General features: G+C 56.5%; 55 protein-coding genes and 2 pseudogenes (1 of these 57 running past the window's edge). 12 read left to right on the top strand and 45 right to left on the bottom strand.

Annotated features, from left to right (window positions below; all coding sequences use genetic code 11):
* Positions 1-259: 259 nt before the first annotated feature.
* Positions 260-439, bottom strand: coding sequence for a helix-turn-helix domain-containing protein (locus C5750_RS23480; protein ID WP_105737383.1), 180 nt, complete (start codon positions 437-439; stop codon positions 260-262).
* Positions 440-701: 262 nt separating this feature from the next.
* Between C5750_RS23480 and C5750_RS27050 the strand changes: the two genes are divergently transcribed.
* Positions 702-1,181: an ABC transporter transmembrane domain-containing protein gene (locus tag C5750_RS27050; protein ID WP_105737385.1), complete on the top strand. Its 480-nt coding sequence runs from the start codon at positions 702-704 to the stop codon at positions 1,179-1,181.
* 100 nt (positions 1,182-1,281) lie between these two features.
* On the opposite strand, the gene C5750_RS23490 is transcribed toward C5750_RS27050, so the two are convergent.
* The 4 genes from C5750_RS23490 to C5750_RS23510 form a co-directional block, all read right to left on the bottom strand.
* Positions 1,282-2,193 (bottom strand): nucleotidyltransferase and HEPN domain-containing protein, encoded by a 912-nt coding sequence (locus C5750_RS23490; RefSeq protein WP_105737387.1) that lies wholly within the window; start codon positions 2,191-2,193, stop codon positions 1,282-1,284.
* Between the two features lie 215 nt (positions 2,194-2,408).
* A complete protein-coding gene (locus C5750_RS23500) occupies positions 2,409-2,729 on the bottom strand; it encodes a hypothetical protein (RefSeq protein WP_105737391.1) in 321 nt (106 codons plus the stop codon).
* A 12-nt stretch (positions 2,730-2,741) separates the two neighbouring features.
* A complete protein-coding gene (locus C5750_RS23505) occupies positions 2,742-3,368 on the bottom strand; it encodes a thermonuclease family protein (protein WP_105737393.1) in 627 nt (208 codons plus the stop codon).
* On the bottom strand, positions 3,365-4,006 hold the full coding sequence (locus C5750_RS23510; RefSeq protein WP_105737395.1) for a nuclease: 642 nt from the start codon (positions 4,004-4,006) through the stop codon (positions 3,365-3,367). The genes C5750_RS23505 and C5750_RS23510 overlap by 4 nt, the downstream gene beginning before the upstream one ends.
* Before the next feature lie 497 nt (positions 4,007-4,503).
* On the opposite strand from C5750_RS23510, the gene C5750_RS23515 reads away from it, so the two are divergent.
* Positions 4,504-5,592, top strand: coding sequence for a nucleotidyltransferase family protein (locus tag C5750_RS23515; protein WP_130502130.1), 1,089 nt, complete (start codon positions 4,504-4,506; stop codon positions 5,590-5,592).
* Positions 5,593-5,861: 269 nt separating this feature from the next.
* On the opposite strand, the gene C5750_RS23520 is transcribed toward C5750_RS23515, so the two are convergent.
* The 10 genes from C5750_RS23520 to C5750_RS23565 all read right to left on the bottom strand — a co-directional run bounded on the left by C5750_RS23520 (position 5,862) and on the right by C5750_RS23565 (position 15,263).
* Positions 5,862-6,158 carry a helix-turn-helix domain-containing protein gene (locus tag C5750_RS23520; RefSeq protein WP_105737398.1) on the bottom strand — a complete coding sequence of 99 codons (297 nt, stop codon included), beginning with the start codon at positions 6,156-6,158 and terminating at the stop codon, positions 5,862-5,864.
* Between the two features lie 85 nt (positions 6,159-6,243).
* Complete coding sequence (locus C5750_RS23525; RefSeq protein WP_245421225.1) at positions 6,244-6,528, bottom strand: type II toxin-antitoxin system RelE/ParE family toxin; 285 nt, start codon at positions 6,526-6,528, stop codon at positions 6,244-6,246.
* A gap of 93 nt (positions 6,529-6,621) precedes the next feature.
* Positions 6,622-6,945: a hypothetical protein gene (locus C5750_RS23530; RefSeq protein ID WP_130502131.1), complete on the bottom strand. Its 324-nt coding sequence runs from the start codon at positions 6,943-6,945 to the stop codon at positions 6,622-6,624.
* 207 nt (positions 6,946-7,152) lie between these two features.
* Complete coding sequence (locus C5750_RS23535) at positions 7,153-8,271, bottom strand: branched-chain amino acid ABC transporter substrate-binding protein (protein WP_105737402.1); 1,119 nt, start codon at positions 8,269-8,271, stop codon at positions 7,153-7,155.
* 111 nt (positions 8,272-8,382) lie between these two features.
* Positions 8,383-10,017 (bottom strand): AMP-binding protein, encoded by a 1,635-nt coding sequence (locus C5750_RS23540; RefSeq protein WP_105737404.1) that lies wholly within the window; start codon positions 10,015-10,017, stop codon positions 8,383-8,385.
* A 2-nt stretch (positions 10,018-10,019) separates the two neighbouring features.
* Entirely contained in the window at positions 10,020-10,769 is a 750-nt protein-coding gene (locus C5750_RS23545; RefSeq protein WP_105737735.1) for an enoyl-CoA hydratase/isomerase family protein, read from the bottom strand.
* A 10-nt stretch (positions 10,770-10,779) separates the two neighbouring features.
* Positions 10,780-12,480, bottom strand: coding sequence for a methylmalonyl-CoA mutase family protein (locus tag C5750_RS23550; RefSeq protein ID WP_162800207.1), 1,701 nt, complete (start codon positions 12,478-12,480; stop codon positions 10,780-10,782).
* Complete coding sequence (gene meaB / locus C5750_RS23555) at positions 12,477-13,466, bottom strand: methylmalonyl Co-A mutase-associated GTPase MeaB (protein WP_105737406.1); 990 nt, start codon at positions 13,464-13,466, stop codon at positions 12,477-12,479. Before meaB ends, C5750_RS23550 begins: the two co-directional genes overlap by 4 nt.
* Complete coding sequence (locus tag C5750_RS23560; RefSeq protein ID WP_105737408.1) at positions 13,463-13,909, bottom strand: cobalamin B12-binding domain-containing protein; 447 nt, start codon at positions 13,907-13,909, stop codon at positions 13,463-13,465. Before C5750_RS23560 ends, meaB begins: the two co-directional genes overlap by 4 nt.
* Positions 13,910-13,925: 16 nt before the next feature.
* Positions 13,926-15,263: an aspartate aminotransferase family protein gene (locus tag C5750_RS23565; RefSeq protein ID WP_105737410.1), complete on the bottom strand. Its 1,338-nt coding sequence runs from the start codon at positions 15,261-15,263 to the stop codon at positions 13,926-13,928.
* Between the two features lie 93 nt (positions 15,264-15,356).
* On the opposite strand from C5750_RS23565, the gene C5750_RS23570 reads away from it, so the two are divergent.
* Positions 15,357-16,217 (top strand): LysR family transcriptional regulator, encoded by an 861-nt coding sequence (locus tag C5750_RS23570; RefSeq protein WP_105737412.1) that lies wholly within the window; start codon positions 15,357-15,359, stop codon positions 16,215-16,217.
* Positions 16,218-16,763: 546 nt separating this feature from the next.
* Here the strand turns inward: C5750_RS23570 and C5750_RS23575 are convergent.
* From C5750_RS23575 to C5750_RS23585, 3 genes are all read right to left on the bottom strand, one after another.
* A complete protein-coding gene (locus C5750_RS23575) occupies positions 16,764-17,084 on the bottom strand; it encodes a recombinase family protein (RefSeq protein WP_105737414.1) in 321 nt (106 codons plus the stop codon).
* Between the two features lie 110 nt (positions 17,085-17,194).
* Positions 17,195-17,647, bottom strand: coding sequence for a GNAT family N-acetyltransferase (locus C5750_RS23580; RefSeq protein ID WP_105737416.1), 453 nt, complete (start codon positions 17,645-17,647; stop codon positions 17,195-17,197).
* A 272-nt stretch (positions 17,648-17,919) separates the two neighbouring features.
* Entirely contained in the window at positions 17,920-18,528 is a 609-nt protein-coding gene (locus C5750_RS23585; protein WP_105737418.1) for a TetR/AcrR family transcriptional regulator C-terminal domain-containing protein, read from the bottom strand.
* 73 nt (positions 18,529-18,601) lie between these two features.
* Between C5750_RS23585 and C5750_RS23590 the strand changes: the two genes are divergently transcribed.
* Complete coding sequence (locus C5750_RS23590; RefSeq protein ID WP_105737420.1) at positions 18,602-20,062, top strand: DHA2 family efflux MFS transporter permease subunit; 1,461 nt, start codon at positions 18,602-18,604, stop codon at positions 20,060-20,062.
* Between the two features lie 279 nt (positions 20,063-20,341).
* Here C5750_RS23590 and C5750_RS23595 read toward each other — a convergent pair whose 3' ends face one another.
* Positions 20,342-21,367 (bottom strand): zinc-binding alcohol dehydrogenase family protein, encoded by a 1,026-nt coding sequence (locus C5750_RS23595; RefSeq protein WP_105737422.1) that lies wholly within the window; start codon positions 21,365-21,367, stop codon positions 20,342-20,344.
* 112 nt (positions 21,368-21,479) lie between these two features.
* On the opposite strand from C5750_RS23595, the gene C5750_RS23600 reads away from it, so the two are divergent.
* The gene (locus tag C5750_RS23600; protein ID WP_105737424.1) at positions 21,480-22,397 is read left to right on the top strand and encodes a LysR family transcriptional regulator; all 918 of its coding nucleotides are present in this window, start codon (positions 21,480-21,482) and stop codon (positions 22,395-22,397) included.
* 217 nt (positions 22,398-22,614) lie between these two features.
* Positions 22,615-23,301 carry a CPBP family intramembrane glutamic endopeptidase gene (locus C5750_RS23605; protein WP_105737426.1) on the top strand — a complete coding sequence of 229 codons (687 nt, stop codon included), beginning with the start codon at positions 22,615-22,617 and terminating at the stop codon, positions 23,299-23,301.
* A 260-nt stretch (positions 23,302-23,561) separates the two neighbouring features.
* On the opposite strand, the gene C5750_RS23610 is transcribed toward C5750_RS23605, so the two are convergent.
* On the bottom strand, positions 23,562-23,966 hold the full coding sequence (locus C5750_RS23610) for an NmrA family NAD(P)-binding protein (RefSeq protein WP_105737428.1): 405 nt from the start codon (positions 23,964-23,966) through the stop codon (positions 23,562-23,564).
* 74 nt (positions 23,967-24,040) lie between these two features.
* Positions 24,041-24,604 carry a TetR/AcrR family transcriptional regulator gene (locus tag C5750_RS23615; protein ID WP_110003330.1) on the bottom strand — a complete coding sequence of 188 codons (564 nt, stop codon included), beginning with the start codon at positions 24,602-24,604 and terminating at the stop codon, positions 24,041-24,043.
* Between the two features lie 129 nt (positions 24,605-24,733).
* Between C5750_RS23615 and C5750_RS23620 the strand changes: the two genes are divergently transcribed.
* Positions 24,734-25,453 (top strand): SDR family oxidoreductase, encoded by a 720-nt coding sequence (locus C5750_RS23620; protein ID WP_105737432.1) that lies wholly within the window; start codon positions 24,734-24,736, stop codon positions 25,451-25,453.
* Between the two features lie 392 nt (positions 25,454-25,845).
* On the opposite strand, the gene C5750_RS23625 is transcribed toward C5750_RS23620, so the two are convergent.
* From C5750_RS23625 to C5750_RS26850, 3 genes and pseudogenes are all read right to left on the bottom strand, one after another.
* A complete protein-coding gene (locus C5750_RS23625) occupies positions 25,846-27,282 on the bottom strand; it encodes a hypothetical protein (protein WP_105737434.1) in 1,437 nt (478 codons plus the stop codon).
* A 487-nt stretch (positions 27,283-27,769) separates the two neighbouring features.
* Positions 27,770-28,866: pseudogene (locus C5750_RS23630) on the bottom strand (4-hydroxyphenylpyruvate dioxygenase family protein); the annotation flags it as partial.
* Positions 28,857-28,964, bottom strand: a pseudogene (locus C5750_RS26850) (3-keto-5-aminohexanoate cleavage protein); the annotation flags it as partial. The pseudogenes C5750_RS26850 and C5750_RS23630, both read right to left, overlap by 10 nt.
* An 11-nt stretch (positions 28,965-28,975) precedes the next feature.
* Between C5750_RS26850 and C5750_RS23635 the strand changes: the two are divergent.
* A complete protein-coding gene (locus tag C5750_RS23635) occupies positions 28,976-29,710 on the top strand; it encodes a nucleotidyl transferase AbiEii/AbiGii toxin family protein (protein ID WP_245421228.1) in 735 nt (244 codons plus the stop codon).
* Positions 29,711-29,771: 61 nt separating this feature from the next.
* Here the strand turns inward: C5750_RS23635 and C5750_RS23640 are convergent, their stop codons facing one another.
* The 6 genes from C5750_RS23640 to C5750_RS23665 form a co-directional block, all read right to left on the bottom strand.
* The gene (locus tag C5750_RS23640; RefSeq protein ID WP_105737436.1) at positions 29,772-30,134 is read right to left on the bottom strand and encodes a 4Fe-4S dicluster domain-containing protein; all 363 of its coding nucleotides are present in this window, start codon (positions 30,132-30,134) and stop codon (positions 29,772-29,774) included.
* Positions 30,131-31,690: an FAD-dependent oxidoreductase gene (locus C5750_RS23645; protein ID WP_245421229.1), complete on the bottom strand. Its 1,560-nt coding sequence runs from the start codon at positions 31,688-31,690 to the stop codon at positions 30,131-30,133. The genes C5750_RS23640 and C5750_RS23645 overlap by 4 nt, the downstream gene beginning before the upstream one ends.
* 63 nt (positions 31,691-31,753) lie before the next feature.
* On the bottom strand, positions 31,754-32,545 hold the full coding sequence (locus C5750_RS23650) for an ABC transporter ATP-binding protein (RefSeq protein ID WP_105737440.1): 792 nt from the start codon (positions 32,543-32,545) through the stop codon (positions 31,754-31,756).
* Positions 32,518-33,330 (bottom strand): ABC transporter permease subunit, encoded by an 813-nt coding sequence (locus tag C5750_RS23655; protein ID WP_245421230.1) that lies wholly within the window; start codon positions 33,328-33,330, stop codon positions 32,518-32,520. The genes C5750_RS23650 and C5750_RS23655 overlap by 28 nt, the downstream gene beginning before the upstream one ends.
* Before the next feature lie 77 nt (positions 33,331-33,407).
* Positions 33,408-34,460: an ABC transporter substrate-binding protein gene (locus C5750_RS23660; RefSeq protein ID WP_245421231.1), complete on the bottom strand. Its 1,053-nt coding sequence runs from the start codon at positions 34,458-34,460 to the stop codon at positions 33,408-33,410.
* Positions 34,429-35,763, bottom strand: coding sequence for an LLM class flavin-dependent oxidoreductase (locus C5750_RS23665; protein ID WP_105737444.1), 1,335 nt, complete (start codon positions 35,761-35,763; stop codon positions 34,429-34,431). The genes C5750_RS23660 and C5750_RS23665 overlap by 32 nt, the downstream gene beginning before the upstream one ends.
* A 434-nt stretch (positions 35,764-36,197) precedes the next feature.
* Between C5750_RS23665 and C5750_RS23670 the strand changes: the two genes are divergently transcribed.
* Together C5750_RS23670 and C5750_RS23675 are read left to right on the top strand one after the other, a co-directional pair.
* A complete protein-coding gene (locus C5750_RS23670; RefSeq protein ID WP_245421232.1) occupies positions 36,198-36,797 on the top strand; it encodes a peroxiredoxin-like family protein in 600 nt (199 codons plus the stop codon).
* Positions 36,798-36,821: 24 nt separating this feature from the next.
* Entirely contained in the window at positions 36,822-37,340 is a 519-nt protein-coding gene (locus C5750_RS23675; protein ID WP_105737448.1) for a cupin domain-containing protein, read from the top strand.
* Positions 37,341-37,386: 46 nt separating this feature from the next.
* On the opposite strand, the gene C5750_RS23680 is transcribed toward C5750_RS23675, so the two are convergent.
* The 11 genes from C5750_RS23680 to C5750_RS23735 form a co-directional block, all read right to left on the bottom strand.
* On the bottom strand, positions 37,387-37,998 hold the full coding sequence (locus C5750_RS23680; RefSeq protein ID WP_158531350.1) for a hypothetical protein: 612 nt from the start codon (positions 37,996-37,998) through the stop codon (positions 37,387-37,389).
* Positions 37,943-38,743, bottom strand: coding sequence for an ABC transporter ATP-binding protein (locus C5750_RS23685; RefSeq protein ID WP_105737452.1), 801 nt, complete (start codon positions 38,741-38,743; stop codon positions 37,943-37,945). The genes C5750_RS23680 and C5750_RS23685 overlap by 56 nt, the downstream gene beginning before the upstream one ends.
* Positions 38,737-39,756 carry an ABC transporter permease gene (locus C5750_RS23690; RefSeq protein ID WP_105737454.1) on the bottom strand — a complete coding sequence of 340 codons (1,020 nt, stop codon included), beginning with the start codon at positions 39,754-39,756 and terminating at the stop codon, positions 38,737-38,739. The genes C5750_RS23685 and C5750_RS23690 overlap by 7 nt, the downstream gene beginning before the upstream one ends.
* Positions 39,757-39,771: 15 nt before the next feature.
* Entirely contained in the window at positions 39,772-40,803 is a 1,032-nt protein-coding gene (locus tag C5750_RS23695) for an ABC transporter substrate-binding protein (RefSeq protein WP_105737456.1), read from the bottom strand.
* 52 nt (positions 40,804-40,855) lie between these two features.
* Positions 40,856-41,983, bottom strand: coding sequence for an LLM class flavin-dependent oxidoreductase (locus C5750_RS23700; RefSeq protein WP_105737741.1), 1,128 nt, complete (start codon positions 41,981-41,983; stop codon positions 40,856-40,858).
* Positions 41,984-42,010: 27 nt separating this feature from the next.
* The gene (locus tag C5750_RS23705) at positions 42,011-43,150 is read right to left on the bottom strand and encodes an acyl-CoA dehydrogenase family protein (protein ID WP_105737458.1); all 1,140 of its coding nucleotides are present in this window, start codon (positions 43,148-43,150) and stop codon (positions 42,011-42,013) included.
* 5 nt (positions 43,151-43,155) lie between these two features.
* Positions 43,156-43,719, bottom strand: a complete 564-nt coding sequence (gene msuE / locus C5750_RS23710) for an FMN reductase (RefSeq protein ID WP_105737460.1) — start codon at positions 43,717-43,719, stop codon at positions 43,156-43,158.
* Positions 43,720-44,297: 578 nt separating this feature from the next.
* Positions 44,298-44,507, bottom strand: a complete 210-nt coding sequence (locus C5750_RS23715) for a hypothetical protein (RefSeq protein ID WP_105737462.1) — start codon at positions 44,505-44,507, stop codon at positions 44,298-44,300.
* Positions 44,508-44,524: 17 nt separating this feature from the next.
* Complete coding sequence (locus tag C5750_RS23720) at positions 44,525-47,494, bottom strand: Tn3 family transposase (RefSeq protein WP_003501156.1); 2,970 nt, start codon at positions 47,492-47,494, stop codon at positions 44,525-44,527.
* A gap of 16 nt (positions 47,495-47,510) precedes the next feature.
* Positions 47,511-48,116 carry a recombinase family protein gene (locus C5750_RS23725; protein ID WP_003501158.1) on the bottom strand — a complete coding sequence of 202 codons (606 nt, stop codon included), beginning with the start codon at positions 48,114-48,116 and terminating at the stop codon, positions 47,511-47,513.
* Positions 48,117-49,147: 1,031 nt separating this feature from the next.
* The gene (locus C5750_RS23735) at positions 49,148-50,056 is read right to left on the bottom strand and encodes a LysR family transcriptional regulator (protein ID WP_105737743.1); all 909 of its coding nucleotides are present in this window, start codon (positions 50,054-50,056) and stop codon (positions 49,148-49,150) included.
* Between the two features lie 251 nt (positions 50,057-50,307).
* On the opposite strand from C5750_RS23735, the gene C5750_RS23740 reads away from it, so the two are divergent.
* Positions 50,308-52,113 (top strand): amidohydrolase, encoded by a 1,806-nt coding sequence (locus C5750_RS23740; protein WP_105737464.1) that lies wholly within the window; start codon positions 50,308-50,310, stop codon positions 52,111-52,113.
* Positions 52,114-52,435: 322 nt separating this feature from the next.
* A complete protein-coding gene (locus tag C5750_RS23745) occupies positions 52,436-53,938 on the top strand; it encodes an alginate export family protein (RefSeq protein WP_105737466.1) in 1,503 nt (500 codons plus the stop codon).
* Between the two features lie 148 nt (positions 53,939-54,086).
* Here the strand turns inward: C5750_RS23745 and C5750_RS26995 are convergent, their stop codons facing one another.
* The 4 genes from C5750_RS26995 to C5750_RS23760 form a co-directional block, all read right to left on the bottom strand.
* On the bottom strand, positions 54,087-54,311 hold the full coding sequence (locus tag C5750_RS26995; protein WP_199538084.1) for a VOC family protein: 225 nt from the start codon (positions 54,309-54,311) through the stop codon (positions 54,087-54,089).
* On the bottom strand, positions 54,308-54,502 hold the full coding sequence (locus C5750_RS27000; RefSeq protein ID WP_199538083.1) for a VOC family protein: 195 nt from the start codon (positions 54,500-54,502) through the stop codon (positions 54,308-54,310). Before C5750_RS27000 ends, C5750_RS26995 begins: the two co-directional genes overlap by 4 nt.
* 580 nt (positions 54,503-55,082) lie before the next feature.
* Positions 55,083-55,823, bottom strand: a complete 741-nt coding sequence (locus C5750_RS23755) for an SDR family NAD(P)-dependent oxidoreductase (RefSeq protein WP_105737468.1) — start codon at positions 55,821-55,823, stop codon at positions 55,083-55,085.
* Positions 55,824-55,990: 167 nt separating this feature from the next.
* On the bottom strand, positions 55,991-56,777 hold the 3' portion of the coding sequence (locus C5750_RS23760; protein WP_105737470.1) for an enoyl-CoA hydratase/isomerase family protein. Its footprint extends 47 nt past the window's final position; 787 of the gene's 834 nt are visible here — the last part of the coding sequence; the start codon falls outside the window, past its right edge; it ends in the stop codon at positions 55,991-55,993.

Consider the following 56,777-nt stretch of genomic DNA (forward strand, 5'->3'; position numbering starts at 1 on the left):
CCTGTGGCGCCGCTACCAAGCGGCGTATATGCAATTGCCACCCCTCACGCTTCTCCCCCTTGCGTGCCAGTGCGTATCCGGTTTCGGATGAAGGCGCGGCTGTAGCGGAGCGGTTGAAGCTTTGCGGCCCGGTACCGGTCTGTGTCTGACGAGAGATAGTCGCCGCCCGCATGAGAAAAGTCCGGCAACTGCCTGCCGCGGGAAATTATTGTCAGATATGCAGCGGCCAATTGCTGGAGGTTCGAATCCCCCCGCAAGGCTATGTCCAAGAACATACCAGATCGTCAAGCATCAGCTTCAGCGCATCGGCCATCCGCGTGATGGTGGAAATGCTCCTGTCCATGGTTCCGGTCTCGATTTCGGAAAGATCGGCAATGCAGATGCCAGCCCTTTCCGCCGGATTTCTTGGCTCTGCGCCATCTGTGGACAATGTCTCCATGAAACCTCCATAACAAGGCCGGAGGATAGCCTTGTTGCTTGTTTCCAGGCACCGAAGGCCCGGTGCATTCCGCCGGCGGTTCCCATCCCGCCTTGACCGATAGCCGGGCCTCCCTGTGTTGCCTTCACCATTCACAACAAACACTGCACCCGCGCAAAAATGGCGATGAAAATCTCCATTACCCCGTTCGGAGCACGGTTCATTTCTTCCAGTGCAGCCGCGTGTGCAGCGCGGCGCACCGGCGATAGCTGGAGAGCTTCTGATGCCTGTGTCCCCATCATTCAATGACAATGGCGAAACCTACGACCAACTTGCCAGAACGCATGTTTCACTTGGCCGCGTGCTTGCCCTGTTCACGCCCTATCGCACCCGGATTGTTTTGCTTATCGCCCTGATCCTGGTTGCATCGGCCATCGCGATGCTGTCGCCGTTCCTGCTGCGCGCCATCATCGATGATGCCCTGCCAATTCGAAATCTGGCCCTCTTGGCCTGGCTGGCGGGCGGCTTGGTCGGCGTGGCGGCATTGTCCGCCGCGCTGAACACTGTCCAGGTCATCCTGTCGTCCAAGGTCGGCCAGGCGATCATGGATGATCTGCGAGTGCGCGTTTATGCGCATCTGCAATCCCTGTCGCTGGGGTTCTTTGCCAGCACGCGCACCGGCTTTCCACCGTGCGCCAGGCCGATCAGATCATCGTTCTGGACAAGGGCTGCATTGCCGAGCGCGGAACCCATGATGAACTGATGGCGTTGAACGGCGTCTATGCCCGGCTTGTCCAGTCCGCCGGCTGATGATCCACGTCGGATAAGGACCGCCATCGGCGACAGCCTCGCCGGGCAACAGGCTAGACGGCGGCTTTCGCCTCAAGCTCACCGAGATGGTCCTGGCAGATCGTCTCGACAAGGTCATGCAGGATGGCGGTCCGCTCGCCCAGCCAGACAAGCGCTTCCGCGCTGATCGCGTAATGCTTGGAATAGCGCGATTTGACATAGGCTTCGTTGACCGTGTTGAACCAGGCGCGGTAGCGCTGCTGGTCGCGCGGCCAGGCCTCGGCAAGGCGCCGGTCCCGGCCTTCGGCCAAGGTGCGTAGAAAGCTCAGATTGTGCGATGCCGGGCCGTAATTGGTGAGGGTGAGCAGCAGGGTTGAATAGTATGTTTCGATCGTTTGATGAAGCAAGAAAGCAGCTTTTGTTGTCCAACCCTTCTCAATGGCGAACTTGTAAATCTCGTAGAATTCACGGCCGTTTGGCAAACGTCCCTCAAAATGTTCCCTTGCCACCTTGTACTCATCGGCCGGGGTGAGCGGGCGCGGTTCGGCCAGCGGCTCGTCGTCGAGTTCGTAGAGCACAATGCCCTGGCGCTGAATGTCGGAAAAGAAATACTGGCCTTGCCTGAGCGCCGTGTTCACCTCGCGGCGCGAATGGACGATGAAGCCGACCTGGGTGGGAACGCCCTTGTCGTGGATCAGCCGGTCGGCCGCCTTGTACCAGTAGCTGGCAAAGTCGGTCAGCTTGCGGTTGTTGACAAGGATGAGCAGATCATAGTCGGACCGGTACCCCTTCATCGTGTGGGGCTCGTCCACCCAGTCCCCGCGCGCATAGGAGCCGAACAGGATCACTTTCAGGATCCGGCCCTTCTTCTTGAAGTCGGCCGTCGCATCCTTCAGCGCATCCTCGAATTCCTCCAGGAGAAGGTCGACAATGCGCATGAGCTCCCGCTGCTTGCGTTCGGGCAGATGATCAAGGCTGGACTTCATCATGCGGCGCTCTGTCTCCCGGCCGGTTCTTTTCATCCTGCAGCGCAGGCGCCGACTGCCCCGGTGTGCCATGTTTGTCGGCAGGCAGCAACAGCCTGTGCACTTGCTGCCTGTATTGTGCGGAATGATCGCTCTCAAGCACAGCGATTTTTGTCGCTGTGTCCCCTTCAAAGCCATGCCGGCCAATCGCGGAGCCTTGCAAACCATCATTCCATTCAATCATCAAGCGTCAGGCCAAGACGCTTCAGGATGATGACCGGCCTGTGCTTGCAGTCATCGACCCATTGCGGTCTTTCTGCGCAGGCACGGGCAAAATTGGCAATGGCTGAGGACGAGGATTTCGGCAAAAGCCGATAGCCGAGATCCATATAGGCTTTCTCCCGCTCGGAGACACAGCCGCGGCCGCCAGCGCCGCATTGATCGGCGCCAGGCTTTTGCGGAGGCTGTTGTTTCATATCCACTGCAAATGCCTGGAACGCCACCACAAACATGACGGCGGCAAGCGTTGCGATGATGGTCGCAGTGCGTATCTGCATGGCTTTCCCCTTTCAAGGAAGTTGTCCCGCAGGAGCGGGCGCAGATAAAGGTGGCGGGCGAGCAGGTCCTTGCCCGGGCGGATCGATATTGGAGGGAGCCAATGCCGGTTTTGATTTTTCTGCGCGATATTGCCATGGCGGTAGCAGGCCCGTTGCCGACCAGACGCCGAAACCGAGACCGCGTGCCCTGCGCTCAAGATCGAAATAGGCGGGAACGGCGGGTTCCCCCGGATAGTGATAGGCATAGCCGATACCTTCGGCGATGGCTGCGGCCGCCAGATTGATCTCTCCGACAAAACAATGCGCAAGGATGACGTTGTTGCCGTCGCGTTGAAGCGGAGAGCAGTTTACGTCGCGGCGCAGGGTGCGAAGGACGAGCCAGGAACGGGCAATCTGTCCTGCCGGCCATTCAACACCGTCGCTGTCGGCAATTTGTTCCGGTTCAGGTGTTTCATATCCGGCCAGCCGTACGGTTTCCTTCTGTTGCATGAACGTCAGGGTTTTTCCGTCGACAACACGAACGCGGCCATGGATCTGCGCCGGCAAGGACAGGCTCTGTCCGGAACTTGGTGTATTTGGCGCGGCTGCACTGTCAAGCACCACCGCCCCGAGCAGCAGACATGTGCGCAGCATTTTCATGGCCTCCCTCCCTCCGGCTTTGACGGGTAGAGAATGCCGAGCGGATGCGGCAGATCCGAATAGGCCCAAAGCCCGGCACGGGCCTGGCGCGCCGCCTCCTCAAGCATGCGATAGGCGGGGACGATGAGCTTTCTCGTCTCGTCAATGGCTGCAAATCCCCATCCACGGGCGATCAACAGGCTCGCAAGATCATAGCTGCGCGTCCCGGCCCGTGTCTGGCAGATGACAAGCGCATTGTACTCATCGATGATCCTGATGACCGAACAAGAGGGGATCGTGTCTTTGACGATGGCCTGCACCATCAGGATATTGAGCGCGCCGCAGTCGCGCTTGACGTTACCGGAGACAATAATCCGCGTTCCGCGAATGCAGGACTGCACCCCGTAGAGGCGGTAACGTTTGCCGTGCGATAGCCATGTATCACCGGTTTCGAACGCCGCGTCCGGTGGAAAGGGAAAGGGCTCGGGAAAAACCGCACCGGAATGCGGTTCCGAAGCCGCTGGGGCCGCCTCCTGCACCGGGCCGACAAAAGCCGGCGAGGAGGGGAGGATGTCTGGATCGTGCCGGCGCCATCCAATCAAGGCTGCGATCAGCATGAAAACGCCGATACCAAGCCGCTTGCCTGCAATGACCATCATGTCACCACCCAATTCCGGCTATTGCATCCTCCCATCATCCATTCTCAGTTCTGGAGCGTCCGACGGGAAAAGCAATATCCAACTCTAGTTTGATATATAGCATGGAATATTTCGTTCTCCAACAAGGGCAGACGTCAAATCGCAGACGGCTGCGGCGCTCAGTTGGTGGCCCTCTTTCACCAACTGGCCTGCCCACGGGGTGATCCAGAGTTGTTGTTGGTGGATACTTTTGTTTTTTGGGGGGGCTTGGCAGGCGTGGTCCAGATCCGGCGTTGGCCGCCCGTATGGATTTGAGTATCTAAGCCAGATCAGCCAAATAGCAGGGCCTTATGTCGAACCGCTGATCGCCACGCGATAGCTTCCATATCTCTCTAAGTTCGCTGGCAATTCTGTTGTAGGCATTTTAATGCATTTGCCTACAACTCCCATATTGCGAGTGTTGACGGCTCCAGGTATATTGTAGGCAACCCACTTCATTTGCCTACAAAGGAACCCCAGTGGCAAAAATTGACGAATTGCCAATCGCCATCCAGACTATATATGCGGATTTGGTGCAACGCGCCTGGACTGGAAACCTATCCGCACTGACTGCTCAGGGAGGTTCTGCATATACCCGGGACGTGAAGGGCAGACTGTACTGGTACTGGCAACCACCGACAGATCGTGACGGCACACGTCCATCCGCAAAATATATCGGCCCGGACAACGATCAAACACGCGCACATCTCCAAGAGTTGCAAGATCACGTGGAAAATCTGCGCCAACGTCGCGATATGGTTCGAGCCCTGCGCGCTGCACGTCTTCCGGTCCCCGATACAATGTCAGGAAACATTATGGCCGCTATGGCAGAAGCGGGTGTATTTCGCCTTCGCGCCACCGTTATCGGTTCGGTTGCATTTCAAACATATTCCGGATTGCTTGGTTATCATTTGCCCGCAACGATCAGCAGGACGGGCGATCTCGATATAGGTCAATTCCAATCCATCGCCATTGCAGTCGAGGATAAAATCGACCGGGACCTTGAATCCGTCCTTCAGACCGTTGATACACGTTTCAAAGCTGTTCCCTATGCAATGGATGGCCGAAAAACCATGCGGTACGCCCTTCGTGTTGGAGGTGACGAACGCTTCTCGGTTGACATCTTGAGTCCGATGCGTGGTCCCGACCGCCCAAAGGTCGGTTCATTGCCAGCCATCCGCAGTGATGCACAATTCCTGCGTTATCTTGATTTTCTATTATATCAGGAGGTCAATGGCGTTGCCCTTCATGGGGCAGGAATTCCAATTAACGTGCCGGACCCAACCCGATATGCTCTGCATAAATTGATTGTTTCTCAGCTGCGCCGTCAAGATGATCAGCAGAGTGCGGCAAAGTCCCGAAAGGATTTGGAACAGGCCCGAGCATTGATCAGTGTATTGGCTATTCAACGTCCAGACGATCTAAAAGATTTGTGGCAGGAGCTTTGTGAGCGGGGATCTTCTTGGCGTGAAAAGGCCATCGCCAGTCTGGCTCAAATGCCCGCTGAAATCGCTCTGGCACTTGGGGAAGATGACTTCGACTCCCCAGTTCAGCATATAGATCAATGACCGATGCTTCGAGGCGGTAGCTGTGATTGTCACTGATATAACATCACCGCCTGATTAGCTTGTTCCATAATAATTGTTACGCGATTTTTAGCAGACCGGGGAGTGGGTCAATAGCAAAGGTCCCGGCAGCCAATGCAACCGGGGCCTGTTGACCGAAGCCGCGGGAGCGACGCGAGCTTTGGTGAAAACGGGCAGGAGCGGGTTCGATACCCGCGATCTGCACGAGGGCGGGCGCTGGTGCCTGGAAGAGCACCCCTGATTTGAAATCGCTATGCCGCGCTCAATGCCCGCTCAATAGCTTCCGGTTCTTTCTCGATAATGGTCAGGAGAAGGCGTGAAGGCGCATCAACCGCACTTCTGCCTTGCTCCCAATCCCGTATCCTTCCAATCGAAAAACCATACCGTGCGGCAAAGGCTGCTTGCGAGAGTCCGGTCTTTGCCCGAATGGCGCTCACATCGATCTTTGCGGGAATGTGGATGCGATAATCATCTGGATTGGCCTCACCTTTGGCAATGGCAAGCGCTTCATGTGCGCCTTGTAATATTCTACTTCCGGCTTTGCTCATTTCTTCTTCCTCTCATTTGCTGATCTGGCTTTTGCGTTTTCGCGCCAGATGCGAGGCAATGCAGTTAGAACCTTCTTCAACTCATTCAATTCAGACTTGGATAAATTTGCCTGAGAGGATTTGCTGTAGATATCCAACAGGAACACAGGAATACCTCGTCTGCGAAATAGGTAATGATGCGATAGCCGCCGCTCTTGCCTTTGCCTCGTGCTGCGTATCGGACCTTACGTGCGCCCCCACTACCGGGCATCAGGTCACCGGCAGTTGGATTATCCGCGATGAATGCAACGATGTCGGCGCGTTCCAGATCGCTTATACCCTCATCATATGCCGAAGCCAGAAATGCGGGTGTTTCGATAACTGTTTGCATAATTACTCATACGGAATTTCCGCACTTCTGCCAAGGATTAATACGGGATTTCCGTACATTGATGGACGGGCGGCTTGCGCCGCCCCTCGCCGGTTATTCCGCCGCCTGTTCGAAGGCGTCCGCGTCGAGATCACCCGTCTCAGACGGATCGATTTCCCCATCATCTTCGATGTCGTCGATGCTTTCCAGATCGGCAACATTGTTGGCGTTTGGCTGCTCGATGCGCACATATTTTGGCAACCAGTTGGTATCCTTGACCAACCGTTCGGCAACGACAACGGCTTCGGCCTTCTTCTTGGCGCTGACAACGGCGCTTGCCGCCTGTTGTCCAGCCGCTTCCGTCACCGCGACTTGAAGGCTGTTGCGGTTGAGGTGGGTGAAGCAGCCTTCTGCAGTTGGCCGATACCAGCTTGCCATTTCGATTTTCAGGGCATTGGCCAACTGGTTGCCATGCACAACAGCTTTGGTGTTTGCATCGTGCTTATAGATTTTGCCTGCTTGGCAGTCACCATTTCACTAAGGTCCAGTATACTTCCCCGGCTACAGTTGATTTTCCTCAATGATTTATGGATTTGAAATGCCCGCAACCAGCGGGCATCTTTGACCGCTCAACTCCCAAAATCCTTACTTTTCGAAGTAGGTGGGTTTCCCATCGTTCCCTTTTTTCCACTCGTATATGATATAATCCGGTCGCGTGATGTCGCCCTTTGAATCGAAGCTGATGTCACCGATGGCGGTTGACACTGGACCGTTCGCTTTGATGGTATCTGCCACTTTCTGAGCATCGGTTGCGGAACCGCTCTTGGCAATGGCGGACGCGAGAATCTGAACCGCAGCGTAAGAGTAGAGAGTATACGCTTCCGGCTCAAAGCCAGCGGCGTGAAACTTCTCGACAATATCGTGGGCGGCTGGATTCTTCCGTGGGTCTGGCGCGAAGGTGTTAAGTGTGCCGATTACAGCGTCACCCGCGATAGAAGCGAGTTCACTCGACACCATACCGTCACCCGAGAACAGCGTTGCCTTCAGACCTTGGTCCGCAGACTGCCTCATGATCAGGCCAGCCTCGGTATGTAGGCCACCGAAGTAGATTAATGTAACACCGGCCTTCTTCATCTTGGCTATGAGGGCCGAGAAGTCTTTGTCGCCGATAAGGATGCCTTCATATACTACCTCGGTCAGACCACTAGCATTTAGTACCTTTTTTGCTACATCTACGAGACCTTGGCCATATGGTGTCCTGTCATGAATAATGGCAATCTTGGCATTTTTGAAGTTGGCAGCAATATACTCACCAGCGACCTTTCCCTGCTGATCGTCGCGCCCGCAGGTGCGAAATGTGTTCCACAAGCCGCGTTCGGTATACTGCGGGTTGGTTGACGCCGGTGTAATCTCAAGCACACCATTCTCGGCATAAACTTCCGAAGCCGGAATTGAGACACCAGAGTTGAAGTGCCCAACTACGAACTTGACGCCATCTGCGACGAACTTGTTGGCAACTGAGATGCCCTGCTTTGGATCGGAGACATCATCCCCGACCACTATCTTTATCTGCTGGCCGAGGACGCCGCCGATGGCATTAATATCAGCCGCAGCGCGTTCGGCACCCTTTTGGAATTGTGCGCCAAACGCGGCATTCGGACCAGTAATTGGTCCGGCAACCCCGATCAGGATATCAGCATTCGCGTGGCCACCGAGTGCGACTAGCGCGGTAACGGCAACGACTGACAAAAGTGACTTTTTCATTTAACGTTCCCATTTATATTGTGGGCGTTCGATGGTGCTTTCGTGCGGTGCCCACTTATCACGCAAAAAGCAAACTGATCGGCTCCTATCACATCGGGATATTTGAGTGTGCTATCTGTCGCCTCGATCGAAGGTCGCGTGGCTTACACCTCGTTGTTTCAACGCGCTTCGAGCGATCTTTTCAGTTGGGGTTCTTGGAAGCGGCGTGTCGGTGATTTCGATGTAGCGCGGAATCATATGTCGGGGTGCCGACTCTCTGAAATGGCTGAGTAAGTCTGAAGGTTGTACCGGGGATCCCGCTCTGCGCATCGCGACAACCATGATGTCCTCTTCAGTGAATTCCGACGGAATACCGAAGGCGACGCTTTCCACTATGTCCGGATGTTTCTCAGCAACGGATTCTACTTCATAGGCGGAAATGTTCTCGCCCCGACGCCGGATAGCCTCGTCTAGACGATGCCTGAAATACAGCCATCCTTCTTCGTCCATGAAGCCAGCATCACCGGAGTGGTACCAAAGGTTTCTGAGCGTCTGTACAGTCTTTGAATCGGACCGGTAGTAGCCCGAAAACATGCTCCAGCTCTTTTTCGGACGTGACACGATCTCGCCAACGATGCCGGGCGGGAGGCGTCCGTCCGTTTCATCCATTATTGCGACTTCCCAGTCAGGATGGATTCGGCCGCACGAGCCCGGCCGCGTTTCGTCTGCTGTGTCTAAGGTCACAAAACTGGTTTCCGTCTGCCCGTAACCGGTAACGAGTCGAATGCCGAAACGCTGTTCGAACACTTCCTTATCCGGCGCCATAGGAATGCATTGGCATATCCTGACCGGATTTTGGCTATCGTTTTCAGACTCCGGCATCCGCATGAGAATGACTGCCATGGCACCCAGCAAATTTGTGGCGGACGCGCCGCTCGCGCGGACTTGATCCCAAAATCTGGATGCGCTGAAGCCATCCACTAAAGTTGCGCTAGTGCCGTATATGAGTGGCATGTAGACGCCGAACATCTGGGCATCGGTGTGGAACAGCGGCAAAGCCGAGAAATAGCTATCGCTGGTCGTGTAACCCAAATTGCACGCCATCGCCGCGACCCAGGAATAGCAATGGTGGTGAGACATCAACGCGCCTTTGGCCGGGCCAGTTGTGCCGGACGTGTATAAGATTGCCATCGGATCCGAGTAGTGGATGTCAACCAAGTCGAAGTCCAACTGCGGTGCCAAACATTCGTCGAAAGCCACAATCCGATCGATCTTGATGCCGGCGGCACGACCTTCTTTCGGATCAGCTCCGACGAGAACAAGGGTCCGGATACCGGACAATCTGTCCTGCACCTTGGCGATTTCCGTCAGTGCAGCTGCGTCAATTACAAGCACTTCGGCTCCGCAATTGTTCAGGTTATGACACAGCAGGTCGCCTTTCAGACCGGGATTGTTCGGCACTTCGATTGCACCCAACTTTGATACTGCGAACCATGTCGCGACGAATTCGAAGCAATTGGGCAGAAGTATTGCTACTCGATCCAGCCGGGTTACGCCCAGTTTGCGAAAACCATGAGCCAGTTGGTTAGAGATCAACAGCATCTCCTCAAAACTGGCCGAACGCCCGCATACTTCGATAAATTTCTTGCTGCCGAACTGTTCGGCCTGCCTCAGCAGGATCTTCGGCAGCACCCGGCTCTCAATATCGATTTCATCTTTACCGGGAATATAAAACTGAGGAGAAACTTCACTGGTTGTCACGAACATGGTCAAAACCTTCTTGCTCGCGCCTGCGATTCTGCAGAGAGAAAACCATGAATGGTGGCTGTGGTCTCGATGGTCATAGCCTCGTCAAGGGATGAGTGAAAACCAACGTTGATTGCACGCTTTATGTCGGCAACCGACTTCGCAGGACGCTCTGCAATCATTAAAGCCAGCTTTTTCGCCTCGCCTAGCAGCTCCGCAGCCGGGACGACTTTCCACGCGATCCCCACCTCGAGCGCTTTCTTCGCGTCGTGGCGCTCGCCGAACATGATCAGTTCTTTTGCGACTTGGGGCCCCACCTGCTTCGTCAAAAGTGCGGTCACGCCGCCCGTGACGAAGAAGCCGTAGCTTACTTCGGGGAAGAACCATCTCGCACTATCGGCAAACAGCCTGAAATCGCAGTTGATAGCCCATTCGAGAGCGCCGCCCACGCACCAGCCGTGCACCGCAGCAATCACAATCTTCCTGGATCGCATGATCTGTAACGTGATGTCCTGAATGGCCTCAACCCACGCCTGTGTCGCTGCCTCGGATTCAGTCTGAACATCAAGATCTTTCAGGTCATCGCCTGAACAGAAGGCTCGCCCTTCACCGTGGACAATGATGACACGGATGGACTCCTCGGCCTCTGCTCTCGAAAGCGCCTCGGCGAGCTCATCAACAAGCTGCCTGTTCATCGCGTTGAGCCGTTCCGGCCGGTTCAGCTTGACCCAGGCCGTAGACCCTTCGTGTATGGAAATAACCGCAGCTGTCATGGCGTCCTCCTCATACAATCATTGGTTCGGCGTAAGAGCCCCACACGTCTTTCAGCGCACCGCAAATCTCGCCTAGCGTGGCTCTGGCTTTCACAAGCTCTATTGTCTTCGGAAGCAAGTTGATGTCCGCGCTTCGAGCTTGTTCCGCGAGCTCTTTCAAGAGGTTTTGCACACGGCGCCCGTCTCTATTCACGCGTACGCTATTCAAGCGATCAATTTGCAGCTGAGTGCATTGCTCGTCATAAGGATGGATACCCACCTCCGCCACACCGCTTTTCTCATCGACGTGCCGGTTAACGCCTACCGAAATCTTTTCACCGGTATCGATCTTCCTGAAGGTCGCATATGCCGAGTCTGCCAGCTTCTGCTGGAACCACCCTTCCTCCACCAGCTTGATTGCGCCTCCCCGCTCGTTGACTTCTTTCAGAATTTTCCAGATTTCATTTTCCATGTCCTGCGTGAGCCGTTCGATAAAATACGAGCCCCCGAGAGGATCGATCACCGATGTCACGTTGATTTCATCGCGGATGATCTGCTGTGTGCGGATGGCCAGTTTCATGGCCTCTTCCGTGGGAATGGCAAATGCCTCATCAAGGCCGTTGGTGTGCATGCTTTGGCAGCCACCGAGCACGGCACCGAGTGCCTGAATGGCCGTTCGCATGAGATTGTTGTGGTGTTCAACCTTTGTCAGGCTCATCGCCGCGGTCTGCACATGCACCCGCAGCCGCATGGATTCCGGTTTCTTGGCATCGAACCGCTCGGACATGATTCTAGCGTAGACTCGCCGGGCCGCCCTGAACTTGCAGATCTGTTCGAAGAAATCCTGTTGGCTGATAAAAAAGAACGACAGCCTGGGCGCGAAGTCGTCTATTTCCATGCCGGCCTCAATGACTTCTTCGCAATATGCAATTGTAAACGCCATGATAAACGCGATCTCCTGGATCGCATTTCCTCCCACGTCCGACAGATGATATCCGCTTAGGCTGATCGGATTGATCTTTGGAGTAGCCTTTGCACTGTGCATGATTAGATCGCGCATAAGCCGAACAGCTGGCCGCACCGGATAGATCCACTCCTTCTGGGCAACATATTCCTTCAGCGGATCTGCCTGCAGCGTTCCAGTCAGTTTATGCAGATCGCAGCCGCGCTCTTCTGCGACGGCAATGAACATTGAATAGATCACCCAGGCAGAAGGATTGATGGTCAAGGAAACCGAAATTTTTTCGAGGTCAATTCCGTCAAAGAGGCGGTCAACGTCGTCCACCGTATCAATCGCGACGCCTACGCGTCCCACCTCCCCGAATGCCATGGGATTGTCCGAATCCAGGCCAAGCAAGGTTGGCAGATCGAAATCGGTGGAGAGCCCAGTCTGACCCGTTTGAATCATGTATTTATAGCGTTGGTTGGTTGCTTCGGGATTGCCAAAGCCGGCAACCTGTCGAATGGTCCACGGCTTCCCGCGATACATCGTGGAATGGACGCCCCGCGTAAAAGGATAAGCTCCTGGAAAACCCAAGTCGCTTGCGGGGATATCCGCGATGTCGGCAGCGGTATAGATCCGCTTCAACGGAATGCCGCATTCGGTTTCGTATAACCCCTTCTCCTCAGGCCTGCTCTTTAAGGCAGCTGCAAGTTCGTTTTCCTCCCACTTGGCCTGCGTTTCCCGTATGTCTTCGATTGCCTGTGCCGAGAACAGATCCGTTTCGCTCACGCCTTATCCTCCCACCCCAGTAACAGGTGAGCAGCCAGAGTCGGGTCCATGTCTCTGCTCATCACGGCCTGAATGTGTTTGTGGAGGACTTCAGCGTCCTCATTGAATTTATGCTCAAAAAGCTGCTTTGCGGTGGCGAGTATCCGGGTCTTGCACATATTGTGCTGGCGTTCAGCCAATTCGCCACTCTGTTTTAAATGCAACCAGTGTCTGCCGATGTTCTCTTTCAGATCACGGATGCACGCTCCGGAAACCGAGCTCACTGCAAGGACCGACGGATACCAGCTCGTCCTAGTGCTCGCCGTTCCAAGGGCCATCATGGCTTGAAGAGTCGATACCGTCGCTGAAGCCTCCGGTTTGTCACATTTGCTGACCACGTGAATGTCCGCGATTTCAAGGATGCCTGCTTTGATCGCCTGAATGTCATCGCCAAGCCCGGGCGCAGAAAGAACCACAATGGTGTGCGCTGCCCTCACCACCTCAACCTCGTCCTGGCCTACTCCGACGGTTTCGATAATGATTGGTGAGTACCCCGCCGCATCCAGAATATCGACCGCCTGAAGGGTTGAACGGGTCAGTCCGCCAAGGTGGCCCCGCGTTGCCATGCTGCGCACGAAGGCATGGCAAGCTTCGGCGGCATCGCTCATTCGCACCCTGTCGCCAAGAATTGCTCCGCCGGAGAACGGACTGCTGGGATCAACAGCAATGACGCCGACTTTGTATCCCTCTGATGCGAAAGATTTGATCAGGGAAGAAACCAGGGTCGACTTGCCCGAGCCCGGTACTCCGGTGATGCCGACAATGTGCGCTTTTCCGGTGTGCCTGTAGATTTCTGCCAAGGCTACTGAGGCCTCCGCATAGCTGCCTTCGGCCCGAGAAATCATTCGAGCAATGGCAAGGATTCGCCCAGCGAGTATCTCGGGCACAAGCTCGGTCGAGGGTGTGTAGGCCCCGCGCTTTGCTTGTTTGGACGGGACTGCCATCATATGCGCCCACGAGCGGCGACAAGATTCTTGATCGTCGTAACGATCAAGTCTGCCCGCGCCTCTTGTGGAACGATCGCATCGACCCCGCTATCCAACAAAGCGGTATAGTCGTGTTCGGGGATCACGCCGCCGGCCACAACGAAAATGTGCTCGGCTTTTTGCTCCCGAAGGCACCGTCCCAACTCTCGAAAAAGCGGGACGTGAGAGCCGGATAAAAGACTGACTCCGATTACATCCACGTCTTCTTGGATCGCGGCGCTGACGACTTCATTCGGCGCCTTGTAGAGGCCAGTGTAGACGACTTCCATGCCAGCATCTCGCAAGATTCGTGCTACCACCTTCGCTCCCCGGTCATGACCATCGAGTCCGAGCTTGGCGACAAGCACTCGGATAGTGTCAGGCGAGTGGGCTTCAGTGCCGAAGTCTTGGCTCGTTTCAATCATGAGTTCTGTGCGCCCTTCACTGTGCAGCCACGCTGGTAAGGCCGGCAGTCGCGGTTAGCCCTGCGTCGATTGAATCGGAAATTATCCGCAGGCCAAGCTCGATCTCCTTCTCGGAAATGGTAAGTGGCGGTGCTATGCGAAACACACCGCCCATGCCCGGAAGCTTGACAATGTTCATGCTCAGGCCCCGGCAGAGCGCCTCTTTGGCGATAGCGGATCCGAGTTCGTGGTCAGAATTTTTCGTATGCCCGACTTTGACAATCTCTACGCCGAGCAAGAGTCCACGCCCGCGCACATCGCCCACGCACTCGTATCGCTGCTTGAGTCCCGAAAGTCCGTCGAACAACTTCGCTCCCAGATGCCGAGCCCGTTCGACAAGCTTTTCTTCTTCCACCACATCGAGCACTGCCAGGCCGACTGCTGCCGGCAGGGGATCGGAAACATGCGTGGTATAGAACAGGAAACCCTTGTCGTGCGCCGATTCTTCGATTTCGGCCGTTGTCATGACAGCTGACAGCGGAAGGCCTGCACCGATGGTCTTGGAGAGAGTCAGTATGTCTGGAGTGACGCCGTCCCTTTGAAAAGCAAACATGTCGCCCGTACGGCCGATACCGGTTTGTGCTTCGTCAAAAATGAGCAACATACCGCGTTCACGGCATTTCTGCTTCAGAGCGGCGAGGTACCCTCTTGGAAGTTCGAGCATGCCGCCGCTTGACAAGATAGGCTCAGCAATAAAAGCCGCCAGACTGCCAGTCGACTGGCTGTCAATCAAGGCAAAAGCGTCATCCAATTCAGCAACCCAATCCAACGTTCCGTCTGCATGTTTGAAGCGCGGCCGAAAACTATTCGGAGCGGGAATGGAAAGGGAGCCAATCATTGCCGGTCCATATCCTCTACGGCCAGCACTGTAGGTCGCAGACACCGCGGCTCCAGTCATTCCGTGCCAGCTTTTGGAGAACGCGACGATCTCGTGCTTGCCCGTTACCAGCTTCGCCATTCGAATGGCAGCCTCGTTCGCTTCCGCTCCGGTAGAAAGCAACAACGTCCTTTCTAGGCCAGGCGCTAATGTGGCAAGGCGTTCGGCCAGTTGAACAACGGGACGAGACAGCATGCCACTGAAGAGATGTGCAACCTTCTCACCCTGTTTCTGAACTGCCGAAACGATTTTGGGATGGGAGTGGCCAAGCAGCGCGCTCATTTGCCCTGAAGTGAAATCAAGGATGGCTCTGTTATCCGCGTCATAAACGAAAGAGCCTTTGGCGTACTCGATAATGACAGGATCAAACGCCCCGCCATATCGTATCAGATGCTTCTCTGCGGAACCCCAAAATGTACGTTCATCGTTTTTTGACATCAATCCGCTCCATGCCTTCTAAAAGACAATTAGCGGCTGGCGCTATTCCAGTAAAATTGATAATATTCGGATTGAGATATCAATGGAATTGATATGAAGCCACCGCTTGACCTTCGTCTGCTCCGCACATTTGTCCAGGCCGTACGTTCAGGCTCACTTAGCGCGGCAGCAGTCCAAGTCGGTAGGACACAATCTGCCGTGACAATGCAGATGCAGCGGTTGGAAGAGATAGTCGGCCACGATCTCCTGCACCGAGGTGGAACTGGAGTCCGGCTCACCGGCAACGGAGAGCGCTTTCTTGAATATGCCCAGCGTATTCTGAGCATTCATGATGAAGCCATCACTGCGTTTTCAAGTGATGGTTTACGAGGGTCCATCGTTTTCGGCTGTCCGGAAGATTATCTGATTTCGACATTTCCATCGCTACTGCAGAGCTTTGGCAACATGCATCCAGAGGTGGAAATCAAGGTTGTCGCTGCGCCAACCGACCAACTTCGAAAGCTTCTGCATGCTAAGCAAGTGGATCTCGCACTTGTGTCCGCTTCGACCTGGAGCACCTCCGACAATGTCGTCTGGACAGAGGCTCTGGTTTGGGTCGGAAGACAGCCGTCTTTTGAACTTTATAATTTTGGCGATACGATACCGCTTGCATTGTCTGCATCTGATACAATGGACCATAAAGCCGCTTGCGAAGCCATGTTGCGCGCGCGGCTGCGATACCAGATATCATATGCCAGCAACAGCCTTGCCGGATTGGTTGCCGTTGCACGTTCTGGTCTGGCCATCAGCGTTATGACTAAGCAAGCTGTCCCATCAGACTTGTATATTCTCGGCAGCCCACTGCCGCCGCTCCCCCGCCTTGGTGTTTTGATCACTTTTGCAGAGTCCGTCCAATCTCCCATAGCAAAAGCTTTCGGTGAGCATATCCGTAAAGTCTTGAATCGGTTGACCTAGTCACAGTTGAGACAGTTTCATTTAGATAGCGGCCACCTAAAGTATTGTTCTCATCCCACTAAACGGGCGGCATAGCTTGTGTCATCGATTCCCCATGCATGGGAAACGGATTTGTTGGAACCTCACGAATAATTTGAAGCCCCGACCATCCAATGGTGGCAAGCACTGATAATAGTGATCGCGCGACGAGGTATTCGACAGCAATAAACAATGCGCATGCAGACAATCTCAGGCATGCGCTGGCGAGTTTCCATTCGAGGATCCCGCTGGCGGGGTTTGCACCGCATAAAGCGATACTGGCATGTCAATGCACAGGCCCGGCGTTCGCCGTCGCCGTGACATGCCGTTCCATAGGCAACAACCTGTTTCATGAGCGCTGGTCCAGGAATTTTTTTGCCAGAACATCCTGCAAAACGGGCCTGTCCAGGCTCAATTCCGCAACTGGTCTGCCCCCATGAAAGTGGTCCTTTATGAAGTATGGCTTTAGAGGCGGTAAAGGATGTTGACCACGCCAAGTTGAACAGCCGCTTGCGTTATCGCAACTGCTCATATTGCCTTCCGCCACAAGAAGAACGTCGGCACCTGAAAAGCGCCAGTTTCGCGGTTCAACGGCTGGCCTGCACGCTCCCCTGTCAACACTTCACCTTCAGCCTCACGATTGAACGCGCATAACTCGGGGCCAATGTGGATCGCTACCACATCGGTATCACGCAAATGATCGAGCACGCGTGCGAGCTGAATCCGATCACGCTTTGCACCGGAAACTTTTTCCTCGTAGATATTCTTGCAGCCAGCATCTGCGAGGGTTATTCGGTGCTGTTCAAGGTTTCGGTCATCTGTGGAACCGCGAGCATATCCAATGAGTATGGCAAAACCGTAATCATTTCAACGGATGAATGCAGCGTTCCAAAACTTGGGAGATTAGCGGCAACGATCCGGCAGAACTCGATACAAGGTGGAAATGATCGCGAAGTCTTTCATAAGCGCTTGGTCATCAGCAAATAGCGCCCTTCCACACCTGCGGTCTGATAGCCGCACCTTTCGTACAAATGACGTGCAGGATTATGGATGACGAAGCCCAGCTCCGCCACGGAACATCCGGTGAGCCGAGCTTCGTCCTCAAAACTTTTCAATAAGGCCAAACCGACTCCTCTGCGTCTGAATGAAGGATCGACATTCACCGACGCAATCACCGCCTTCTCGCCTTCTTGCTCCCAAAAGAGATAGCCTACCGGGATGTCCCGCAAATGCGCGATGGTCGTGTGGGGAAGGCTGTTTACCCACTGTTTGAGATGCTGCTCGATACTATCTTGCCATCTGGCAAGATGATCGTTTTCGATTTCTTCAATGTAGCGTTTTTCCAAGCGATAAATAAAGGGAATATCACTTGGTATACCGCGACGCAGCCCCACATGGGCACCCGACGCCATTCTGTGAATTTCCAAAATCTGTATTCCTCAAAATCTAATTTCTTCGAATCGTTGTGTCACTATAATCCGGAAACTTGCGAGGCAGCAGATACTAGGAATTGTGCGACAGAGTGTGCGCGTCGTTCGAGTTTTGTCCTCTTCGCGTCGAGCACGCACTGGTCAATATCCACGCCGCTCTGAGTAAGAAGTCAAATCAGCCCTTCTTCATCAGATGGGATCCTCACGAGATCGGACCATTGGGATGTTTCCAGCAGCGCCGAAGATGGTGGAGTTCAGTGTTCAGCTATCTTCCGCAACGCGTCAAAACCTAGAATGAGTGCCTGCAGACCGAATTCGAAATCTTGATCCGGGTTGTTCTGCTGAAATGCCGACAAGGCTTGTGTTAAATATGGAAAGAGTTTCGGGTCTGGCTTGGCAACGCTGACATTATCTGCCGCGGCGGCTTGCTCTTCCAAAACCCAGCCGATGACGAAATAGCTAAGCGAGACCTGTACGCGCATGGCATCGGCCGCCGAGAAACCCTGCTGACACAGAAACTCCAAACCCTTTTCCTCATCCGGAAAGTCCGATTCAGAGGGCCGGGAACCGCTATGGACACGTGCTCCGTCACGATAGGCCAATAAGGATGTCCGAAAGGTTCGCGCTTTGAGTGTCAGCCAGACGCGCCAGTCGCCAGTTGGTGCGATTGTTTTAAATGCGGGTTCAAACATCGCCGCCGACATTGCATCCAGTAAGTCGCGCTTGTTGCGAAAATGCCAGTAGAGCGATGCTGACTTGATGTTCAATTGCTCGGCAAGCTTTCGCGTCGATAGGCCATCCATTCCAACTTCGTTGAGGAGTTTTAAGGCTGCTGCGACAATGATGTCTCGCTGTAGAATCATTAAGATTCTCCTTTCTCTTGACTCCCTATCACTGGTAGGTATAGCTATCTACCGATGATAGGGAGTCATTTCAATGACAGGTTCGAGTGGATATAACACAACACATGGTCAGTCAGAACGCCGTCGGTCGGAATCCATTCCGATGGACCTGTGGGCTAAATGTACCATTCTAGCAACAGGCAGTTTCGTCTCCATGCTTACAGCAACCGTTATCAATGCTGGTTTGCCCGCGCTGGGCTCAGCGTTTGGACAATCGTTCGACAGTATCCAATGGGTGGCAACGGTCTATATATTGGCAATGGCTGCAACTATACCGGCAAGTGGCTGGTTGGGACGCCGCTTCGGCGTCACGGTGGTTTGGCTATATTGTCTTGCCGCTTTCACGTTCCTGTCATGTGCTTGCGCAATCGCACCGTCTATCTCGATCCTTGTGGCTTTTCGCATTCTCCTGGGATTGGTTGGAGGCATTCTGGTGCCAACGACGCAGATGCAGCTTGTTCTGCTTGCGGGACCCGGTCGCTTGGGACGCATCATGGCTGTACTGGGTTTACCTATAATCGTCGCTCCGGCACTGGGTCTGAGCATGGGTGGCGCTCTCTTGTCATGGGGTGATTGGCCGGCCCTGTTCTGGATCAATGTACCGATAGGTTTCATAGCCCTGTCATGCGGCTGGAAATGGTTGCCACGTGTCGAAAAGATGCAAGTGGAAAAGCTGGATGTGCTCGGGCTTGTGGTGTTGAGTTCAGCAATTCCTTTGTTGATCTGGGGCCTTACTGAACTCACTCATTCGGGTGGACAAGGCAATGGCGTATATGGCTTGTGGGCAGCTGGGATGGGGACTGTATTTCTAAGCGTGTTTCTTTTCTATGCCATTAGAACGCCAGGTGCGATCCTAAAGGTTCGTCTGCTCGCGCGGTCACAACTCGCCCTGTCGGCTTGTGTGATACTGGCGTTCGGTTTCGTTGCGTTCGGTGCGCAGATTGCCCTGCCTTTATATTACCTGTTCGTACGCGGCGAGAGTGCCGATACGATGGCATTGCTCGTATTGCCTCAGGCGATAGGCATTGGCGTGGCATTGCCCTTAGCAGGATGGCTGACTGACAAAGACTGGGGTAGCCGATCATTGGTTATAGGTATGGCTCTTACCATCCTTGGAACGACGGGATTGGCACTGGCAGAGGTTCATACATCCAACATCCTGCTTGGAAGTCTTTTATTCTTACGCGGCGTGGGGCTTTCCATGGTGTCCATGCCTGCTTTGACCGGAGCGCTTGTCGGGCTTGAGCGTGAGAACGTACCAAATGCTGTTCCTCTGATGAATGTTCTCAATCGAGTTGGTGGAGCGCTGGGGACTGCTATAGTGACAGCTGTATATGCTGCGGGTAAAACCAACCTTGACGGACCGGCAGCTGCCCTTGCCGGCTTCAGTCGGGCAAACTGGACACTTGTTGCCGTGGTCGTCCTTTCCCTTGTCCCCGCCATTGCCCTCGCAATCATGGAATTTCGACGCACGCGACGGCAAACGCAGGGCTAACCGAGCTGTTCCGATCACGGCCCAGAAGGTGCGGGGTGAAAATTCTCAGCCAAGTGCGATCTTGCAGCATTGGCAATCTAATCCATTCAGTACCTCCTCGCCATGAGCTTTTGCCGGAAGAACTAACCGATATTAGCTGTTCGCTTGTGGTGGAGGTGGGCTGGCGGCAGGAACCTCGCTGGGGATAAGGATCAGTGGACTCGCAAATGATATTTATGTGGCTGAACCCGAAAACTATCCGCGTTTGCAAGCTGCGCTAAACCTCACTCAAAGTTAAGGTTACAATGCCAGTGTAACCACGATTTTTTCACCTGAAACGCCAGCCTTCAGGGTTTCCAGCGCTCCTTGAAGCGCATCGAGCCCGTGGCCCACGACCCGAGCTAGTGGTGCTGGGCAATAGCTTTGGTTCGCGAGCGCTTCAGGCAGGAAGCCGCAGTAGATCATATCGCCGATTTCATCGTCCTTGAGGCTGGTGCCGTTAATATGCGTGGCAACGACCGATTCCGGCAGGGCCTCATTGGTCGGCAGCGTCATTGCGACCAGCCGTCGCCCCTCGCTGCGACTGATTACTGCAACGCAATCAGCGAGATTTCCTGTCGCGTGCAGAGCTCCTGCGAGAAGTTTACCTTGGAGCGCCTGCGATACTGTGTCCACCACGGCCGGATCGCGGTAATCGAAGACTGCGATCGCACCGAGTTCTTTCAACATGCGCGTGTGGTGCGGCGAGGCAACGGCCACGCATTCATATCCCGATGCCACGGCGAGCTGGATGGCGTTGCAGCCAACGCTCGACGCCGCGCCCCAGACAAGCACGGTTTCATCCGTTCGCAGAGGAGCGGTGGACGGATGCACCAGACCGAGATGCTCTTTCTGATAGAGGCCGCAGGCGGCCGTACCCAATCCCAGCGGCAGAACCGAGGCGTCGACAAAGGACAGCGCGTCCGGGATCGGGGACGCCATATGCTCGAAAACCGCTGTGTAGGTTTGGAAGGCGCCTTGCGATGGCTTATTGATCGTTGTGCTGACTGCCTGACCCAGCACCCGATCGCCAGGCCGAAAACGCATAATTTTGCTGCCGACCGCCACAACTTCACCGGCCACGTCGCTCCCGTTGACAGTTGGATAATCGAGCCAAGGTAGTATTGCCGCATCTTGAAGCAACCAATCCAGTGGATTTATGGCAACAGCAGCGTTGCGAACGAGTATTTCATTGTCGGCGAGTTGCGGGCGAACGACGGACTCTATGGTCAATGGTTGTCCAGGAGCCTTCTGCCATGCGGCTTGCCAACCTTCTAAGTCGGACATTTCAAGAGTTCCTCAGTTTTTTAGTCGAGCGTGCCCGCAGGATAAATGCTCGGATTGTGCTCAACAATGCGCCATATCTGCAATGGGCTGTTGCACCAGGGGTAACAATCAGATGGATGCTGGCGAATTCAAGGAACTCACCGTCTTCATGGCGATCGTCAATGCTCGCGGCTTTCGGGGTGCCGCGATCAGCCTTGGCATGACGCCATCTTCTGTGAGCCGAACGCTGAGCCGAATGGAACAACGTCTGGGAATGCGCTTGCTGAACCGCACCACGCGCAGCGTGAGCCCGACGGAAGCCGGCGAACTGCTGTACAGTCGGCTAGCCCCAGTACTGTTGAATCTTGATGGCGTTATGGAACAAACCATCTTGATCCAAGAATCTCCGACCGGAACCGTGAGACTCAATTTGCCAAGGCTCGCGGCGGAACACGTTTTTGCACCCAGGTTAGCTCAGTTCACCGCAGCCTATCCCGGCGTGCGGCTCAACCTCGTGATCGACGACGACCTGACGGACGTGATCGCGGCAGGGTTCGATGCCGGCATCCGAATCGGTGCACTCGTGGCGCAAGACATGGTCACTATAAATCTGACCGGGCCATATCGCGTGGCGGTGGTGGGATCTCCGGCTTATTTTGCTGGGCGGCCCCGGCCCGACACGCCGCGCGATCTTCACGACCACGCTTGCCTGGTTTATCGCTGGGCCACGTCAGGAAAACTGCACCGCTGGCGCTTCGATGGACAAAACGGCCCACTCTATGTGGATGTCGATGGACCATTGGTAGTCAATGATACGGGCATCATTCGCCAAGCGGCAATCGCCGGGGTGGGTCTGGCATATTTGCCCGAGACGAGCATCGCCGAACATCTATCGGCTGGTAGGCTGGTTCGGGTCCTAGAAGATTGGTGCGAGCCGTTCCCGGGCTTCTTTCTCTATCATCCCAGCCGCAAGCAAACGCCGCCGGGACTGCGGGCACTCATAACGTTCCTCACGGGGCCCCAATCGCTGACTCCGGTGTCAGTTGGATGAATGACGGGGCGCAACCCAGCCCGCAGGTCTGGGCGTCGATAGTGTCGTGGTCAAAATTGGCGTTGGCCCAATGATTTTCGCCGTTTACGCCCAGCTTAGTGGCCAAGGCAAGTAGCCACAGATACAGATACTGTGTCACCACGCTCACCCTTGCGCGGTAAACTCGTAGAAGCAATCAAAGTCACAGCGGAATAGTAAAGGAATTTGAGGCTGGCCCATGACAAGTATTCGACCTATCCAGACACCAATGGTAAAGCAACCAGGATGGCCGGAGATAACAATCGCAGTCGGTGTTTATGTCCTCGGCATTAGTTTGCTTGGATATTGGATGCTGCGGCAACCCGACGAGCACGCCGTCTTCCGGATTAACATTGCCGGCGTGATGAACTTTGCACTCGGCTCTGCTGGGTTGCTCGGCGCCTATCTCTGTCGTGTTCGCAACTGGCAGGCATTTGGTTTTCGTCCCACTACGCTCAAATGGATAGCGATCAGCATAGTGCTTGGCGTGATGGGCTTTGGCCTGATCTTCATTGCCGAAGCCATTTATTTCCACTTCATTGTTGAAGCGAACACGCAGGCCGATTTTCAAGTGGCGGCAAACAACGGCCTCGCAGCGATACTGCTCTTGTTGTTCACAAGCGCGGTCCTGGGACCGATTGGCGAGGAACTTATGTTTCGCGGGGTGGTCCAGAGCGCTCTCGAAAAATATGGACCATGGGTTGCGTTAGTCGGCAGTTCGTTTATGTTCGCCGCAATTCACGGGCCAAGCGTTATCTTTGTCGATGCGTTTGTGATGGGCCTCTTCTTCGGCGCGGTATTCCGCCTGTCAGGCTCCATCTGGCCAGCCGTAACCCTCCACGCAATCTATAATGGCCTCAACCTCATCTATTATTCGGCGATGTAGAGATAGAACGCCTGGTTGGAGGGCTGTGGCCTAAACGTGGTTACTATCTTCATGGTCGGCGCATCGCGCGGCGGTTCACGCAGTCGACGATGAACCCAGCCTGACCTGCGACCGTTCAATGCCGATGTTGCGGCGCTCTTAAAAGTACAGTTCGAGTCACCCGGCGAAGAGGGCCAGCGACCGGCCAGCCTCCGTACGGCTTGCGTGGAAATTCGCATCACTGTGATCCATCAGACTTGATAGTTCCACGCGATCAATGACTAAGATCGATTGGCCTGAACCATCTCGTTACCCGTTCTGAAAGCGGCATCCAAAGCCTTGCGGCCGCTGCCAGAAAGCCACGGTTTGAACGAGAGTAGTTCCGGATTGAGTTCACGCATGACGTTCAGATCAACGAGTTCTGCCAGTGGGCCATCCTCCAGGCTGGACGCCATGTGCGCGAGATCCACATTAGCTGCCAGTACCTCATCTGAAAATCGGGAATAGGTGATAGGTTTGCCAGCGATTTCGGTGAAGGCAGCCTCCAACTCGTGACCGGTAACTCTGTCGCTGGTGATTTTTAATGTAACGCCGCCAAACCGAGCTTTGTCGGCGAACATCGCCGCAACAATTTTTCCGATGTCTTCCACAGCAGTGAGCTGTATCGAGTGTTCGGGGCGGATCAGGGTAAGCGTTGTGTCGGCATCACCTTAACCGAAGCTTGGCGCAACAGTCGCATTGGGTGCCACCAGAAATCGCCTCACAGCCTCTCAAGGTAGGCACGGCACATGATCACGAGCTGTCGGCGTAAATCTTCAGCGATCTCGCCGGAATGGCCGCGCTCGAAGGAGTTTCGCACCGTTCCGAATATGACGGTGACCAGCGTGCGCGTATTCGACCTTGCATCGGAACGGTCGTTGTCGGAAGCGCTTGCGAGCATGGCGGTAATTGCCACGTCGGTCCGTACCGCGAAGGCTGATATCAATGCTTCGTTGTCCATCTCCACGACAGATCGGTACAGGGCTCGCGTAACATCCGGTTTATCGGTTTTGGCTTGCCAGTAGGTGTCGATTAGCGCTTCAACCATGTCGCCTGTAAGGCTGCCCTGACGGTCGCGGCAAGTGGCTTCGATCCTCTCGGCCAGCAGCTCCAGATAGCGTTCGTTGACGGCATAGATCAGAGCCTGTTTGTGCGGAAAATATTGGTACATCGTGCCGACCGACACGCCCGCCCGTTCGGCGACGCGCGTGGTGGTAAGTTGAGAGAGACCGTCTTTCACCAAAAGCTGAATGGTAGCCTCGAAAATTGCGTCGAGGGTGGCCAAAGCGCGTCGTTGCTGCGGTCGTTTCCGGGGCTTCAAGGCCTGTGGCGGGGAAGAAATCAAAAGCGAATCCTCAAACTGAACAATTCTTCATATCATGACTGAAAATGTAGATGAAGAAAGGCTTTAAACATGAAGGAAGAACGCGTTGCGCTCGTAACCGGCGGCAATAAGGGCATTGGTCTGGAGGTCTCGCGCCAACTCGGCATGGCTGGTGTCAGGGTCGTGATCGGTGCGCGGAATGTGGATCGTGGCACTGCGGCGGCCGCAGAATTGAAGTCGGAGGGCATTGATGCCTTCTCCGTCCAGCTCGACGTCACGAACGAACAGAGCATCACTGCAGCAGCTCAGGTTATTGCAGATTCGCATGGCCGCCTGGATATCCTCGTCAATAACGCTGGCATCTTCGATTTTGCAGACGCTCCTCCCAGCCGTGCGGCCATTGATGCTGTTCGCACTGTTGTGGAAGTAAACTTCATCGGCGCGTTGGCTGTGACACAGGCGGTGCTGCCGCTGCTGAGAACGTCACCCGCCGGGCGCATCGTAAACGTGTCCAGCTCGCTTGGCTCACTAACGTTGAACGGCGATCCGACATCAACATACTATTCGCAGCAATTCATCGGGTACAATGCATCGAAGGCGTCTCTGAACATGCTAACGATCCAGTTGCACCAGGAACTGAAAGAGACCGGCATCGTCGTGAATTCGGTCAGCCCCGGCTTCGTCAAGACCGACCTGACCGGCTACGGCAACATGACTCCCGAGGAAGGGGCAAGGCTGCCAGTGCAGTATGCACTTATTGCAACGGCATCGGGGACGTTCGTCGAACCGGGTAACGCGACACCATGGTAGGGTCACCTCAAGCTGCGTTCGTCGGCCTTTGCCGAGGAGCGACTTCTTCGGCAAGTCTTTCCTTGCGATGAAACTCCACGGCAGAAGTTCGCCAACCCGGCTCTGCTTGTGACCGTTGACGATGGCGGTGAGCGTGGCGGTCATATAAGTCTCGTGCGAAAGACAATAGGCCGAGCGTACATGCGCAAGCATGACCAGGTCATCACGCTGACGGCGGCTGGCGGGCCGTTTGTTGGTTTCCACGCAGAACTGAGCCGGTTAGGCGCATAATGTCCATTGAGAATTGAGCCATGTGAACCTTCCCCTCAACGCGGTGAGCAACGGGGCTGAAAGTACGCCAAACACCGGAACAGGTGAACACGAAAAGAACGTTTGCGTGATGTGTTGAATTTTCACGGGTGTTTCAATGGGCGGAGCGTGTTCAATTGAGCGTTTGCCTCGCTGAGAATGCGATCTGTGATTTTCATGTAAGATGTGGTCCCGATTTGCTCGAATAGTGGCCTGACGCCTTCGGCCAGGGCTATTGCCTCTTCCAGCACGATGATCTTTTGGGCATCCGTCACCAACGGCAGTTCTGCCTTGGCATAGTGCTGAAGTGTCCGCGCGAGCTTCATACTCATATAAGAGGTTGATTCCAGTACATTCGCCTTTTTGGTGATAGCGTAGGCGTTGCGATGCAATCTCAGTGCTTGCTGAAACCCGGCTTCTTGTCGATCCAGTTCAGCCAAGAGCAGGGTGTCATCGCCAAGATTTGCCATGTTCTCCCAGCTCGGACCGTTCTTGTTTAATTTCTTGGCGATTTCAAAGGCCAAGGTGTTGAATTTTACGGCCTTTACGGCGTCTGCGCGCTGCTCGGTATCGGATGCGATACGTCCATATGCTGCACCGACTTTGCCATAGATATATTGCAGTTGACGCTCATCAGTGCTGCTTTCATATTTGGCGAGCCACTCCTCCAGCGGTATCACACCGCGCCTCGCGTGAGCGCTTCCGTTTCCCGAATTGAGTTCATTGGCATAACCAAGTGTGGCGGAGAAGTCCTGAGCAAACGCTAGCGCTCTTCCTTTGTCGGGTGTTTTGACTGCTCTGTACGCGCGTTCCAGCAGTTCTGCAGAGCGCAGCAACATGGCTTCGTCGGATCGCCAGCGGCCAAGATCCTCGAGTGCCTGAGGCATTCCGCTGGGCACATAACTATCGCAATCGGTGCGTCCAGCGAGCGGACACAAGGCTAGCATGGCTTCTCCGGCCTCAGTTTTCATGGCTGGACCAAATAGGTATCCTGGCTGATAATAGGTGAAGGCATCGCTCACATCTCTTGCGATCCAGAGGCTCTCCAGAGCGGAGAAAGCTTGCACGGGATTGCTTGGAGAAGCTGCATCAAGAGATGCGCGCAGCGCTGAAATGGCAAGGACAATGCGTTTGTCACGATCACCTGCATCGCCGGATAGAAAATAGGTGTGTTCCTCGTCCTGATCGCCGACAACCGTGGCCAATCCGATACGCTTTTGGATGACTTCCTGTGCCGTTCCAGTTGTGAGTTTGTCACACTCTTCCAGAAGCTCTCCCGCAGCGTCCGGATTGGATTTGGTCATTTCTCGCAGCTTAATGCAGAAGTTGGCATCCCCGGCATAAGCGAACTTGTCCAGCAGAGGTGTTGTTACATGCCCCTCACGCCCAGCAGCATCCTGGAATGTCTTGAAATGGCTTGCTTCGCCCGCCTGTCGGTTCGCACGTATCTCATTGGGCAGAGAAATCCGATCCGCGGCAACAACAACCAGGTAAATGGCTGTCGCTATTAACACGAGGGCGATCAGAAAGCGTTCCTTCATTCCATTCATCCAGACCCATTCGACGAAAGCAGATAGATCGATCTATATCATCACTCCATTGCGCTCCCGTGTGACAGCAATGCCAGAGAACCTGTCTGTGGTGGAACGAGAGTGGCCAAAAATGCGTCTTGGGCACCGGCCATCGTTCCAAAGCCTAACCCGCAGCCAAGAAAACATTCTTTGGGTCGAGCATAAGAAACAGGGGGAAAGGTAAAGACAAACATGAACGCCGCACCACCCATGTATATTTTGGCCCTTCCGACGCGATCCGCAAGCACCCGAGTACCGGTGTGCCCACAATTCCACCGACAGATGCGATCGCGACGGCATTGGGGCCATCCATGTTGAGCATGCCAAGCGTGTTTGCCACGCAGCTCAATGTCGCTGCACTCAGCAGATAGACATTGCATTGTGGGTTGCGTTGCAAATGAAGAAACCGGGTCAGGTTAGTTCTGAACATGTACCATTCTGGCATCTATGCCAGCGGTTATTTTGGCATGCCTTGCGGGCGAATATGGCGTTTCTGAGCAGCGATGCAAAAATGGCATTCGGGCCTCCATATCCCCTGTAACCGCGCCGCTCGACGATCTCGAAGAAGAAACCCTCGCCATAATTGGGACTATAGAGCTGGAAATATTCGCCGTAATCATCGCGGTCATAAAGAATATTGGCCGCTTTCAGCCTGTCGGACAGATCAGGATCAAGCCCGAAACGCGCCTCGACGTCATCATAGTAATTCGCCGAGATTTCCAGAGGCGTAAAGCCGTTGGCATTTAGCGCCGCGGCGCTCGCAAAAATATCGCCCGTTTCGAATGCAAGGTGCTGCATGCTGGAGCCAAATTTTTCCGCGAGGAAATGACCCGCGAGCGTCCGGCGATTTTCCGCGCCGTTCATGGTGATGCGCAGCGAGCCTGTCTCGTTCTCGACGACCTGGCTGCGAACGACGCCGGAGGGATCGATAATATCCACCATCGGTGTCTTCTTGGCCTTCAGAATGGAAGTGTAGAAAAGAAGCCATGTCAGCATTTCATCAAAATTCATGGTTTGCGCCACATGGTCGAAACGCAGCAACCCGGCATCTCCGGCTGCCCTGGCGTCATCGACCGGGTCGAACTCCTCGTCCCAAATGCCTTCAGGTCCGCCTTTGCCGTCGATGAAATAGAGAATATCCCCGCCGACACCGCGCACTGCCGGCATGCTGGTCCCGGACGAGTCTGCGGGCTGTTCAAAGGGCTCAGCGCCCAACGCCAGTGCACGGTCAAACGCCGCATGCGCATCGGCGACATGGAGACCGAACGCATAGGCCGACATGCCGTGGACCGCGTGGGAGGAATGGGCAAAACCCTGCCGCTCGGTGTTGATCACGAGGTTGATCGCGCCCTGGCAGTAGCGGTCGACGCGCTTGGTTCTGTGTTTGCCGGTCTTGCGAAAACCCAGCCCCCGCAGAAGCGAGGCAAGCTCCTCTGCCTCATCGGCGCTGGCCGCAAATTCCACAAATGCAACACCGATCACCTCGACCGCATCGGGCATGGGAGGAACGGTCATGGCGACGTCCGGTTCACTGCGGATCACCTGCCCGGACAATGCCTGACGACACCATCCTGCACTTCGGCAAATTTCTCCGGCGACGAAGACGGGCTCTCGTCGTGATTGCGCACATGGATATCTGCCGATCGAGGACCGGGAAGCGACGTTGAACGGCATTGACACAACGCTCGATCGCATTCGCGAAGATCTACTGAAAAACCTTCGCGGCATTGCCGCCCAGCGGATCGCCGGTGGGGGCAATAATGACACACGGATACTGGTCCGGCAGGGCACCACCGAGATCAAGATCGAGACATCGCCGGTCTCGCGTGGAACGGTACACCCTCCTGATCTACGGTCCGTGACTGACCTTCTCGCCGACACGTTCGGCTTCGCCGAAATGCAGGTCGTCTCCTTTGAGGATCTGTTTGGTGGCAAGCTTCATGCAGCTGTTGATCGTCAACACCCGCGGGATCTCTTCGATGTGAAGCTGCTCTACGAGAATGAAGGGCTGACGGATGCACTATTTCGCACCTTCCTCATTTATGTCGCCAGCTCGGGCCGGCCGCCGCACGAGCTTATCAAGCCCTCGTTCTCCGAACTCGACGAAGCGTTCGTCAAGGAGTTTGAAGGTATGACCACCGCGCCTGTCAACCTCGGTGAACTGAAGAATGCACGGGTGCGTCTGACCGACGACTTACTCACACGGTTGGATGATAGCGCAATGCGTTTCTTGCTTTCACTGCATGATACCGAGCCGGATTTTGAAGCCATCGGCATGCCGCAGGCGGCAAACCTGCCGGCCGTCAGATGGAAACTACTCAACCTTACGAAACTGAAAGAGCAGAACCCGGAGAAACACGCCCAGCAGCGCCAGGAGATTGAAAACATATTGTCTTAGCGTCCGGACGACGGTTATAGCGCGCTCTGGCACACTAAATCTGAAAACGTTTATCAGCTCTTTAAGGTGCCGTGCAAATCGCCATGTCCCGAGCACGCAAAAACACCTTCTCCATCTGCCAATGCTCATTGGAATAACGGGGATCCGCGGCCCACTCGTCCCATCCGTGATAACGACGTAATTCACCTAGCAATCCTGACGCGAGGATCGATTCCCTATCGACCGGATCGGGCCGGTCGCAGTAGGGTCCGACGTAGATTGCATCTTCAACACAATAGAGCTCACACATAAAACAGGTCTGGCATTCGTTCTGTCGAGCAATAAACGGAGAACTGTCACTACCAATTTCAAGTACGTTGGTCGGACATATTTCGACACAGGCATTGCAGCCTGAACAACGCTCTTCAAGGACGAGTTCAATCATGATGCAAGCTCCGGTTTCGGTGCAGGATCAGTGCGGGTCCAGACTTTTTGGAGCCCACCTACAAGTATCCGCCTGTTGAATCGAGCGGACGTCTGGGGCCTGTCATCCCGCTGATGCATGCCGCGGCTTTCGTCCCGAGCAAGAGCGGAGGCTACGCACCAGCGGGCGGTCGTCAGCATTGCCGCCGTTTCACGTGTCCTCAGCACGGTTTGGAAGTTACCTGCGGCATGTGAGTGAAACTCCGTCCAGATGTCTTCAAGAACCGTCCCTGACTGCTCTAGTCGGTCGCCACTGCGGAAAATGTTCTTGTCATACGGTAACACTTCTCTTTGAACGGCGGCCAGCGCCGCAGTCAGGTCCACGTGTCTTGTTGCAGAACCGGGTCGCAGTCCCGCCTGCCCGATGGGTCTGCCACCGCCCGCTGCTTCGTGTTTCCTTGCGTAACGTGCTGCTCCTTGCCCCGCCCACTGGCCGGATGAGACGGCCCAAGCTGAGTTGATGTTTCCGCCGCCGGAAATCGCGCCGGCGACTAGCTCGCGCGTCGCGGCATCGCCAGCAGCGAATAGTCCGGGCACAGAAGTGCGGCAATCCCAGCCAACAACCCTCAGGCCACCGATACCGCGAATCGTCCCTTCTCCGTGAAGGGTGATCTCGAAGCGATCCTTGTAGGGATCAATACCCCAGCGCCTGAAGGGCAGCATGAAATTTGGCGATATCACCGGCACTTTCGCTCGTATGTCTTCGGGCGTCCGATGCAGGTCACAGAAGACCCGCCCCTTGAGTAGGGCGCGCGCCAGAGGCCGCATTGTATCGGGGCCTGGGGGCATCGGGATGACTACACCATCCTCATCGTAATAGGTGGCAAAGGCATAGGACATCGACCGCGTCATCGTCGAATGATTGGGGGCGACAGTATAATAGCTTGTAAACTCCATACCGGAGAACTCTGCCCCCGCCTCCGCAGCCATGAGATAGCCGTCACCAGTGTTGGTATGCGAGCCAAGCAGGCGGGATAGGAACGACGTGCCACCGGTCGCCAGTACCACAGCTCCTGCATTGACTTGCCAATCGCCACCCTTCTGGCGACGGATACCACACGCGCCGGACACCGAACCATCGGAATGCTGGAGCAGTTCCAATGCGGGGCTATGGTCGAGGACCGTGACACCAAGACTGTCGACCAGTTTGCGGAGCGCGCGCATATATTCCGGTCCCCGAAGCGCACGGTACTGTGTCACGCCGTTCTCATCGTTCGAGAAATTATAGAATTCCGCCAGCGTGGGCAGACTTTCCCAAGTCAATGCCAGAACACGGTTCATCCATTCCGGGTCGTTCAATCCGAAGCCCGTCTTGAGGCGGTTGCGGATTGTGTTCTCACGCAATTGGGCAGGATCTGGCGGTACCCACCAATGACCGGGACCAGCCGTCGCGGTAACGCCGCTGGTGCCGCAGTAGCCTTTGTCGACGAGTATAACAGAGGCCCCGGTCCGACGAGCGGCGGACGCCGCCCAAGTTCCCGCAAGTCCGCCGCCGATGACAAGAACATCGGTGGTCAATTCCAGTGTATCTTGCCGATGATTGCTCACGGTGCAAATGGCCCCAGCCTTGGTTCGGAGAGCCTAATCATTGTCGTATTTTCCGTGACGCACACCCAACCAGTCCAGAAGATCGCCGCGTATACGTGCGAAGGCCGGATCGGCAACGTCGCGCGGACGACGCATGGCTATGTGTTCCTCATGAGCAATGACGCCATCTTTCATCACCAGGACGCGATCAGCGAGGAGAACGGCTTCTTCCACATCATGCGTGACCAGAAGGATTGCGCAGCCATGCCGCTGCCACAGTTCCCCGACCAGATCCTGTGCCTTGATGCGCGTAAGGGCGTCGAGAGCAGCGAATGGCTCGTCAAGCAGAAGGAGATCGGGCTCGCGCACCAAGGCGCGGGCAAGCGACGTGCGCTGCGCCTCACCTCCCGATAGGACCTTAGGCCATTGGTCGGCCCGATGGCTGATACCAACTTCCTCAAGAGCCGTGAGCGCCCGCTGCCGGTCAGGCCGCCCAGGTAAGCCAAGAACCACGTTTCGCCAGACGTTCTTCCATGGCATCAGGCGAGGAGCCTGGAAGGCAACCGCACGCCGGACAGGCACTTCAACCTCGCCGATCATTTCGCGATCAAGGTCGGCAAGTATCCGTAGCAACGTGCTCTTGCCGCAACCACTCGCGCCGAGGAGCGCGACGAACTCACCAGGCGCGATGTCGAGATCGAGATCCTTTAATACCTCGCGCTCGCCAAAGCGGCGCGTGAGCCCGCGCACTCTGACTGCCAAATCGGTCGCTTTTGCCCGACCCAAAACGTCCACTGGCGTCTCGGTTTCGACAATTTTCAAGTTCCGTTGAACGCTGGCCGCCATGCAAGGAACACCTTCTCTAGAGTTCGGACCATGAAATCGACAGCGAGGCCAAGCAGCGCATAGACCGCAAGGCAGACGACGATGACATCCGTTTGGAAAAACTCGCGAGCGTTGGCCATCAGATAACCGATACCCGCTGTCGCATTAATCTGCTCCCCGAAGACGAGCGCAAGCCAGGCAATGCCAAGTGCATAGCGCAGCCCCACAAGTGCATTCGGGAGCGCTCCGGGCAAGATCACGTGGCGGATCATCGCCAGCCGCGAAAGTCCAAGTGTGCGACCCGCTTCGATCAGTGTTGAATCGACATTGCGAATGCCCGCATAAACATTCAGGTAAAGAGGAAATGCAGTACCGAGCGCAATCAGCGCGACCTTCGGGGTCTCTCCGATGCCGAACCAGATAATAAGGAGCGGGATAAGGGCAACGTTTGGGACGGTCCGCAACATTTGCATTGGCGCATCGATCAGGTCCTCGCCGAGCCGGAATAGACCTGCCACGACCGCGAGTGTAACACCGATCGTACCTCCGATCGCAAGTCCGCTGAGCGCACGTCTGAGTGATATCCACATTGCCTCTTGAAGCTCACCCGTCGCAAACAGCTTGACGGCGCTTGAAATGACAGTTGCCGGCCCCGCCAGTATTTCGCCCGGCAACACTCCGGAGACCGAGGCGACATGCCAGATCAGCACGAGAAGCACCGGGCCGGAAAAACGCCTCACCCAGCGCGGAATACTCCCACGCCTTGCAGATGCCGGTGTGATTGTTTGCAACGGTAGTCCAGTCATGCCTCTTGGGTTAACACTGTCTATCCGCCCAATATTCAGGATAGGATCTCTCTGAAGCGAACGCATCGTCCAGTCCGTCAATTGGTCGGAAGATCGCGATAGACATAGTTGCTCAGATTGAGCGAACCGGTGAGAACACCTGCTTCTTTCCAGGTATCGAATACGTTCTGCAGCGAAGCAGCAAAGGCATCGTCGAGCGTGCCACGCTTATAGGCCGCCTCGTCAGGATAGATGCTTTCAATTGTTGACCGATCCTGCTTTGTGAAAGCACTGTAAAAGTCGATAAATGCATCCTTGTTTTCCGTCGACCATTTGTAGCCGCGCTCGACGCGATCCGAAAAGTCCGCAATCGCCGCAACCTTACCAGGATCAGCCAGCGCTTTGTCGGTTGCACTTAGAACATTGTTTCCCGTGTTGACGCCGGGGCCGTCGATTAACACCGTCGCTTTCAGCGTACCGATGCTGCGAGCCTTGTAGACGCCCCAGGTTCCCCAGGCATCGATGCTTCCGGCCTGAAATGCGGCGCTCGCATCGGTCGGCGTCAGGAACGCGAGTTTCACGTCATTCACGGTAAGCCCGGCCTTTTTCAGGACGCCAAGCGTCAGATAATGGGCGACACTGCCGCGTGTTGTTGGCGAGATCGTCTTACCCTTCAGGTCCTCTATCGATTTGATCGGGCTTCCGGCAGGGATGATAATCGAGCTTCCGAGGCCACCGTTGGTGAAGTAAGCCGCTACCTTGATTTTCGATCCTCCGGCAATTGCGCTGACGGTCGGGGAATCCGCAGCTCCCCCAATATCAACGGCATTTGCCTTCAGGGCCTCATGAAGATTGACGGCTGCAGGAAAGACCGACCACTCAATCTGATAGGGCACGTCTTTCAGCAAGCCCGCGGCCTCCAGCTTTGCCCGCGTAGCCCCTGTCTGGTCGCCAATACGAAGTGTGACCTTGCTCAGATCCTGAGCTGCGAATGTTGAGGGCGCTGTTCCGAGCATCAGCCCGGAGACGAGGCCTGCGATGGCAAGATTGATATAACGGCGTGAGACTGTTGTCATAGCGGTTCGACTTTCGTTAGGGTCAAATATCCAGAGGGGAAATTCACTCGGCTGCGGCCGCAATCTCTGCGGCATACCTGTTGACCGGGATGGGGATTCCAAGGTTGCCGCGGAATGTTTCGGCCTCGTATTCGGTGCGATAAATCCCACGTTCCTGAAGAATTGGAACAACCGTCTCTACAAAGACTTCCAGTTCCTTCGGCAGCGAAACGTTGATGACAAATCCGTCCGATCCACGCCCCTCAAGCCATCGCTGCAACGCGTCGGCCACCTGGGTTGGCGTGCCGACGAATTCTGTTCGCGGCGTTGCAAAGCGCAATGCCACCTGCCGAAGGGTAAGGTTTTCTCTCCGCGCCGTATCGAGAATCCTGTTGGACGCACTTTGGTTGCTGTTGGCTCCGTGTGCCCCAATATCGGGGAATGCGCCATCAAGATCGTGCTGTAGAAAATTATAATCATTGAAAGGACGGCCCAGCATGGAAAGGGCATTCTCGATAGAAGTCAGATTGGCGAACTCCCGGTATTTGCGCTCCGCTTCCTCTTCAGTGGATCCGATGACAGGGCGAATCCCGGGCAGGATGAACAAGTCGTTTGGATCACGGCCAAGGCCGGCGGCCCTATTCTTGGTGTCCCGGTAATAGGCTTTGCCTTCCTCAAGATTCTCGTGATGGACGAATATCGCGTCGGCCCGGGCGGCAGCAAAATTCTTGCCGTCTTCAGAAGCTCCGGCCTGAAAAATTACTGGCTGACCCTGCGCCGATCGGGCGATGTTGAGAGGCCCTCTAACCTGGAAGAATTCACCGTGATGATCAAGCGTATGAAGCTTCGCCCGGTTAAAGAACACGCCTGAGGCTTTGTCGTGAACAAGCGCGTCGTCTTCCCAGGAATCCCAGAGCCCCTGCACGACATCAAGATACTCTCCCGCAAGGCGATAACGTGTGTCATGGGCAAGATGGGAAGACTTGCTGAAATTGGCGGCACTGCCTTCAAGCCAGGAGGTCACGACGTTCCAGCCAGCCCGTCCGCCGCTGATGTGATCGAGGGAAGCAAACTGCCGCGCCACGTTGAACGGCTCGCTGTAGCTGACGGTCAGCGTGGCGACGAGCCCAATGTTTGACGTCGCCCCGGCAAGTGCGGAAAGGATAGTGAGCGGCTCGAAGCGATTGAGATAATGCGGGCTGGATTTTTCCGTGATGAAGACGCTGTCGGCCACAAAGAGGAAATCAAACTTGGCGCGTTCGGCAAGTTGTGCCTGTCTTTTATAATATGCAAAGCTGGTGCTTGCGTCGGGTTGGGAATCCGGGTGACGCCAATCGCCCCATCCCATGCCAACTCCGTGGAGCATGAATCCAAGCTTCAGTTTCCGGCTATCCGCCATTGCAAACTCCCCGATCGTTTTCGACCCGGCGCAAGCTTCGCACCGTCGGTCAGAACCACGAGAAGCTTAAGACGATTAAGTTGGTCGAGTTAGATATGGATTTGCAATTTCAGCATGCATACGGGAGATAATTGCTACCGATCGCGCCAACGGCAAACATTGATCACCAAGGCTAACGAGTGTCCGGAATGTGCGCCAATGCGCTCCACTGACGCCCAGGGAATACCTTGCTAACAAATCATAGGCGGCTGGAGGATATATTCGCCCCGCCCAGGCAAAGCAAAAATTCCTGTCTGTGGCTCCTGTTCCAAAGACCGTATTTTTGTTGCGTGACCAAGCAACCGGAGCGACAACAAATGTCAGAACCAGAGAGCCTTAATCATACACTCGCGCAATTCCAGTCTAACCGCGCAAAAACCATGGAGCCGCAGGCCTTGCGAATTAACATTGATCAACGCCAGCTGCTTGTCGATACGGCTGATCGGTCCGGTTTCGTCAAAGCCGGAGACAAGGTTGACGCCTTTGCACTGAAGGAAGTGGGAGGCGCGGAGCTTTCGCTTCGTCGGCTCCTTGAGACAGGTCCATTGGTTCTGGTGTTCTTCCGCTTCGAGGGATGTCCGGCCTGCAATATCGCCCTGCCCTACTACAATGCCCATCTCGCTCCCGCGGTTAAAGAGTTGGGTGCAACTCTGGTGGCTGTCAGTCCGCAGGTGCCTGAGCGTCTCGTTGGCATCAAGGAACGCCACAATCTTGATTTTCTGGTCGCAACGGATTTCGGCAACGACCTCGCGCGTAAATTGGGTATCCTCTACGGCTATGACGAACCATCCCGGCAGGCGGCTCTCGCGAAGGGAACATCGATCGGCGATATCACTGGTACGGGCACATGGGAATTGCCGATGCCCGCAACCATCGTCATCGACCAGACAGGCACCGTCCGTTTTGCCGATGTCAGTCCGGACTGGCTTGTCCGGACCGAACCTGAAAACGTTATTCAAGCCGTCCGCCTGATCCGCGAACGTGCAGCCGCGTGAACCAGCAGTAGCGAGAGAATTACATTGTCAAAAGACCATCATCACGATCATGACCATCATGACCATAGCCACGATCACGACCACTCGCATGAGGAGATCGACTGGCGTGACAATGGCGTAAAGGTCATTCCCGGAAATCAGCTGGATCCCAATACGGCCCAGACACCCGGCATGAACCGCGCGACTGCAATTAACAATGCGCGAGCCGGCGCTGAGAAAATCTGGGCTGGCACGGTGACGATCCACGCCAATGCAAAGACTGGGGCGCATCACCACGGGGACCTCGAAAGTATTATCTACGTGGTGAAAGGCAAGGCCCGGATGCGCTGGGGCAACCATCTCGAGTTCACCGCGGAAGCGGGGCCTGGCGATTTTATCTACGTGCCGCCCTACGTGCCGCACCAGGAAATCAATGCGAGCGAAGACGAGACGCTCGAATGCGTGCTTGTGCGTTCGGGCCAGGACCCCGTCGTCGTCAATCTTGATATTGAACCGGTGGAAAAGCCGGAAGGCGTCCTTTGGAAAGACCCCATTCATCGATAGGCACGGCGTTGTGTGGACCGGCCGTCCGATCTCACGCGGACGGCATTCAGACAATCTCAAGCACGTTGGTTGCCTCAAGATTTGATCCGGCAGCGTCAATGACAGTGACCTTCACGGCCCAAAAGCCGTTCATGGCAACCGTCAAAGGAGGCACCGTGAAAGACCCGCCGCCGTGACGCGTGATTGTATGGCGAAAGGGTCCGAGGCCGAATGAAGGTTTTGCCAGCTCAAAGGTGATCTCGACTGTATCGACTGCGGGTAGTCCATCTTTCTCCAAATCAACGATTGTAATGGCGACATCGCCAACATGCGGCGGATCGACAAGGATTGTCGCCCTGAGCCTCGGTGGCGGAAGAGGGCCCGGATCGCCCCCCTCCGCAATCAAACGAAACAGGCGTGCGGCAGCACGAGGGTCCCCGTCTTTTGCCGCAGCCACACAGGTGGCTGCAAGATCGCTTGATACCAATGGTATCCGCACCGAACGGTCCTTCAGACCGGAGAAACCCAGCCTCTTATCAAATCCGCAACTGATCAGCAGGCCGATCGCGCCGCCGGCAATGATCGGCATTTTGGAGTTTATGATCGGCGTCAGTGGCATCCGGCTACCAGGTGGCCGCAAGGCCAAGATGCTGGAGTGCCACACGGCGCAATTCGCCAAGTCTTGGATCGCCCCGATGACGCGGATAGGGCAGATCCACCGGAATATCGGCGACGATCTGTGCCGGTCGGGGCCCGAAGACGAGAACGCGCTGGGTCAGAAATAATGCTTCCTCGACATCGTGGGTGACGAGAATGGCGGTCATTCCAGCCTTCTGCCAGAGAGCCACCAGCTCCGCCTGCATGGTGAGCCGCGTCAGCGAGTCGAGCTTGCCCAGCGGTTCGTCGAGGAGAAGCAGACGCGGATCATTCACCAGCGCGCGCGCAAGTGCGACGCGCTGTGCCATGCCTCCCGAAAGCTGGTGGGGATAGGCCTTTTCGAAACCGTCAAGACCGACGAGCCGCAATGCCGCATCCACACGGTCACCACCGGTCCTGATGATGCCCTGCGCTTCAAGCCCGAGAGCTACATTCTCCCAGACGGTTCGCCAGGGGAAAAGCGTCGGATCCTGGAAGACCAGGATCCGCGAGGGATCCGGATCGCCGATCTCCTCGCCATCAACCCGCAATGAACCGCTGGTCGGATGATCAAGACCTGCGAGAAGCCGCAGCAAAGTGGACTTGCCGCAACCGGAGGGACCGAGCAGCGCCACGAATTGTCCCGGTTCAACCGCAAAGCTCACCCTATCGAGAACGGGCAGCGGTGCACCCTCGAGTTCGAACTGATGCGATACGGCGCCGATATTCACCTGAACACCGGTCAAGTTCGGCGGTGTTCGAAAATCGGACGGGGCAAGCGCTACCATCTGACAAGCCCTTTCTGCCATGAAAGTACCCGGTCACGGATACGGAAGAGGATGGTGATAAGGCTCGAGCACATCAAAGCCATGACGATCAGCGCGGCATACATGTTGGCATAAGCGGCCCAGCCTTGCGCCCATTGCAGGTACCAGCCGAGGCCCGCCTTGACGCCCAGCATCTCGGCAACGACCAGCACTGCAAAAGATGTCCCAAGCCCCATGAACAGGCCGACGAAGACATGCGGCAGGGCGGCAGGAATGGCGACCTTGAAGATAAGGAACCAGCGACTGGCCCCAAGCGTGCGCGCAATATCGTAATAATCACGATTTACGCTGGCGATGCCCGACCAGGTGAGGATCGTCACCGGAAATGCGGTCGCCAGCGCGATGAGAAAGACGCTCGCCGATCCGCTCGAGGGGAAGATAAAGAAGGAAAGCGGCAGCCAGGCCGTTGCCGGGAGCGGCCCGATCAGCCGCAGGATGGGGTGAACCCAATAGCCCGCCGCCCTCGACCAGCCGATGGTGACACCGGTTGTGAAGCCGACGACCGCACCGAAGAAATACCCCTTGGCCAGCAGCAGAACCGAATGAAGAACACTCTCGCCAAGGCGTGCCCAATCATCGATATAGACCTCCAGAATACCTTGCGGTGACGAGAAAAATGGGACCGGAAGCACGGCAAGCTTGGCTGTCAGCATTTCCCATATTCCAAGCCCTACCGCCGCAACGGCAAACCAGGGACCATAGTAGCGAACCCAGATCGCGGTCTTGCCGAGGAGAAATCCTGTGGTCAGAACCAGCACGAGCAGCGCTGCGATAAGAACCGACAAGATCGCAAGCTCCCTCCCGTAAGGCGCGGGAATGATCTCGGGCCAGAATTCTATAACCGCCGCGGAACCGAGCCAGAGTGCGGCGGCAACTGCACCCGTCCGCCAAAATCGGGCAGATCTCCTGCCCGACTGGGCAGAAGTTGCCCGAGCGGCCGAGAACGCCGTATCATTCGACTCTATGGCGGTCATGCCTTACCCCTTTCGTCAAGCTGACAGGACATTCGCGTAGACCTTGGCGGCAAACGCATCCGGATCGGTCGACTGTTTGAAAACCTGCACATCGCGCAGCTCACCTGCGTAAAGGGCGATCTCCTTCTTAAGATCGGTACCCGTCGGATTGTGGTTGTGCGTCTGGGCGAGCAGTACCGCGATCAGGTCATCGGTCGATTTGTCCTTTGGCGCATTCGGCAGGAATGCCTTGGCTGCGTCTTCCGGCTTCGCAACAGTCCAGTCCTGCGCTTCCAGCAATGCCCGCGTCAGAGCCGTGGCCGTCGGCAAATCATCACGGATCAGGCTGCCGCGCAGACCGACGATGCAGCAAACCCGCTTTTCGAAACCATGATCGAGATTCGAGGCGATCTGCACATAATTGTTGTCCCGGAGCCAGAAGAATGCTTTCGGATCACCGTCGGCGATGGCATGGATCTCTCCCTTCTCGGCAGCGACCTGCAACAGCTCACCCGGATACTGCCGCCATTCGACGTCGCTGATGGGGTTGATCCCTTCCTTGTTAAGAAGGATCGAGAAGAAATTCTTGCCAGGGCTGGCCAGATCCGAAACGCCGATGGATTTGCCCTTGAGGTCTGCAAGTGTTTTCAACCCGGTGCTTGCCGGTGTGATGAGCCGCGAGCAGCCGCCATGGGTACCAGCGGTGATTTTCACGTCGAAGCCCTGTTCCAGTGCTTTCAGCCAGCGCAACGCCATCCCCACCCCGCCATCGGCCTTGCCCGTTGCAATGGCCTCGAGAAGCGCTTCGGTCGAAGCACCGAAATTCACCAGTTCGACGTCAAGGCCGTACTTGGCGAAGATCCCCTGCTCTTTGGCGACAAAGACAGGAGCGAGACAGATCGCCGAAGCGTTCGTGGCAAACTTGATCTTCTTCAGTTCCTTTGCGGGTGCTGCTGCGTTCTGCGCTCCCGCAAGCCCGGTCAGAGCCATGGAACCGAACGGCGCTGCCAAGCCCAATGCACCGGCACCGCGCAGCAATGTGCGGCGGTCAAGCGTGAAATTCCCCATTTCCCATCTCCTTGAAATTGTGCTGATTGAATCCAACGGCGACGGCCTGCGTCTACTCCGCCGCCTGTGCATGTTTGGTCGCCGTATCCCGCTGCGCCACGAGCTCACGCACGCGCGGCAGGAGGTCACGTCCGTAATGGAAGGCATCCTCGATCGGATCGAAACCGCGGATAAGGAAAGTGGTGATGCCAAGGTCGTAATAGTCGAGGAATGCCTCCGCCACCTGATCCGGAGTCCCGACCAATGACGTTGTATTGCCTTGCGCGCCGGTCAGCCCGGCAATCCCGGTCCATAGGCGCTTGTCGAGGACAGTGCCCTGCGCCGCCGCAGCCAAGAGGCGCTTTGAGCCCTCATTGGCCGGACTCCGACCTCCGATCTGGTTGAAGCGCTGGTTGTTCGGATCGCGGACCTTGCCGGCATCGATCAGAGCCCTGGCCTTTTCCAGAATGGCGTTGGCCTTGGCCCAGGCCGCTTCTTCCGTCTCCGCCAGGATCGGGCGCAGCGAGAGGCTGAACCGCGGCGATCGACCATAAGGCGCTGCTGCCTCGTGAACACGCTGGACCAGTTCCTTCACCTGCGCATGGGTTTCACCCCACAGAGCATAGATATCCGCATGTTTACCGGCCACTTGCAGAGCCGCATCGGATGCTCCGCCGAAATAGACCGGAATACCATCCGGCTGCACCGGTTTGATGCTGCCGAAAGCCTTGTCGACCTTGTAATACTGGCCGTCATAATCGAATGGTTCCTTGCTCGTCCATTCCTGACGAACGATGTCGAGATATTCCGTCGTGCGTGCGTAGCGCTCGTCCTTCGTCAGATGATCGCCATCCTGCGCCAGTTCGACGTCATTGCCTCCGGTGATGATATGAACGCCGACACGCCCCCCGCTGATGTGGTCAAGAGTTGCAAGCTGTCGTGCCGCGACGGTCGGCGCTGTGAAGCCGGGACGGTGGGCGATCATGACGTTGAGCGTCCTGGTCACGCTGGTCACGTGCTGGCTGACGAGAATGCTTTCGGGAGACGTCGAATTGAAGGCCAGAAGCACGCGGTCGAAACCGCCGTTTTCCTGCACTTTCGCGAGTGCCTCGATATAATTCAGGTCAAGTGCCTGGCCCGTAGAGCGGATGGTTTCCGACCCGTTGGCATTTCCGACAAAACCGATAAATTCCACTGGCATGGTGGCCTCCATAACGATTGAACGATCTCAGATACCGAGTGCAGCGCGCCCCGCAGCGATCCGCACCGTGTCTTCCTGGGGTGAATGGATGCGGCCGCACAGAACGTTGCGGTAATGACGTTCCAGCGGGTTGTTGCGGCTGATGCCGTGGTTCCCTGTCAATCTCAACGCTTTTTCGACAGCGGAGATGGCATTCTCGGTGACGGTCAGCTTGAGGAGATTGCTTTCAGGCGATGATGGAGCTTCACCCGTATCCGCATCGCGTGCAGCCGAACGGAGCAGTCGCGCATTCGCGGCGAGCAGCTCCTCAATTTCACCGAGGGCCTGCTGGATACGAGGGACCGTCGCCAAGGCAGCGCCAAGATTGGCGGGCTTGCGGTCATGGAGAAACTGAACGAGCCAATCCCGGGCAGCCCGCGCCACACCGTCATAGAGTGAACCGAGCAGCACTGCCATCCACACGGCTTGGCCGGCTTCGCGATCTTTCCATTGCTCGGGCGGACGAATATCAACCGCATGATCGAAGGGAATACGGACGTCCTGAAATATCGCGTCGTGGCTTGCCGTCGCGCGCATGCCGAGCGGGTTCCACGTCTCCTCAATGCGTATACCATCGGCATTTGCCGGAACCAGGAAAGCACCCACGCGCGGGCTTTCTTCATCTGTCCGCCCCCAGACGATGCACCAGGTGAGTCCGGCAATGCCTGTCGAATAGATCTTGCGGCCACTCAGTGACCAGCCTTCTTCAGTACGACGAGCTGTCGTGGCGGGAAGACCGCCACGAATTGGTGTTCCAAGCTCCGGTTCAACCCTCAAGGCATTGATAAGTGCACCACGCTGCGCCGCATCAGCCAGCACACGCCGGACCAGATGTTCCGGCCAGCGCCCGCCCGGCAGCGTTGCAAGGTTGATGTATTGCATGATGAGGATAAGTGCGGTTGATGGTTCGCCCTTGGCGATTTCGCCGATCACAGTCGCAGCATCGCCAAGCCCGGCCCCCCGCCCACCGTAGGTGACCGGCGAGGTCAGCGCCAGCAATCCGTATTCCTGCAGTTTCCGGAAGTTCTCGTGCGGGAACGCACCGCTTTCATCATCAAGACTTGCAGTCACAGCAAATTCCGCTGCAACCGTTCGGGCTGTCTCGCCAAGCGTCAGTGCCCGCGTCATCGCACCTACTCCGCCGCACTGATCGCCGGGCCCGCCGACTGCCCGACAAAGGGACGGGCTTCTTCAACCGCCTGGGCGATCCGGGCGTTGATATGTTCGGCAACGATCTCATGATTGAGGAAGTCGCGGTCGACGGCAAAGATGCCTGTCGGGAGCGTGTGCGCCATGAAGAAACCAAACAAAGGCCGCAACTGATGTTCGACAATCAGCGCATGCCCATCGTTGCCGCCTGTGGCGGTCAGCAGGATTGGTTTGCCCTGCAGGGCGAGCGGCTCGAACAAATCGATGAAATGCTTGAAGAGCCCGGTATAGCTGCCCTTATAGGTCGGTGTACCGACCACAAGGATATCGGCCGTCACGACACGGTGGAGAATGGTTGTGGCGGCAGGACTAAGTTCACTGGCATGCCGGGCAGAGCCGAGGGAGTCTCCCACATCGATCAGGTCATAGACTTCAGACGTCAGACCATATCGATTGGCGATCCGCCCGACTAGGTTGGTGACGAGCGATCTTGTCTTGGAAGGACGATGGAAATTGCCGGAGACACCCACGACAGTCGGATTGGGCATGAGCGATATCCCTGATAACAGATGCGGCCGCTAACACGGCCATCCATTAACACTACCAAAGTAATAGAGATTAAAAAGAAAGCAGACGCTGAACTGCGCGCCGATACTGGTATATTTTTCTCAATCGCGGCCAGAAGATGGGACGCTGTTTGGTCACTCGCCTGCCAACAACGCGGCAGATCGAATCCGGTGACATCCAGAGCAGCACCGATATAGGTTCGCTCAACATCCATCAGGCATTTTTGGGACCGTGCAATCTTGTGACAGTGCCGATGCTGCGACATCCCGTGTAGGTGGTAACAGATGCTGTCGCAGCGTTCCTAAACCAGGCCAGGAGAAGTGTTGCACAGGTTATGGGTAAACCTTCTGTTGATGTCACCGGTAGCGAATGAGTGCGAAGCGCTGCAACCCCCGTGCGCATAGCCCTCTTCTACCTTTGGATCGGGCGTCACGGTAGTATCGCCGCGCGTGAAACTGTGTCCTGTAACAAGGAACGCAAACGGGGAGATCGAAAGATCTGCAACGGCTCGTTGAGATAGCGAATGCCGGTGCTTAACACCTGATGATAAATTCTATTCTCATTTGGCTGGATAAGGCTCGATGTCCGCCGACCAATAGTCCTTAGCAATGTTCTGGCTGTTACGGATAAGGTGGTAGGCGATATCCGGATCGCCTCCATTAAAAGTCTCCGGGTCCGCACCACATATCAAACAATACATCTGTTGATAAACGCCGAACGCAAAATATTGCAGCACCGGCGTCGCATCCTCCTGGGGCTCCGTGGGCATTTCTACATTAATACACGCTAAGGGAATTTGAAGTTGTTTGGATTGAAGCGGTTAGCCCGGATTGGCCTGAAGCGTTCGAGGGGTCGGTCAATTTCGTTCCAGAGGTAGTCGCCGGTGAGCGCGATATGCGCCCATGGTAGTGGTGCGACCTGGGAGAGCAGCTCGTCCGGAATGATAATACCCTGACTGCTGATATAATCGACAGCACGGCTGAGATAGACAGTGTTCCACAGGATGATGGCGTTGACGACGAGGTTAAGACCGGACGCGCGGTAAGCCATGGTTTCGGCGACGCGGTTGCGCAATTCGCCGAGCTGGTGGAGGAAGATGGCGCGTGCGAGAGCATGACGGCTTTCACCCTTGTTGAGGATCGCATGCGATCTGCGGCGCAGTTTCGTATCGAGCAGCCAGTCGCAGATGAAGATCGAGCGTTCTATCCGGCCCATTTCGCGCAGGGCCTGGTTCAGCCGGTTTTGTCGCGGCGACGCTGCCAGCTTCTTGAGGATGACGGAAGGCGGCACCAAACCTGCAGCGATCGAAGCCTTCAGCCGCAAGACCTCATCCCAGTGGTGCTCGACGACATCCATGTTGACGGTTCCAGCGATCAGCGCGTCGAGCGGTTCGTAAGCCGGATCGCGATCAATGACAAAGAGCCTGCGATTGCCGAGATTGCGGATACGGGGAATGAGCCTGTAGCCAAAGGCGTGGAACATGGAGAACGTCGTTTCGGTGGCGCCAGCGGTATCGGTTGCGTGCTCATAGATTTCGACGGAGCTTTCGTTGTGAAGGAGGCCGTCGAGAACGTAGGGGGCTTCGCCCTCGGATGCCTGGATCATGCGGGAGAAGAAGGAAGCAAAACGGTTGGACAGGAAGCCATAGATCGACGCCCCCGGTCGCTTGCCGTATTTTGCATTGTAGTCGAGGCTGGCTTCGCCACGCCCGCCAGCCGGAAAGAACTGTCCGTCCGAGGAGGAGATATGGCCGTCACCCCAGATCGCGGCAAAGGGATGGGCCTGCTGCGCATCGACCAGCACGGCGGTCGCCGTGGCGTAGGTTTCCGATCGCATATGCCTGTCCACCATCAGCATCATCTGGTGGATCGTGACGCCGCGTGAGCTTTCCGCCATACGTTCGGCTCCGGCATTGGTGGCGTCGGCAAGGATCGCTGCCATCAGCGCTGCCTCGTCGTTTGCCGTCTCACCGGTACGATAATGCGTGAAGCTGTCGAGGAATTTGGTCCAGCTTTGCACCTCGGCAAGCAGGCTGGTGATCCTGATCCGTGGCACCAGAACATATAGTCGGCGGCTGAGCGCGACGATGCTGTCGCGCTCCTCCTCGCGGATCGGCGAGATCGACAGGCCCTTGTCGGAAATCGCTGCATCCGGAATAGCATTGGCAGCCGCCGCCTTTGCCAGCTCTTTCAGCTTCGCATCGAGCGTGGCGGTCCGTTCTGCTCGCCATTCGGCAAAGCTGTCGGGGAGTGCGAGCCCGAGCCGCCCCTCGGCGCGCATCAGCTCGAAGATCGGCCGAGGCAGAAGATAATCCTCGAAACTGCGCCATGCCCGGCTGCCTTCGACCCAGATGTCACCGGCCCTCAGACGCTCTCGCAGGTGAACGAGGACCGCCACTTCCCAGGCGCGCAGGTCGATATCGGCACTGTTCGGGCGCACGCAGCGTCGCCATTTGCGGGTCAGAAAGGCGAGCGGCACCTGCGCCGGCAATTTCCGGCCGCCATAGAGCGCGCGCAGATGGTCCACTGCTACAAGGATCGGATCATCAGCACGAAACGACCGGAACGAGAACGTGCGGAACATCAGTCTGCCCAGCTTGCGCAACGATTTGTGCCGCTTGATGAGCTCGTCGAATTCGTTACTGCGATCAGGGTGGACGACAGATCTGGCTGCCGCCATGCTGGCGACCAATCCGTCCCAGCCGAGGGAGGCTGCGATCGCCGATGCAAGATCGGTTTTGCTCGCACGAGCGGCCAGAAGCGCCTCGCCGAGCTTGAGATGCTCAAGCGCCACCCCATCAAGAACCTCGGCCTCTTTTAGCCGGCGTTCCGTGCGGCTGATCTCGGCCTTGCGGCGGTTGCTCCCAATCATTTTGCAGAACATGTCGATCGTCAGGTCGGTGATCGACGCCTGTCTCTCGATGACGAAGGCGGCCAGCGTGGCGTAGCGACGTTCGGATGTCAGGCGTCGTATCTCCCGGGCATGCAGAATGCGTGCATCCCTGGCGATGATGCCGTAGCGATTGGCATGGATCGTCTTGCGACGGTCGTCGGGAATGGCGGCTGAGCGCAATACCTCGAGGCGGGCGATCAAGCCTTTGAGGTTCTTCAGCTTCGCCCCTTCAGGTGCTTCCGCAATCCAGCCAAGGTGGCTCCGATCGCCGGCCCGCTCAGCGAGGAGCTGATCAAGCGCCTCGATCGAAGGCTGCTCCAGATCCCGGATCAATTCGCGATAGGCTTGTCGACGCGCCGCCGCCCGGCCGGCCAGTGCCAGACGGATCAGCAGCTCCGGCATAGGAACGAGCAACTTTCGTTCCTTCAAGGCTTCGATCACGGCCTTGGCGATCGGCGCACCTTGTTCAGTGGCCGCCGCCTCGCGTGCCGCCGCCGTTATCAACTCGCGATAGTCACTCGTCCGGACAGGCTGAAGCTCCAGTGCAGAGACGATCTCGCGCGCGTGTTCCCGGCGCGTTTCGTCGCGCTGGGCGTAGAACTCGAACACTGCAGGGTCGATGCCCAGCTGGTCGGCGACAACAGAGACAACCGCCTGAGGTGGAACTTCGCCTATTCGCAGCAGACGGCCCAGATCACGCACCAGTGCGAGTTGGATCGCAAAGCCAAGCCGATTATGCGACCGGCGATGTTCCTTGACGAAGACAATATCCTCGGAAGTCAGTGCATAGCGCGCTTGCGCATCTTCATAAGCTTCGGGTGGTTCGAATAAAACGGCACGCGATTGCTCATCGAGAAACGCCATCAGCCACGGTCACTCGTCAAACTACGGTTTCGGGCGTGCCGGTCTTGCCGGGGCCTGTCCATCCAGTCCGCTTCAACGTGTCGATCAAGGTCGAGCGCGCCACCTTGAACGTCCGGCACACGGACGCCTTGCTGGCGCCAGCTTCCAAAGCAGCTAGAACCTGCTCGACCTTTTCCGCATCGATCGTTGGAGGTCTCCCGCCCTTACGGCCACGTCGGCGAGCCGCCGCCAGGCCGGCATTGACCCGCTCGGTGATCAGCACTCTCTCGTATTCTGCAAGCGAGCCGAACAGGTTGAACAGAAACGCGCCGTGCGAATTCGTGGTGTCGATCGCCTCCGTGAGAGATCGGAAGGCGACACCACGTTCCTTCAAATCCTCGACGATACGGATCAAGTGGGAGAGTGACCGGCCTAACCGATCTATCTTCCAGACGACCAGGACATCGCCTTCGCGCAATTCGCCGAGGCATGCCTTCAGACCCGGCCGGTCATCACGCGCTCCGGAAGCGCGATCCTGATGGAGATGGCGCTCATCGACCCCGGCCGCGAGCAGGGCATCGCGCTGCAAGGCAACCGACTGGCGCTCGTCACTACTCGATACCCGCATGTAACCGATCAACATGTGCGACAAACCTCAAATCAGGTGTTGCCGCACAGCCTAACATTCCGACAGGGTTTGTCGCGCAAAAAATGGCCCTATTGCGTGGCCAGTTTGCCCCGCGATCACGGTGAGCGGAAATCATGTGTTTCCCGTCACCTGCAAAATGCCCTTAGCGTGTATTAATGTAGAAATGACCACAGAGCCCCTTCTTTGTGAACAGCCTTCCGGCGTTCCCTTCCTTCCGAGGTGCTGCTGGGCTCCCTCGCCATTCGCCTTCTGATATCACGTGTTCGGCCAACCGGGTCACGACCTGAGATACCCTCATCTGTCGATCAACCTTTCAACGCGGTTGGGTACCGTTGCCGTCATAGGTTGGGTAGTCCTGGTATTCGTAATACACCGTCACCAAAGGCGGAACACGCGCCGCCTGTCTGCTCGGAATGGGAAACACCACACCCTGCGATCACCCGATCCAACGCGCCAGGATGGATAAACTCGGCGGCCAGCTTGGGAATCTTGTCAATCGGGTTCTCACATTGCTGGCGTCGTCCTTTTCCGGCGTGACGCCAGCGGTTCCCGACAGTGCCCTTGTTCGCGAACAGGGAGTTTACGCGGAAAGCGCCCTGGTCTGATGCCGAGGCCCTGCTCGGCGAGCTCGACCATACGGAGCGGCAAAGAATTTCGGATCGTCTGGTGTGGCTCTGGCGGAGCAGGTCCATGGGCTCGCCATCGTCGCTTGCTGCTTGCTCCCGTTTCTGCCTGAATCAGCTTCAAGGCTGCACGCGAAGCTAGGGATATGGTATCCGGCAGGGTATGATGCTCCACTCGTTGTTAGCGGAGTGGAAACATCTTCTGGAGGGATACTCTTTCCGCGGCAGACAGTGGTGCGAACGACCTCATGATTTAGCGCTAGTGTTTTCGGCAGGTGTACGCGCCATGCAGAGGCCATGCGGGACCGCTATGCAATATTTTGCTAGCGCGGTTTCATCGTTCTCGCTTCAGTCGGGTCTCACGCCCTCAATGCAAGGAATGTTACTACCCTGCCCCGATCGTTAAAATATCTTGTCGGTAGCCGGCTTCCCCTCGCTAACGAACGGCGTTCCAAATCGTTCGACAAGCATCTCAGTGAGGGTTCGCACTTTTCGAGAGGGATACTGTCCGGGCGGCCTCACGACGAAGATACCGGCCGGCGGAATCGGATGACACGTCATGATTGGCACCAGCGCACCCGAACTAATATGATCCGCGACCAGCGGTTCTGGCAGATAGGCGACCCCAAGGCCGTCCAGAGCGGCCGCCACGAGAGACATTGCGTTATCAGCTATGAAACGTCCCTGGGGACGTACAGTGACGATCTTGTCGCCATCTATGAATTGCCACACCTCTGCGTCCCGCATAACGACCGGGTGCTTCACAATCTCATCCGGTGTTTCGGGAGCACCGTGAGCTTCGATATAGGCAGGACTTGCAACCAGCTTGCCAAAGATCGGTCCAACACGTCTTGCGACGAGGCTCGAATCCGATAGATGTCCCAGCCGTATTGCACAATCAAAACCCTCTCCCACGAGATCCACGAAGCGATCAGTATAAGAAGAAAGGATTTGTAGCTGCGGGTGTCGACTAGCCATCTGGGAGAGGATGGGGGCAAAATAGGTCGGACCAAATGACAGTGGCGCGGCTACGCGCATGCGACCTCGAAGCTCACCGGCGGGCAGGATCGTTTCCCGCACCAGATCCAATTCGGCGGAGGTCTTGGCTGCGTAATCGCGAAATGTGGCGCCTGCTTCCGTGAGCGCTATACCGCGGGTCGTCCTTGCAAATAGCTGTGCGCCGAGTTGGTCCTCGAGCCTGGTGATCCGCCGGCTGACCATCGACTTGGAGATGCCCAGTCGCAGCGCGGCGGATGATACTCCGCCTGCATCAGCAACTTCGACGAATATTCTTAGATCCTCAATTTCCACAAGGCGTTCCTTATTCTGCAACATGGCTTCACACGACCGAGGGCTACCAAGGCAAAGAAGAGAGTGACAATTTCGCTACGGCTGACTCTCCCTTGAAGGCATCCTCAAAGCGTGCCTCACGAACCGCCAATATAGGATCTATTCCATAATCTTTCTATCAGCTTCAACTCACTTCTGCGTCCATCGCATGCGTCCGTAAGGAGCCGGCTTGCGCATGAGCGCAATTCGTAAAATCAGTCGAACGGGGTAAAATGTTCAAAACACTATTCATCGCTTTTGTGACGATTTCTTCTTTCTCTGCGGCTCAGGCACAAACCACGGAAGAACAACCCGGTGCGGATCTGATCGTTTACAACGCAAAGATCTTCACCGGCAATCAAGCTCACCCCGAAGCTTCGGCTTTGGCCGTCAAGCAAGGCCGTATTTACTCCGTCGGCTCTGATGTGGACATTCTCGATTTGAAGAATTCCAACACCGAGATTATTGATGCTCGCAGCCGCAGACTGATCCCCGGCATCATAGATGCCCATATCCATGTTCTCAACGATCTGGCCTATAGCTACAACGTTCGATGGGATGGCGTCCCGACGCTGCGTGAGGCATTGGCGATGCTGAGCGAGCAGGCCGCACGCACGCCGAAGGGCCAATGGGTCAAAGTGATCGGAGGCTGGTCCCCCTACCAATTTGAGGAGAACCGCTTTCCCACACTGGACGAATTGCGCAGCGCCGTGCCCGATCGCCCCATGATCGTGCAATATGCTTACAACCAAGCTTTCTTGAACAAGCAGGCGATGGGGGCGCTTGGCGTAGGTACCGACCGGTTCCCAAAGGTGCCAGACACCGAATTCGAACAGGACAGCCATGGCAATCCCACCGGTGTGGTCCACGGCTATACCTGGTTGTTCCTTGCCCTCGAGAGCATGGTGCCGCAGCCCACGTTCGACGAACAGGTGAGTTCGTTGATCTACAGCATTCACGGTCTGAACCGGTTCGGCGTGACCTCGATCATCGACAACGGCGGCAGCTGGCCCTACCCGGAGGCACAGGCAAGAGTAAACGTGCTTGCACGAGACAACCGCCTCAATGTGCGCATGCCTTTTGTGGACTTGCAACTCGGCACCGGTGGGCCAGTAAACATGGTGGATCTGGAAATCGAGGCGATCACGAAAACGGCGCCGATAAGTCCAGGACAAAACCTGCACCCCAGCCTGGCACATGGCCACGAATATCGAGGCGCCGGGGAGGTTCTGAGCGGGGAAGTACATGATCACGAGAACTTCGACCGTCCGGCGGTCATCATCGAGCCTGCGAAGATGCGGCGCTTCGTCGAGCAGGATGTGATGAAGCTCGTCCAGCGGCGCATCCCGTTCCGCATGCACGTTAGCTACAACGAGAACATCTCGCCCTTTCTCGATGCCCTTGAGAAGGTGAACGAAACGATACCGCTCGATGGCCTGAAATGGAGTCTCGAGCATGCGGAGACCATCAGCGCGGTGAACATCGATCGGGTGAAGAAGCTGGGGGGCGGCATCGCCCTGGACGCCAAGATGGCGCTGCACGCCGATGGCTTCATCAAGACATATGGTCGCGAGAAGGCGTTGGAGACGCCGCTTCTGCGCAAACTCGTGGATAGCGGCATCCCACTGGCGATGACCACCGACGCTTTCCGGGCAGCCACGTTCAACCCTTGGGTCGGTATAAGCTGGATGGTGTCCGGCAAGTCCGTGTCCGGATCGAAGGTTCTTGCCGAGAACAACCGGCTCTCCCGCGCCGAAGCGCTGACGCTGTTCACCAGTAGGGCAGCCTGGTTCATGAATGCAGAAGCCGAGCTAGGCACAATCGCCCCCGGAAATCTGGCAGACTTCGCCGTTCTCAACAAGGATTACTTCACTGTGCCGGAAGAGCAAATCAGCTCTATCTCGTCTGTCCTAACCATTATGGACGGAAAGGTCGTGTACGGCGCACAGGACTATAGCGCTCTATCGCCAAAACTGCCCGAAATCCTTCCAGCTTGGTCACCCTTAAAATACTTCGGCAGCTATCATGTGGAAAAATGAACCTCGCGGAAAGGTTCTCTCCGCTCTCCCCAAAAGTTCCGTTGAAGAAGCTCGTTGGATTCCGGTTTCGCCGCGTGGCCGTTCCCTACTGCGTTGGAAGCACCATCGCCTGAATGTTTGGTCAGCAGTTGCTCGAGACGCGAGTGCAAACGACCAAGAGCGCTCGCTGTTTGAAAGCAGGGTTGATGAGCGCGCGGACGAGGCGTCTCGAACTGCCGCGTTGGCTCCAGCCTATTCATCCCGTCCCAAACGGCCCCGTACTTCGCCGTGCGAGTGGCCGACGGCGGAGATCACCCATGAAACCCTGACACAGGACGTGGCCATGTGCCGAAGGTTGAAAAGCGAGCAGACGATTGACCGACGGAGTTTCGCCACCTCGCGTCTTTCAACAACACTTGGTCTTCGGTCCGTATCCAGAGCGCAGTTACTGCTGCTTTCGCTTGCTGCCCTGTCCTTTGCTCAATGGGACTGCCGGTCAGCCCTTGCTGATGATACTCGCTTGACGCAGGAGAGGCCCTCGATAAAAGCCGACCGGTCGCGGGAGGACTGGTCGATGCTCGCGAATCCGAAACTGCGGACTCAGCCGCTGGACAGTTTGAAATACATTCCGTTGTTTCCCTCCAATCCCAACAGCTACGTCTCGCTCGGGCTCAACCTACGCGAAATCTTCGAAGTCAGTGATGCGCCAGCTTTCGGGACCGTGGGTGCGAACCCCAGAGACTCTTACTGGTTACAGCGCGCGCAGTTCCATATCGACGCTCACCTGAATGAAAACTGGCAAGTGTTCACGCAGTTCGAGGATGTGCGTGCCTTCGACAAGACGGTGGTCGGCCCTAACGACGCAAACCGGTTTGACCTTCGGCAAGCATTCGTCGGCTATACGCAGGAGACTGACGCCGGAACGTTCACGGCAAGGGTCGGCCGCCAAGACTTCGCGTTTGACCTCGAGCGGTTCGTTTCAACGCGCGATGGGCCAAATGTCCGCCAGTCATTCGACGCTGTCTGGGCCGGGTGGGAGACGGATGCATGGCGCCTCTATGGTCTTGTCAGCCGGCCTGTTCAGTATCGCGATGACCGCCCTTTCGATGATCGATCAAACGGCGATGCAATGTTCAGCGGCGCGCGCGTTGAGTGGCAGCTCTCGCCGACGATCGAGGCGTCGGCCTATTACGCGCTTTATCAGCGCAAGGACGCCATCTTTCTCACTGCGTCGGGTGAGGAGGACAGGCACATCCTCAATATCCGGACGGCTGGCAAACATGCCGGCTTCGACTGGGATGCGGAAGCGATGGGACAGGTTGGCAAGGTCGGCTCAGCCGACATTCTGGCATGGGCCGTTGGTGCGAGGACTGGCTACACCTTCGAGGAACTCACCTGGTCGCCGCGAATCGGTCTGCAGTTCGACGTGGCGTCCGGCGACCGGGACGCAAGTGATGGCACGCTTAGCACCTTCAATCCGCTGTTTCCGAACGGCTTCTATTTCTCGCTCGGTGGTCATACCGGATACGCCAACCTCGTCCACATCAAACCATCGGTCACCATTCAGCCGACAGAAAACCTAACCCTGATGGCCGGGGTCGGACTGCTCTGGCGACAGACAACACAGGACGCCGTCTACACCCTGCCAAGCATTCCCGTGGCCGGCACGGCGGGTCATGGGCCGGCATGGACCGGAGCCTATTTGCAGGCGAAGGCGGACTATCGCTTCAATCCCAATCTTACGGGGTCACTGGAGGCGGTCCATTACCAGGTCGGCTCGGCGCTTCGCGACGCCGGAGGCCGTGACAGCAACTATGTTCGAGCGGAATTGAAATACTCATGGTAGCGAGTGCACCGCCATACGCACCAATACCGGCCTTTCGCCGTGCCAAACATCTGGGGACGATGGATTGGTCGTCTCATATGTCGACACGGTGTTGCACAGTGAGGAAAGCTGGATAGGCATTCTGGGGCTGAAATCAGAGCACCCATTCTCAAGGCGCCGACTGAAACAACTCGACCAGCATTCTCTCATTGTCTCGTATGTAAGCGAAGCGATCGCCGGCATGGTTGGGGACGGAGGACGGCGGTATAACGATTTCAACACCCTTAGCCGCCAGTGCGGCTACAGTCTCTTCCAGGTCATCAACATTGAGCGCGAAATGGTTGACGCCGCCGAGTTTCAGGAATGTTTCGATTTCTTCTCGCTCGTTTGTCATGGGGCCGCACCATCGACTTGAAAGATTTCCAGCCGAGCTTCGCCGCGAACGAGCATGGCCACCTGCGCGCCAGGCAGAGTGAAACTGTATTGATGCTCGAAGCCAAGATTATTGCGATACCAGTCTAGACTAGCCTGCAGGTCGTGGACAACGACACCGACATGATGGAGGCGAGGGACGAAATTTGCCATGTAATTTCCCGGGTTTTAGTTTTCTCGTTCCAACTCCGGTTCGAGATACCATCGCTATTATGGTTGAGGCACTAAGTATCCTGCCGGAAACGAAGTTCGTACCTCCCAAGACAGGTCGCCCACCCCTCCTCCTCCGACGCGGTTGCAGCAACCCTTCCCACTCACGAGGAAAGGCGGGAACCGCCTTGCTTTGCACGGTCCCATTGAACGCCACTTCCGAGAGCGGCTTACGCAGGCTACGCACGCGCGTCCACGGATCCCCGGGGCAACCGGTTTTTTCGCCAGTTGCCGATGGCGACGACACATTCGACGGGGAAACCCTCCAGAACTGCGGGATCATTTGTCGGCCCTATACGCACCTCCACCAAAGCTTCACCGCCTTCTTTTCAGGTGCGGTCGCGGCGCTCACTAGAGTTCATGGCGGCAGGTTAGTCCTGCATGTACCGGCAGCATAGTCTCCCCAAATGCGAAACTCCGTTGCAAGAGGCAGGACGGCAGGCCGATCAAGGATGTCATGGCCCATTCTGGGAAGCACCCGAAATCGGACGTTCGCCCTCGGCATACGGAAGATTGAGCGCAATCAGGCTATTGCGCCCGCGTCAACGGTCAGGATGGCACCCGTAATCAGGCTCGCGGCGGGACTTGCCAAAAAGACCACGGCATTCGCGATTTCGCGTGGCTCGCCGAAACGCCCCAGCGACGTGAGGCTCCGCTGGAAGTCAGCGGCCGCACCGTCCGCCGGATTTGCGTCCGTATCCACCGATCCGGGCTGCACGAGGTTTACGGTAATGCCGTTCGGGCCAAGTTCGCGCGACAGTCCGCGGGTGAAAGAGGTGAGTGCCGCCTTGGACATCGCATAAGCCGTTACGCCCGGGAAGGGAACCCGCTCGCCGAGACCCGATCCGACAGAGATAATGCGCCCGCCAGCGGAAAGATGCGGAATGACAGCCTTCGCGAACAGCACTGGCGCTCGCACGTTGACGTCCATCAGCGTTTGATATTCAGCCACATCAAGGTCGGCGATCGCTCCGGAGTGACCGATCGCCGCGCTGTTGACGAGAATATCGAGACCGCCAAGCGCCGTGATGGCATCGCTGGCTGCGCGCGTGATCGCCTCAGGATCGGCACTGTCGGCTTGAATAGCAACCGCGCGACGCCCCGTACTCTCGATGGATTTGGCCACCGTGTCAGCTTTTTCAGCCGAGCGCTGATACGTAAACGCCACGTCAGCGCCGTTCTCGGCCAAGGCCAATGCGATCGCAGCACCGATGCCCCGCGACCCTCCGGTTACCAATGCACGTTTCCCGTTCAGATCAATCATATGTTCTTCCTTTTCTACGTAGTCGACCCAAGCCCAAATGGTTCGCGCAAGGTGAGACAGGCGCTCGAGCGCCTGTCTCTAACTTAATGTTCCCCATTAACGTCTTTTAGTATCGAGAAGTGCTGAACTGTGTTGCAAAGGGCGGAACGTCGGGCGAAGCCGTGGCGTCAAGCGCGCAGCTCACGGAGCAGACCTTCCAGATTTCGCTCGCCGTCCTTGGTCTGTGCTCCTGCCTTAAGCCCACCCCGGATAAGCTTCTCGGCTGCAGGACGTGCGAATAGCCCCGCCCAAGCGTCGTGCTCGCGACTGAAGCCTTCCCGCAGGTTTACGGGAGGCACCGCCTTTTTAGCGGCGGCGATGACACCTTCGGGTAACGCGGCGATGTTGCGCGCCAACCGGTCGACGAAGCCATCAAGCTCGGAGGCCGGCAATGCCCGGTTGATCCAGCCATAGCGTTCCGCCGTCGCCGCATCGATGAGATCGGCGCCAAGGATCACTTCGAGGGCGCGGCCGCGCGTCATCCGTGATGACAGATACTGGGTGGCGCCGCCGCCCGGCGTGATGCCCATCAATGCCTCGCATTGGGCAAGTCCCGCCCGGCCTTCGGCAGCAAATGTCATGTCGGCCGCCGCGACGAACTCCGCGCCGCCGCCGCGTGCAAGCCCGGCGAGCTTGACAATCGTCACCTGCGGCTGCTTTCGCAGGAGCTCGCCGAACGCCTGGAACGGGTTAAGGCCTTCCGGAGCCTCGCTGGCAATCTCGTCAAAGGCATGTGGTTCGTCGATCAATGTCATGTCGACATGGGCAATGAAGAACTCCGGGTCCGCGCTCTGGAAAACCAGCACGCGCGTGTCGGGATCATCACGAACGGAGAGAAGAAAGCGGCGAATCTCGCTCATCAATGGAACATTGAGAACGTTTACCGGCGGATTGTCGAGCGTGATTGTGGCTATA

Source organism: Phyllobacterium myrsinacearum (assembly GCF_002980555.1).
Lineage (GTDB): Bacteria > Pseudomonadota > Alphaproteobacteria > Rhizobiales > Rhizobiaceae > Phyllobacterium > Phyllobacterium myrsinacearum.

Excerpts from the sequence above, each read along its gene's own strand:
- C5750_RS23540 (WP_105737404.1), bottom strand. The coding sequence starts at position 10,017 with ATGTTCGTGACAACCAGTGAAGTTTCTCCTCAGTTTTATATTCCCGGT.
- C5750_RS26995 (WP_199538084.1), bottom strand. The coding sequence starts at position 54,311 with ATGACAAACGAGCGAGAAGAAATCGAAACATTCCTGAAACTCGGCGGC.
- C5750_RS23620 (WP_105737432.1), top strand. The coding sequence starts at position 24,734 with ATGAAGGAAGAACGCGTTGCGCTCGTAACCGGCGGCAATAAGGGCATT.
- C5750_RS23480 (WP_105737383.1), bottom strand. The coding sequence starts at position 439 with ATGGAGACATTGTCCACAGATGGCGCAGAGCCAAGAAATCCGGCGGAA.
- msuE (WP_105737460.1), bottom strand. The coding sequence starts at position 43,719 with ATGCCCAATCCGACTGTCGTGGGTGTCTCCGGCAATTTCCATCGTCCT.
- C5750_RS23490 (WP_105737387.1), bottom strand. The coding sequence starts at position 2,193 with ATGAAGTCCAGCCTTGATCATCTGCCCGAACGCAAGCAGCGGGAGCTC.
- C5750_RS23725 (WP_003501158.1), bottom strand. The coding sequence starts at position 48,116 with ATGTTGATCGGTTACATGCGGGTATCGAGTAGTGACGAGCGCCAGTCG.
- C5750_RS23640 (WP_105737436.1), bottom strand. The coding sequence starts at position 30,134 with ATGATTGAACTCGTCCTTGAAGAGCGTTGTTCAGGCTGCAATGCCTGT.
- C5750_RS23690 (WP_105737454.1), bottom strand. The coding sequence starts at position 39,756 with ATGACCGCCATAGAGTCGAATGATACGGCGTTCTCGGCCGCTCGGGCA.
- C5750_RS23665 (WP_105737444.1), bottom strand. The coding sequence starts at position 35,763 with ATGGCGGATAGCCGGAAACTGAAGCTTGGATTCATGCTCCACGGAGTT.
- C5750_RS23590 (WP_105737420.1), top strand. The coding sequence starts at position 18,602 with ATGACAGGTTCGAGTGGATATAACACAACACATGGTCAGTCAGAACGC.
- C5750_RS23580 (WP_105737416.1), bottom strand. The coding sequence starts at position 17,647 with ATGGCGTCGGGTGCCCATGTGGGGCTGCGTCGCGGTATACCAAGTGAT.
- C5750_RS23705 (WP_105737458.1), bottom strand. The coding sequence starts at position 43,150 with ATGACGCGGGCACTGACGCTTGGCGAGACAGCCCGAACGGTTGCAGCG.
- C5750_RS23505 (WP_105737393.1), bottom strand. The coding sequence starts at position 3,368 with ATGAAAATGCTGCGCACATGTCTGCTGCTCGGGGCGGTGGTGCTTGAC.
- C5750_RS23650 (WP_105737440.1), bottom strand. The coding sequence starts at position 32,545 with ATGGCGGCCAGCGTTCAACGGAACTTGAAAATTGTCGAAACCGAGACG.
- C5750_RS23530 (WP_130502131.1), bottom strand. The coding sequence starts at position 6,945 with ATGGCAAGCTGGTATCGGCCAACTGCAGAAGGCTGCTTCACCCACCTC.
- C5750_RS23565 (WP_105737410.1), bottom strand. The coding sequence starts at position 15,263 with ATGTCAAAAAACGATGAACGTACATTTTGGGGTTCCGCAGAGAAGCAT.
- C5750_RS23605 (WP_105737426.1), top strand. The coding sequence starts at position 22,615 with ATGACAAGTATTCGACCTATCCAGACACCAATGGTAAAGCAACCAGGA.
- C5750_RS23520 (WP_105737398.1), bottom strand. The coding sequence starts at position 6,158 with ATGAGCAAAGCCGGAAGTAGAATATTACAAGGCGCACATGAAGCGCTT.
- C5750_RS23700 (WP_105737741.1), bottom strand. The coding sequence starts at position 41,983 with ATGCCAGTGGAATTTATCGGTTTTGTCGGAAATGCCAACGGGTCGGAA.
- C5750_RS23595 (WP_105737422.1), bottom strand. The coding sequence starts at position 21,367 with ATGTCCGACTTAGAAGGTTGGCAAGCCGCATGGCAGAAGGCTCCTGGA.
- C5750_RS23745 (WP_105737466.1), top strand. The coding sequence starts at position 52,436 with ATGTGCCGAAGGTTGAAAAGCGAGCAGACGATTGACCGACGGAGTTTC.
- C5750_RS23715 (WP_105737462.1), bottom strand. The coding sequence starts at position 44,507 with ATGCCCACGGAGCCCCAGGAGGATGCGACGCCGGTGCTGCAATATTTT.
- C5750_RS23585 (WP_105737418.1), bottom strand. The coding sequence starts at position 18,528 with ATGATTCTACAGCGAGACATCATTGTCGCAGCAGCCTTAAAACTCCTC.
- C5750_RS23510 (WP_105737395.1), bottom strand. The coding sequence starts at position 4,006 with ATGATGGTCATTGCAGGCAAGCGGCTTGGTATCGGCGTTTTCATGCTG.
- C5750_RS23685 (WP_105737452.1), bottom strand. The coding sequence starts at position 38,743 with ATGGTAGCGCTTGCCCCGTCCGATTTTCGAACACCGCCGAACTTGACC.
- C5750_RS23525 (WP_245421225.1), bottom strand. The coding sequence starts at position 6,528 with ATGCAAACAGTTATCGAAACACCCGCATTTCTGGCTTCGGCATATGAT.
- C5750_RS23560 (WP_105737408.1), bottom strand. The coding sequence starts at position 13,909 with ATGATTGAAACGAGCCAAGACTTCGGCACTGAAGCCCACTCGCCTGAC.
- C5750_RS23500 (WP_105737391.1), bottom strand. The coding sequence starts at position 2,729 with ATGCAGATACGCACTGCGACCATCATCGCAACGCTTGCCGCCGTCATG.
- C5750_RS23740 (WP_105737464.1), top strand. The coding sequence starts at position 50,308 with ATGTTCAAAACACTATTCATCGCTTTTGTGACGATTTCTTCTTTCTCT.
- C5750_RS23545 (WP_105737735.1), bottom strand. The coding sequence starts at position 10,769 with ATGACAGCTGCGGTTATTTCCATACACGAAGGGTCTACGGCCTGGGTC.
- C5750_RS23600 (WP_105737424.1), top strand. The coding sequence starts at position 21,480 with ATGGATGCTGGCGAATTCAAGGAACTCACCGTCTTCATGGCGATCGTC.
- C5750_RS23625 (WP_105737434.1), bottom strand. The coding sequence starts at position 27,282 with ATGAAGGAACGCTTTCTGATCGCCCTCGTGTTAATAGCGACAGCCATT.
- C5750_RS23535 (WP_105737402.1), bottom strand. The coding sequence starts at position 8,271 with ATGAAAAAGTCACTTTTGTCAGTCGTTGCCGTTACCGCGCTAGTCGCA.
- C5750_RS27050 (WP_105737385.1), top strand. The coding sequence starts at position 702 with ATGCCTGTGTCCCCATCATTCAATGACAATGGCGAAACCTACGACCAA.
- C5750_RS27000 (WP_199538083.1), bottom strand. The coding sequence starts at position 54,502 with ATGGCAAATTTCGTCCCTCGCCTCCATCATGTCGGTGTCGTTGTCCAC.
- C5750_RS23755 (WP_105737468.1), bottom strand. The coding sequence starts at position 55,823 with ATGATTGATCTGAACGGGAAACGTGCATTGGTAACCGGAGGGTCGCGG.
- C5750_RS23695 (WP_105737456.1), bottom strand. The coding sequence starts at position 40,803 with ATGGGGAATTTCACGCTTGACCGCCGCACATTGCTGCGCGGTGCCGGT.
- meaB (WP_105737406.1), bottom strand. The coding sequence starts at position 13,466 with ATGATGGCAGTCCCGTCCAAACAAGCAAAGCGCGGGGCCTACACACCC.
- C5750_RS23660 (WP_245421231.1), bottom strand. The coding sequence starts at position 34,460 with ATGCCGCAGAGATTGCGGCCGCAGCCGAGTGAATTTCCCCTCTGGATA.
- C5750_RS23570 (WP_105737412.1), top strand. The coding sequence starts at position 15,357 with ATGAAGCCACCGCTTGACCTTCGTCTGCTCCGCACATTTGTCCAGGCC.
- C5750_RS23655 (WP_245421230.1), bottom strand. The coding sequence starts at position 33,330 with ATGACTGGACTACCGTTGCAAACAATCACACCGGCATCTGCAAGGCGT.
- C5750_RS23720 (WP_003501156.1), bottom strand. The coding sequence starts at position 47,494 with ATGGCGTTTCTCGATGAGCAATCGCGTGCCGTTTTATTCGAACCACCC.